51 protein-coding genes and 2 riboswitches (2 of these 53 running past the window's edge) are annotated in these 56714 nt (G+C 63.1%); of the genes, 31 read left to right on the top strand and 20 right to left on the bottom strand.

All coding sequences use genetic code 11. The features are described 5' to 3' along the window. Together mqnE and GE073_RS19475 are read right to left on the bottom strand one after the other, a co-directional pair. Nucleotides 1–408: the beginning of an aminofutalosine synthase MqnE gene (gene mqnE, locus GE073_RS19480; protein ID WP_028600527.1), read on the bottom strand. The gene continues 696 nt to the left of window position 1, outside the view; 408 of the gene's 1104 nt are visible here — the first part of the coding sequence; its start codon is at nt 406–408; the stop codon falls past the left edge of the window. Nucleotides 409–711: 303 nt separating this feature from the next. Further along, nucleotides 712–1590, bottom strand: a complete 879-nt coding sequence (locus GE073_RS19475; RefSeq protein WP_153784135.1) for an AraC family transcriptional regulator — start codon at nt 1588–1590, stop codon at nt 712–714. Nucleotides 1591–1723: 133 nt separating this feature from the next. Between GE073_RS19475 and GE073_RS19470 the strand changes: the two genes are divergently transcribed. Then, nucleotides 1724–2503 (top strand): phytanoyl-CoA dioxygenase family protein, encoded by a 780-nt coding sequence (locus tag GE073_RS19470; protein ID WP_153784134.1) that lies wholly within the window; start codon nt 1724–1726, stop codon nt 2501–2503. A 171-nt stretch (nt 2504–2674) separates the two neighbouring features. Then, on the top strand, nt 2675–3034 hold the full coding sequence (gene erpA / locus GE073_RS19465; protein WP_028600530.1) for an iron-sulfur cluster insertion protein ErpA: 360 nt from the start codon (nt 2675–2677) through the stop codon (nt 3032–3034). A gap of 143 nt (nt 3035–3177) precedes the next feature. Here erpA and GE073_RS19460 read toward each other — a convergent pair whose 3' ends face one another. The 4 genes from GE073_RS19460 to GE073_RS19445 form a co-directional block, all read right to left on the bottom strand. After that, nucleotides 3178–3495 carry a DMT family transporter gene (locus tag GE073_RS19460; protein ID WP_028600531.1) on the bottom strand — a complete coding sequence of 106 codons (318 nt, stop codon included), beginning with the start codon at nt 3493–3495 and terminating at the stop codon, nt 3178–3180. 56 nt (nt 3496–3551) lie between these two features. Then, complete coding sequence (locus GE073_RS19455) at nt 3552–3884, bottom strand: DMT family transporter (protein WP_028600532.1); 333 nt, start codon at nt 3882–3884, stop codon at nt 3552–3554. A 202-nt stretch (nt 3885–4086) separates the two neighbouring features. Next, nucleotides 4087–4665, bottom strand: a complete 579-nt coding sequence (locus GE073_RS19450; protein WP_153784133.1) for a TetR/AcrR family transcriptional regulator — start codon at nt 4663–4665, stop codon at nt 4087–4089. Nucleotides 4666–4847: 182 nt separating this feature from the next. Then, a complete protein-coding gene (locus tag GE073_RS19445) occupies nt 4848–5174 on the bottom strand; it encodes a hypothetical protein (protein ID WP_028600534.1) in 327 nt (108 codons plus the stop codon). Between the two features lie 238 nt (nt 5175–5412). Between GE073_RS19445 and GE073_RS19440 the strand changes: the two genes are divergently transcribed. The 4 genes from GE073_RS19440 to GE073_RS19425 all read left to right on the top strand — a co-directional run bounded on the left by GE073_RS19440 (nt 5413) and on the right by GE073_RS19425 (nt 10178). Continuing rightward, entirely contained in the window at nt 5413–6201 is a 789-nt protein-coding gene (locus GE073_RS19440; RefSeq protein ID WP_052333611.1) for a response regulator transcription factor, read from the top strand. A gap of 70 nt (nt 6202–6271) precedes the next feature. Beyond that, nucleotides 6272–7399 (top strand): sensor histidine kinase, encoded by a 1128-nt coding sequence (locus GE073_RS19435; RefSeq protein WP_194843410.1) that lies wholly within the window; start codon nt 6272–6274, stop codon nt 7397–7399. A 90-nt stretch (nt 7400–7489) separates the two neighbouring features. After that, nucleotides 7490–8266, top strand: a complete 777-nt coding sequence (locus GE073_RS19430) for an ABC transporter ATP-binding protein (protein WP_028600536.1) — start codon at nt 7490–7492, stop codon at nt 8264–8266. Next, nucleotides 8241–10178, top strand: coding sequence for an ABC transporter permease (locus tag GE073_RS19425; protein WP_153784131.1), 1938 nt, complete (start codon nt 8241–8243; stop codon nt 10176–10178). Before GE073_RS19430 ends, GE073_RS19425 begins: the two co-directional genes overlap by 26 nt. A gap of 137 nt (nt 10179–10315) precedes the next feature. Here GE073_RS19425 and GE073_RS19420 read toward each other — a convergent pair whose 3' ends face one another. After that, on the bottom strand, nt 10316–10828 hold the full coding sequence (locus GE073_RS19420; RefSeq protein ID WP_028600538.1) for a hypothetical protein: 513 nt from the start codon (nt 10826–10828) through the stop codon (nt 10316–10318). Between the two features lie 444 nt (nt 10829–11272). Between GE073_RS19420 and GE073_RS19415 the strand changes: the two genes are divergently transcribed. Together GE073_RS19415 and GE073_RS19410 are read left to right on the top strand one after the other, a co-directional pair. Next, nucleotides 11273–11923, top strand: coding sequence for a YheC/YheD family protein (locus GE073_RS19415; protein ID WP_028600539.1), 651 nt, complete (start codon nt 11273–11275; stop codon nt 11921–11923). Between the two features lie 231 nt (nt 11924–12154). After that, the gene (locus GE073_RS19410) at nt 12155–12298 is read left to right on the top strand and encodes a sporulation histidine kinase inhibitor Sda (protein WP_043111940.1); all 144 of its coding nucleotides are present in this window, start codon (nt 12155–12157) and stop codon (nt 12296–12298) included. 446 nt (nt 12299–12744) lie between these two features. On the opposite strand, the gene GE073_RS19405 is transcribed toward GE073_RS19410, so the two are convergent. After that, the gene (locus tag GE073_RS19405; protein ID WP_153784130.1) at nt 12745–13740 is read right to left on the bottom strand and encodes an NAD(P)/FAD-dependent oxidoreductase; all 996 of its coding nucleotides are present in this window, start codon (nt 13738–13740) and stop codon (nt 12745–12747) included. A gap of 203 nt (nt 13741–13943) precedes the next feature. Between GE073_RS19405 and GE073_RS19400 the strand changes: the two genes are divergently transcribed. The 6 genes from GE073_RS19400 to GE073_RS19375 all read left to right on the top strand — a co-directional run bounded on the left by GE073_RS19400 (nt 13944) and on the right by GE073_RS19375 (nt 20898). After that, nucleotides 13944–15137 carry an NAD(P)/FAD-dependent oxidoreductase gene (locus GE073_RS19400; RefSeq protein WP_028600541.1) on the top strand — a complete coding sequence of 398 codons (1194 nt, stop codon included), beginning with the start codon at nt 13944–13946 and terminating at the stop codon, nt 15135–15137. Further along, nucleotides 15137–15403, top strand: a complete 267-nt coding sequence (locus tag GE073_RS19395; protein ID WP_028600542.1) for a hypothetical protein — start codon at nt 15137–15139, stop codon at nt 15401–15403. The genes GE073_RS19400 and GE073_RS19395 overlap by 1 nt, the downstream gene beginning before the upstream one ends. Before the next feature lie 235 nt (nt 15404–15638). Then, on the top strand, nt 15639–17411 hold the full coding sequence (locus GE073_RS19390; RefSeq protein ID WP_153784129.1) for a cache domain-containing sensor histidine kinase: 1773 nt from the start codon (nt 15639–15641) through the stop codon (nt 17409–17411). Nucleotides 17412–17545: 134 nt separating this feature from the next. Beyond that, a complete protein-coding gene (locus tag GE073_RS19385; protein WP_052333613.1) occupies nt 17546–19000 on the top strand; it encodes an ABC transporter substrate-binding protein in 1455 nt (484 codons plus the stop codon). A 102-nt stretch (nt 19001–19102) separates the two neighbouring features. Next, entirely contained in the window at nt 19103–20026 is a 924-nt protein-coding gene (locus tag GE073_RS19380) for a carbohydrate ABC transporter permease (RefSeq protein ID WP_228551651.1), read from the top strand. Further along, nucleotides 20023–20898 carry a carbohydrate ABC transporter permease gene (locus GE073_RS19375; RefSeq protein WP_153784128.1) on the top strand — a complete coding sequence of 292 codons (876 nt, stop codon included), beginning with the start codon at nt 20023–20025 and terminating at the stop codon, nt 20896–20898. The genes GE073_RS19380 and GE073_RS19375 overlap by 4 nt, the downstream gene beginning before the upstream one ends. Nucleotides 20899–20972: 74 nt before the next feature. Here the strand turns inward: GE073_RS19375 and hemQ are convergent, their stop codons facing one another. After that, nucleotides 20973–21719 (bottom strand): hydrogen peroxide-dependent heme synthase, encoded by a 747-nt coding sequence (gene hemQ, locus GE073_RS19370; protein WP_028600547.1) that lies wholly within the window; start codon nt 21717–21719, stop codon nt 20973–20975. A 185-nt stretch (nt 21720–21904) separates the two neighbouring features. Between hemQ and GE073_RS19365 the strand changes: the two genes are divergently transcribed. The 7 genes from GE073_RS19365 (at nt 21905) to GE073_RS19335 (ending at nt 28919) form a co-directional block, all read left to right on the top strand. Continuing rightward, nucleotides 21905–22192 (top strand): YuiB family protein, encoded by a 288-nt coding sequence (locus tag GE073_RS19365; RefSeq protein WP_028600548.1) that lies wholly within the window; start codon nt 21905–21907, stop codon nt 22190–22192. Nucleotides 22193–22402: 210 nt separating this feature from the next. Then, nucleotides 22403–23914, top strand: coding sequence for a replication initiation and membrane attachment family protein (locus tag GE073_RS19360; RefSeq protein ID WP_101808039.1), 1512 nt, complete (start codon nt 22403–22405; stop codon nt 23912–23914). Nucleotides 23915–23950: 36 nt separating this feature from the next. Further along, nucleotides 23951–24922 carry a primosomal protein DnaI gene (dnaI, locus tag GE073_RS19355; protein ID WP_101808038.1) on the top strand — a complete coding sequence of 324 codons (972 nt, stop codon included), beginning with the start codon at nt 23951–23953 and terminating at the stop codon, nt 24920–24922. 894 nt (nt 24923–25816) lie between these two features. Further along, a complete protein-coding gene (locus tag GE073_RS19350) occupies nt 25817–26941 on the top strand; it encodes a sulfate ABC transporter substrate-binding protein (protein ID WP_153784127.1) in 1125 nt (374 codons plus the stop codon). Between the two features lie 49 nt (nt 26942–26990). Beyond that, nucleotides 26991–27824, top strand: coding sequence for a sulfate ABC transporter permease subunit CysT (cysT, locus tag GE073_RS19345; protein ID WP_153784126.1), 834 nt, complete (start codon nt 26991–26993; stop codon nt 27822–27824). A gap of 12 nt (nt 27825–27836) precedes the next feature. Next, entirely contained in the window at nt 27837–28727 is an 891-nt protein-coding gene (gene cysW, locus GE073_RS19340) for a sulfate ABC transporter permease subunit CysW (RefSeq protein WP_028599271.1), read from the top strand. Between the two features lie 3 nt (nt 28728–28730). After that, nucleotides 28731–28919, top strand: a complete 189-nt coding sequence (locus tag GE073_RS19335; protein ID WP_153784125.1) for a YezD family protein — start codon at nt 28731–28733, stop codon at nt 28917–28919. Between the two features lie 142 nt (nt 28920–29061). On the opposite strand, the gene GE073_RS19330 is transcribed toward GE073_RS19335, so the two are convergent. Beyond that, nucleotides 29062–29214, bottom strand: coding sequence for a YqzM family protein (locus GE073_RS19330; RefSeq protein ID WP_101808037.1), 153 nt, complete (start codon nt 29212–29214; stop codon nt 29062–29064). Between the two features lie 282 nt (nt 29215–29496). Between GE073_RS19330 and uvrC the strand changes: the two genes are divergently transcribed. Further along, on the top strand, nt 29497–31422 hold the full coding sequence (uvrC, locus tag GE073_RS19325; RefSeq protein WP_153784124.1) for an excinuclease ABC subunit UvrC: 1926 nt from the start codon (nt 29497–29499) through the stop codon (nt 31420–31422). A gap of 78 nt (nt 31423–31500) precedes the next feature. Here the strand turns inward: uvrC and GE073_RS19320 are convergent, their stop codons facing one another. Beyond that, nucleotides 31501–33120, bottom strand: coding sequence for a CPBP family intramembrane glutamic endopeptidase (locus tag GE073_RS19320; protein ID WP_153784123.1), 1620 nt, complete (start codon nt 33118–33120; stop codon nt 31501–31503). A gap of 247 nt (nt 33121–33367) precedes the next feature. Continuing rightward, nucleotides 33368–33552, top strand: a riboswitch (cyclic di-AMP (ydaO/yuaA leader). A gap of 70 nt (nt 33553–33622) precedes the next feature. On the opposite strand from GE073_RS19320, the gene GE073_RS19315 reads away from it, so the two are divergent. Together GE073_RS19315 and GE073_RS19310 are read left to right on the top strand one after the other, a co-directional pair. Then, a complete protein-coding gene (locus GE073_RS19315) occupies nt 33623–34975 on the top strand; it encodes a TrkH family potassium uptake protein (RefSeq protein WP_153784122.1) in 1353 nt (450 codons plus the stop codon). Nucleotides 34976–34996: 21 nt separating this feature from the next. Next, nucleotides 34997–35674 (top strand): potassium channel family protein, encoded by a 678-nt coding sequence (locus GE073_RS19310; RefSeq protein WP_028599267.1) that lies wholly within the window; start codon nt 34997–34999, stop codon nt 35672–35674. Nucleotides 35675–35710: 36 nt separating this feature from the next. Here the strand turns inward: GE073_RS19310 and GE073_RS19305 are convergent, their stop codons facing one another. Then, on the bottom strand, nt 35711–36643 hold the full coding sequence (locus tag GE073_RS19305) for a LysR family transcriptional regulator (RefSeq protein ID WP_028599266.1): 933 nt from the start codon (nt 36641–36643) through the stop codon (nt 35711–35713). Between the two features lie 246 nt (nt 36644–36889). Here GE073_RS19305 and GE073_RS19300 point away from each other — a divergent pair, with 246 nt between their 5' ends. Genes GE073_RS19300 through sdhB form a run of 3 tightly spaced genes read left to right on the top strand, consistent with a single transcriptional unit; the run spans nt 36890 to nt 40120 of the window. Further along, a complete protein-coding gene (locus GE073_RS19300) occupies nt 36890–37555 on the top strand; it encodes a succinate dehydrogenase cytochrome b558 subunit (protein WP_028599265.1) in 666 nt (221 codons plus the stop codon). A 27-nt stretch (nt 37556–37582) separates the two neighbouring features. Continuing rightward, nucleotides 37583–39331, top strand: a complete 1749-nt coding sequence (sdhA, locus tag GE073_RS19295) for a succinate dehydrogenase flavoprotein subunit (protein ID WP_153784121.1) — start codon at nt 37583–37585, stop codon at nt 39329–39331. 18 nt (nt 39332–39349) lie between these two features. After that, entirely contained in the window at nt 39350–40120 is a 771-nt protein-coding gene (gene sdhB, locus GE073_RS19290; protein ID WP_028599263.1) for a succinate dehydrogenase iron-sulfur subunit, read from the top strand. A 1417-nt stretch (nt 40121–41537) separates the two neighbouring features. Here sdhB and GE073_RS19285 read toward each other — a convergent pair. Then, nucleotides 41538–42470 carry a hypothetical protein gene (locus GE073_RS19285; protein ID WP_028599262.1) on the bottom strand — a complete coding sequence of 311 codons (933 nt, stop codon included), beginning with the start codon at nt 42468–42470 and terminating at the stop codon, nt 41538–41540. A gap of 173 nt (nt 42471–42643) precedes the next feature. Continuing rightward, on the bottom strand, nt 42644–42952 hold the full coding sequence (locus GE073_RS19280; protein ID WP_028599261.1) for a winged helix-turn-helix transcriptional regulator: 309 nt from the start codon (nt 42950–42952) through the stop codon (nt 42644–42646). Between the two features lie 162 nt (nt 42953–43114). Here GE073_RS19280 and GE073_RS19275 point away from each other — a divergent pair, with 162 nt between their 5' ends. Both GE073_RS19275 and GE073_RS19270 read left to right on the top strand, forming a co-directional pair. Beyond that, the gene (locus GE073_RS19275; protein WP_028599260.1) at nt 43115–43510 is read left to right on the top strand and encodes a DoxX family protein; all 396 of its coding nucleotides are present in this window, start codon (nt 43115–43117) and stop codon (nt 43508–43510) included. Between the two features lie 265 nt (nt 43511–43775). After that, nucleotides 43776–44597 (top strand): DUF695 domain-containing protein, encoded by an 822-nt coding sequence (locus GE073_RS19270; RefSeq protein ID WP_028599259.1) that lies wholly within the window; start codon nt 43776–43778, stop codon nt 44595–44597. Between the two features lie 9 nt (nt 44598–44606). Here GE073_RS19270 and GE073_RS19265 read toward each other — a convergent pair whose 3' ends face one another. The 3 genes from GE073_RS19265 to GE073_RS19255 all read right to left on the bottom strand — a co-directional run bounded on the left by GE073_RS19265 (nt 44607) and on the right by GE073_RS19255 (nt 47447). Then, a complete protein-coding gene (locus GE073_RS19265) occupies nt 44607–45533 on the bottom strand; it encodes an EamA family transporter (protein ID WP_228551649.1) in 927 nt (308 codons plus the stop codon). 190 nt (nt 45534–45723) lie between these two features. After that, a complete protein-coding gene (locus tag GE073_RS19260; protein WP_028599257.1) occupies nt 45724–46533 on the bottom strand; it encodes a histidinol-phosphatase in 810 nt (269 codons plus the stop codon). Nucleotides 46534–46544: 11 nt separating this feature from the next. Continuing rightward, nucleotides 46545–47447 carry a LysR family transcriptional regulator gene (locus tag GE073_RS19255; RefSeq protein ID WP_028599256.1) on the bottom strand — a complete coding sequence of 301 codons (903 nt, stop codon included), beginning with the start codon at nt 47445–47447 and terminating at the stop codon, nt 46545–46547. Between the two features lie 237 nt (nt 47448–47684). On the opposite strand from GE073_RS19255, the gene GE073_RS19250 reads away from it, so the two are divergent. Beyond that, nucleotides 47685–49007, top strand: a complete 1323-nt coding sequence (locus GE073_RS19250) for an MFS transporter (RefSeq protein WP_101808036.1) — start codon at nt 47685–47687, stop codon at nt 49005–49007. Between the two features lie 135 nt (nt 49008–49142). Here GE073_RS19250 and corA read toward each other — a convergent pair whose 3' ends face one another. The 3 genes from corA to uraA form a co-directional block, all read right to left on the bottom strand. Further along, a complete protein-coding gene (gene corA, locus GE073_RS19245; RefSeq protein ID WP_101808035.1) occupies nt 49143–50078 on the bottom strand; it encodes a magnesium/cobalt transporter CorA in 936 nt (311 codons plus the stop codon). Nucleotides 50079–50882: 804 nt separating this feature from the next. Continuing rightward, nucleotides 50883–54008: an S-layer homology domain-containing protein gene (locus tag GE073_RS19240; protein WP_101808034.1), complete on the bottom strand. Its 3126-nt coding sequence runs from the start codon at nt 54006–54008 to the stop codon at nt 50883–50885. A 311-nt stretch (nt 54009–54319) separates the two neighbouring features. Continuing rightward, the gene (gene uraA / locus GE073_RS19235) at nt 54320–55618 is read right to left on the bottom strand and encodes a uracil permease (RefSeq protein ID WP_101808033.1); all 1299 of its coding nucleotides are present in this window, start codon (nt 55616–55618) and stop codon (nt 54320–54322) included. 226 nt (nt 55619–55844) lie between these two features. Further along, a riboswitch (SAM riboswitch) is annotated at nt 55845–55954 on the top strand. Nucleotides 55955–56071: 117 nt separating this feature from the next. Here uraA and metA point away from each other — a divergent pair. After that, on the top strand, nt 56072–56714 hold the 5' portion of the coding sequence (gene metA, locus GE073_RS19230; protein WP_028599252.1) for a homoserine O-acetyltransferase MetA. It continues 275 nt past the right edge of the window; 643 of the gene's 918 nt are visible here — the first part of the coding sequence; its start codon is at nt 56072–56074; the stop codon falls past the right edge of the window.

Below are 56714 nucleotides of genomic sequence, written 5' to 3'. Positions count from 1 at the left end.
CTTGAGGGCGCTCAGCGAGTCGACGTAGTATTGGAAAGGCACATGCGGGTTATGGCCGCCGACGATATGGAACTCGCGCACCGTCGGGGTGATGTGCTTGTCGACGTAGTCGATCATCTCCTGCGGAGAGAGCGTATAGGCGCCCTCGTCGCCTTCGTCCTTGCGGAAGCTGCAGAACGCGCAGTGCGCTTCGCAGACATTGGTGAAGTAGAGCGTCATCGTATCGATGAAATAGACCTTGTTGCCGTTTTTGCGCAGGTTGGCTTCGTTGGCCATCTGGCCGATGCTCAGCAGGTCGTCGGACTTGTACAGGAACACGCCGTCCTCGAGGCTGAGCCGCTCTCCCGCGCTGACCTTCTCGCGGATGCCTTGCATGACGGAGGCTTCCGTCGGAGTGATGATGTTCATGGATATGGACCTCCTTGTCCGTGCATCCTGCCTGGCCATGCCTGGCGGGCAGAAGAATCGGGAATGGTCGGCAGGGCGGTTGCCTTTCGCGGCTGTCCTGCCTTGGAGAACTTTGTGAAAAAAGGAACTTTCCCGTGCGTCTACTGCAAACAAACCGTCTTCATTATAAACCTATGGTGGTGAAGCTTCAATATAAAAACGGCAAATGAAAAGGGAAGATGAAGGGGAAACGGATGGAAGGATGTCCGCGCTGAGAGGACGCGGCAGCGAAGCAAAGCAGCGAAGAGAGCCGGCTTGCAAGCCTCACTCCGCCGGCGCGGCGCCGCTTCGCTTGCGGAATTCGCCGGGCGGCATTCCTTTGGCGGCGCGGAACGTGCGGGTGAAATAATGGACCGAGGCGAAGCCGGTCCGCTCGGCGATCGCCTTGATCGGCAGCTCGTCGAGCGCCAGCAGCCGGGACGCCTCGCGGATGCGCTCTTGGCGGACATAGCCGGAGAAGCTTTCGTGGATGCCTCCGGAAAACAGGCGCGACAGCTGGCGCTCGGAAAGATGCAGCGCGGAGGCGACCTCGGAGAGCGAGAGCGGACGGGCAAGGTTGTCGCGGATGTACCGCTTCGCCCGGCGCAGCAGCCGGCTCGGCCTTGGAGAAGCGGGAGCGGTCCCGGCAGGCTCTGCGCCGAACAGCGTCCGCAACGAAGCCAGCAGGGCGAAGGCGGCGGCGGGGAGAGCGCCGTCAGGCAGCGGGAAGCGTCCGTCCTCGCGGGTCAGCAGCGATTCCCACAGCAGAGCCGACGGCGTGCCGGAGGCATCGATCCGAACCGGCTGCGCGGAGCGTTCCAGCTCCCGCCAAGCGGCGGCGGCCTGGGGCTCCGAGCCGGACTCGTCCAGCTCGAACGCGACGAAGACGATCGCAAGGCCGTCCTCGGTCGTGATCTGATGCTCGACGCCCGGACGGGAGAGGAAAAGGACGCCGCTTTGCAGCTCGTAGATCGCCTCGGCATCCCGGTACGTTCCGGTGCCCCTCAGCACATAACAGGCCTCGAAGAAGGAATGCTTGTGCGCCGGATTGCTCGGCAGCCGTCCGTCGGCCCCCCAATAGTGGATGAAAAACCGCTCGGCGCCCGTCTCCGCTGCGGAGATCCGGCTGTTCAGCCGCTCGGCGCTTTCCCGGAATCGGTACATCGATTTCCGCCTCCCTGGCTTCAAAGTGCAAAACGAAGGCTTCGGCTTCCAAAGACGCCGCCTCCTCCTTTGAGTACGATTATAAGCAAGAACGGCGCAAAATCAATCGGGTGTCCATCGAGGAGGAATCGTCATGATCAGCGAGCGCGAGGTCGATTTTTACAAAAAGAACGGGTATCTGCTCGTCAAGGGAGTGTTTTCGGACGAGGAGGTGGAGGAGATGAGAGGCGGCGTGGAGCGCATCATCCGCCGCGCCGCCGAAGCCAAGCGGGACGACAACGCCGCTTGGCAGGGCGAGTTCCTGCCGCCGGCAGAGCTGAAGAAGCTCGTGCTCAAAGGCTTCCACGACGTCCATTACCATGAAGCCTGCTTCATGCGGGCGGTCGTGCATCCGAACATGGCGGCGATCCTCTCGCGCCTGATCGGGCCGAACGTGCATCTGCACCATACGAAAATGCTCGTGAAGCCTCCCGAAAACGGAGCGGCGTTTCCGATGCACCAGGACTATCCGTACTTCCCCCATGCCCAGCATACGATGCTGGCGGCAAGCGTGCATCTGGACCGCGCAGACGAGCAGAACGGCTGCCTGAGGGTCGTTCCGGGCTCGCATGCGGAAGGCAGCCTGCCGCATGTCGGCTCGTACTATTTGAACCACAAGCAGTATCCGATCTCGGACGGCATTCCTTGTCCCGCGGATGCGGGCGACGTGCTGTTCTTCAACTACCTGACGATCCACGGCTCGGACGCCAACCGCAGCGAGCGCACGCGCCGCAACGTGCTGTTCCAGTACAAGGACCCGGCCGACGAGCCAACGGAGAACGTGCACATCGATTGGGGCGCGGGCCTGATGGTATGCGGCGGGAACCCTCGGTTCGACAAGGTGAAGCCGGAGTTCCGGGTGACGGGAGTCTAAGCTCGTTCGGTCGGAGCTAGGTTTGGCGGAAACTTGCATCCTTGACGAGAGCTGTGGAGGCTGGCGTTCGGAGCGCTGTGCGCTTCTCCCTTGAGCGTCCCGGGCAAGAGGAGTATACTTGGGAGACGAAGGGCAAGACTACGCAACGCTTCGAACAGGAGGATGATGAGGATGATCGAGATCAGCGAAACAGCCTCGGATAAAATAAAGGAAATGCTCGCGGCCGAGGAAGGGCAGGAGCTGTTCCTGCGCGTCGGCGTCAAGGAGGGCGGCTGCAGCGGCTTCTCCTACGGCATGGGCTTCGACGACGAGCAGAAGGAAGACGACCAGCAGCTCGACGTGAACGGCGTCAAGGTCGTCGTCGACAGCGACAGCGCCAAGTATTTGCGCGGCCTGGAGATCGACTGGAAGGAAGGCGCCATGGGCGGCGGCTTCACCATCCATAATCCAAATGCTACGGTCACCTGCGGCTGCGGCTCGAGCTTCCGCACGGCGAGCGACGCCGGCAAGCCGAAGCCGGACGAGTGCTGAGCGCATGACGATAGCAAGAGCCTGAGGGATCATTCCCTCAGGCTCTTTTTTTTGCAGGGCGCCTACATGCGGATGCAAAAAAAGCCTTCCTAGAATGGGCTATTTATCCTCATCGTATACGCCAAGTCCAGGCTCGTCAATGCTCAGCCGGAAACCGCCTTCAGCCCGGTCACGCCGACGATGATCAGCGCCAGGCTGAACAGCCGCAGCGGGCTGCGGGATTCGCCGAAAAACAGCATGTTGACGATAACGGCCAGCGACGTGCCGAGCCCTACCCATACCGTATAGGCGACGCTCAGCTGCAGATGCTGGAACGAGGCGTACAGCAAGGCGAACGAAGCGGCGAAGCCGCAAATGAACCAGAGCCCGTTTTGCAGCGTCTTGCGCTCGGTGAAGCGGTTCAGGCCGACGACGCCTGCCAGCTCGCAGAACGCCGCGGAAAATACGAATACCCAGCCCATGATGATCTCTCCTTGGATGAGAAAATTGGTGTCGATGTCCGCGCGCGGACTAATCGTCAGCGCGAAGAATCGTCTTTGCCGTCGGCAAGCTTGAGCAGGATGACTCCGCTCAGCAGCAGCGCCATGAAGCCGAGCTTAGCGAAGCTGAGCGAGCCGCCGAACAGCAGCAGGTCCATGAGCGCGGCTCCGGCGGTGCCGGCGGCGGCGAAGATGGCGTAGACGGTGCCGGTAGGCAGCAGCTCGCAGGCGCGGAACAGAAAATAAAAGTCGACGGCGATGACCGCGGCGACCAGAACGAAGTGGAGCGGCGCAGTCGCGGCATGAAAGCCGTATACCCATACCAGCTCCATGATGCAGGTGAGCGTGACGAACAGCCAGCCTTTGTTCATGCGGGGCTTGGCTTTGGTCATGACTTGAGAAGACATCTGGAAAAGCTCCTTTCAGGGATAGGAATGAGTTGAACTTAGTGTGGCCTCGATGGACAGGGTTACTCCGGTCCGCAATCGCTTCTGTACAAGGAAGCAAGCGGCAGGCAAGCACCGGCAATTATGAATGACTGTCAGTCATTTTGGGGTGAAAAGACCGCCGCGTTCAGGCGATCGGCTCCGATCCGAGCGCTGCGGCGAGGAATTGCTTCAGCTCCGCCTTGTGCCCGGCTACCGCGTCGGCCTCGGCGGACGCATAGAGGAAGTTCTGCTCGGCGGCCGTTTCGATCAGCCCGAGCACGAGGCGAGCCGAGAAGTCGGGGCGAGCGGTCGGACGAATTTCGCCGCGCTCGCGGAATTGCTCCAGACGCTCGCGGATCCAGCCGTAGATCGGATCGTAGATCGCTTCCCACTCGCGCACATGCTCGGTCTGGGTGATGCCGGAGTAGATCAGCGCCGTCAGATCGCGATGCGTCTCGGTCACCTCGAAGATCGCCTCGACCATGCTGCCCAGCTGGTCACGAGCCGAGCCGTCCGGGCGGATCTCCTGCAGCCGCTCCAGAATTCGCCCGACCATGATCTCGGCGATCGCGGGCATGAGCGCGAGCTTGGAAGGGAAATAGAGGTAGAACGTGCCCTGCGCGATGCCGGCCCGCTTGACGATATCGGAAATTTTGGCCTTCTCGATGCCGAGCTCCTGAAAGACGTCGAGCGCCGCCTCGATGATCCTCTCCCGCTTGTCCAAGCGATCCTCTCCTTCCGCGAATGAGATGAATGACTGTCAGTCACTATTAAAATTCATTGTAGCACGCGCGGCTCGATAAAGGCAACCCGGGCAGCGGCGCGAGCGACCGACAAAACGCCTCGGGCAAAGCTGCCCGAGGCGGGTAAGCCGGATTGGATCGGCGAAGCTTAAGCTTTGTATCCTTAGTACCGTGGAGGCGGACCGTAATGCTCGGGACGGCGAGGACCGCCTTGGAACGCCGACACGAGGAGCAGCAGCGCGGAGATGACGTGCAGGAAAAAGCCGAGGAACGGAATCCAGCCGAGCAGCGAGGCGGCGAGGCCGGCGGCGCTGCCGTACACGGGCTCGCGATGCGAGAGCGAGACGAACAGCACGATCAGATGGAAGACGAACATGAAGCCGAGGGCGGCATAGCCGCTGGAGATGACGAACAGGCCGCCGAGGATCGGGATGGCGAGCAGCCCCTCGCAGATGCCGCTGATGAGCCGCAGCGCTTTGGACAAAGACATGGACAAAACCTCCTGGTGGATGGACGTTGCCGGCAACCGTCCGTTTGAGCCAACATACGAAGCATCGGCAGCGAAGTTTCAGGGCTGAAGCTTTTTGCGAAAAAATCCGTGCTTCGGTCCAGCGTCTGCGGCCTGGCGGCCCCGTCCGGGGTCCAGTCGGGATCGGCCGGAGGGTGTGGTAAACTAAGGCGACAGATGGCGTCAAGCATCGGAAGGAATGGTCAAGGAGGAAGGCTCAATGTATCGCATCACGATCGTCGAGGACGACGACAAGATCGCCCGCCTGCTCGGAGAGGCGCTGGAGCGCTACGGCTTCCAGCCGCAGCGGGCGCAGCGGATGAAGGAGCTGACGCTCGACTTCGAGGAGCAGACGCCTCATCTCGTGCTGATGGACATCAATCTGCCGTACTTCGACGGCTTTTATTGGTGCAGGCAGTTCCGCCAGCGCTCCACGGCTCCGGTCATCTTCATCTCGGCCCGCTCGGGGGAAATGGATCAGGTGATGGCGATCGAGAACGGCGGGGACGACTTCGTCACGAAGCCGATCCATCTCGACCTGCTGATCGCCAAGATCAAAAGCGCGCTGCGGCGCAGCTACGGCGAGTATGCCGCCGCGCCGCTCGAGCCGGAGAGCGGCTCCGGCCTGACGGCGCCGGCCGGCGACGAGGCGGGCCGCGCTTCGTCCGCAGGCGGCTTCGAGCTGCGCTGCGGAGAGCTGCGGCTGGACGTAAGCCGGAGCCTGCTGCTCTGGCGCGAGCAGGCCGCGCAGCTGAGCCGCAACGAGCGGCTGCTCGCCGAGGCGCTGCTCGAGGCGGACGGCGCGATCGTCTCGCGCGACCGGCTGCTGGAAAGCCTGTGGGACGATACGTCATTCGTCGACGACAATACGCTGACCGTCAACGTGACCCGCCTGCGCCGCAAGCTGGAGGAGCTCGGGCTCGGCGGCGTGCTGGAGACGCATCGCGGGCAGGGCTATCGGCTGAACGACGCCGAGCTGGCCGCCGGACCGGATGGGGGCAGCCGATGATGCCGCTCGACATCGTCCTGCAAGCGGTCGGCAGCCCCGGTCGGCCGCTGCCCGCTGCAAGGAGGCTCCGATGAGCCGCAAAAATGGAGGCGCAAGCGCAGCCGGAAGCAGCTCCGACCGCCGCCTGCGGCGCACGCTGCTGGCGCTCGGCCTCTACGCGCGCGGGCAGCTCGCCGCAGCGGCCGTGCTGGCGCTTGCGCTCGGCGCCGGATCGGTCATCTGGTATCTGGAGCGTACCGGCATCGGCCAGAGGATGGACTGGAGCAATCTGCTCTATTTTTGGCTGCTGTCCGCCGCCGTCGGGGCGACGGCCTTCGGCATCGGCTTCCTCCGCCAGCGCAGCTATCTCGATGCCCTGCTGCGCCTGTCGGAAGCTCCCGGCTGGCGTCCGCTGCAAGGCGCGGCGACGGCGGAGCAGCGCCAGACGGCGCGCATGCTCGAAGGTCTGAGCCGCCTCGCGCAGGACCGGCTGCAGGCGCATGACCGCGAGCGGGAGCTGCATCGGCATTTTGTCTACCAGTGGGTGCATCATATGAAGACGCCGGTCTCGGTCATCGACCTGATCGCGCAGAGCCAGGCTGCCAAAGCAGGGCTCGGGCAGGACGAGCTGCGCGAGCTGACGGACAGCCTGCGCGAGGAGACGGACCGCCTGGCGCGCGGCCTGGAGCAGATGCTGCATACGGCGAGGCTGGAGGAATTCGCGCTTGATCTGCATCCCCGGCGCGTCGCGCTGCATGAGGCCGCCCGCGAGGCGGTCAACCAGCACAAGCGGCTGTTGATCGCGGCGGGCGTCTATCCGCGCATTGAGGGCGAGGCCTGGGCCGAGACCGACGGCAAGTGGGTGCTGTTCCTGCTCGTCCAGCTCGTCGGCAACGCGGTCAAGTATTCCAAGCCGAAGCCCGGCTCCAAGCGGCTTGACATCGCGATCGGCGCCGACGAGGACGGCGCCGCCTGGATCGAGGTGGCCGACGAGGGCATCGGCATTCCGGCGCAGGACGTGCCGCGGGTGTTCGATCCTTTTTTCACCGGGGAAAACGGCAGGCGGACCGAGGAGTCGACCGGCATGGGGCTCTATCTGTGCCGTCAGGTAGCGGCCAAGCTCGGCTTGACGCTCGAGCTGCGATCGGAGGAAGGGCGGGGCACGACGGTCCGCATCGGCTTCGAAGGCCGCGCCATCCACAACCTGACAAGATTGTAAGCTTCCGTGTAAGGTCGATCGATGGGTGGTCTTCCTTGGTCCGGGTATACTGGAGTCATTCGATAGACGAAACCGGGAGGACGACATCGCATGGACGTATTGGAAGTAAAAGCGTTAGGCAAAATCTACAGCACCAAAGGAGAGGTCAGCTACAAGGCGCTCGACGGCATCGACATGACCGTGCAGACGGGCGAGTTCGTCGGCGTCATGGGCCCGTCGGGCAGCGGCAAGACGACGCTGCTCAACCTGCTCGCGACAATCGACAAGCCGACCTCGGGCAGCATCTCGGTGCGCGGCATCGACCCGTCGGGGCTGAGCGACCGCAAGCTGGCGCTGTTCCGGCGCCGGGAGCTCGGCTTCGTGTTCCAGGACTTCAACCTGCTGGACACGCTCAGCCTCAAGGAGAACATCGCGCTGCCGCTCGTGCTCGAGGGCAAGTCGCCGGCGCAGATCGAGCGGGCGCTGCAGCCGGTGGCGTCGCTGCTCGGCATCGCCGCCATCCTCGAAAAGCGGCCGTACGAGGTGTCCGGCGGCCAGAAGCAGCGCGCCGCGATCGCGCGGGCGATCATTCACGAGCCGTCGCTGCTGCTCGCCGACGAGCTGACGGGCAACCTCGACTCCAAGGCGGCCAAGGACGTCATGGAGTCGCTCAAGGATCTCAACGAGCGGCTCGGCGCGACGGTGCTGATGGTGACGCATGATCCGTTCAGCGCGAGCTACTGCAAGCGGATCATGTTCATCAAGGACGGACGGTTCTTCTCGGAGATCCGCCGCGGAGACAATCGCCAGGCGTTTTTCCAGCAGATTCTGGATTCGCTGAGCGTGCTGGGAGGGAATTTCGATGACGTTCCGTTCGCTCGCGCTTAACAATATCCGCGGCAATTGGCGTTCGTACGCGGCCTTTTTCCTCAGCAGCGTCTTTTCCGTCCTCATCTTTTATCTGTACGCCTCGTTCGTGCTGCATCCCGATGTCGTGAACGGCAAGATCGAGCAGGCGCAAGGGGTGAAGAAAATGATGGAGGTCTGCATGTACCTTATCCTCATTTTCTCGTTCTTCTTCGTCCTCTACTCCAGCTCGGCGTTCGTCAAGACGCGCAAGAAGGAGTTCGGCCTGCTGACGCTGTTCGGCACGACGCGCGGCCAGCTGCGCAAGATGGTCGTGTACGAAAGCCTCGCCGTCGCCGCATTGTCGATCGCGGCAGGCCTCGGCCTCGGCATCCTGCTGAGCAAGCTGTTTATCCTGACGCTCGGCGTGCTGATCGGCACCGACGTGCCGATCCGCTTCCTCGTGCCGGGCCGGGCCGTGCTGCTGACGGCAGGCGGCTTCCTGCTGCTGTTCTTCGTCATCTCGCTGCTGAGCGCGCTGCGCGTCGGGCGGTCGGAGATCATCGACCTGCTGGGCGAGGGACGGCGCCCGAAGCGGCCGCCGGCCTTTTCGCCGGGACTGTCGGCGCTCGCCGCGCTCTCGCTCGGCGCCGGCTACGCCATGGCGGCGATGACGACGGTGCAGACGTTCATGATGCTGGCGCTGCCGATCATCGGATTCACGGTGCTCGGGACGTATTTCCTCTACACGCAGCTGAGCGTAGCCGTCATCCGCCTGCTGCAGCGGCGCAAAAGCTTCTACTATAAGGGCACCAATCTGCTGTCCATCTCGCAGCTGGCGTTCCGCATCAAGGACAATGCCCGCATCCTGTTCGTCGTGACGGTGCTGGGCGCGATCGTCATGAGCGCGGCCAGTACGGTGTATGTATTCCAAAAGCTGCAGCGCGACCAAATTCTCGAGCATACGCCGTATACGGTCGGATATGTGGAGCAGGGTCCGGGCCATTCGGTCATGGACCCGGATCAGGCGGCCGCGCTGCTGGAGCAGGACGGCGGCTCCGTAACCGAGCGCTCCGAGGTGAAGGGACTGCATGCGAGCGGTCTGGTCGGAGCCGTGTTCCGCGACGACCGTCCGGGCGACGCGATGGTCGTCGCGCTCAGCGACTACAATCGCGAGGCCGAGCGGGTCGGCTTGCCGAAGCGGAGCCTGGACGGCGACGCCGGCTTTCTCGTCGAGCCCTTCCGCAGCATGCAGGAGAAGGGCAAGCCCGAGGGCGAGCTGCTTGGACGGATCGGCGACGAGCCGCTGCGGCTGAAGCTGGACAAGTCCGCGTACGGCGCCGCGCTGAGCCCGATCGCCCAGGCGTCCTGGCTGCTCGTCGTGTCCGATCGGCAGCTGGAGCGGTGGACCGCCGCGGCTCCGGCCTCCGCCAAGCTGGCGTTCTACGGCTTCGAGCTGGCCGATTGGGAGCATCGCCTGGCCGATGTGAAGCGCTTCGACGAGGCGCTGACGCCGGCAGCCAAGGAGCAGGCGCAGACGTACCGCGTCTCCAGCTATATCGAGATGCGGCAGTCGATCGGCCTGACCGTATTCATCGGCCTGTTCATCAGCGTGCTGTTCTTCATCGCCTCGGGGAGCCTGCTGTACTTCAAGCTGTTCACCGAGCTGCAGGAGGACCGCAGCCAGTTCCGCGCCTTGAACCGGATCGGCCTGACGTCCGGCGAGCTGCGCCGCACGGTCGGCGTGCAGGTGGGGCTGCTCTACCTCGTGCCGTGCCTCGTCGGCATCGTGCACAGCCTGTTTGCGATGCAAGCGCTCGGCACGCTGATCGGGCGGCCGGTATGGATGTACGGCCTCGTCGTCATGGGCGTCTATATTTTGATGCAGGCGGCCTATTGCCTGATCTCCTGGACGACGTACACCCGCAGCATCGTACGGGATTCCCGGGTCTGACGGGCGACTTAAAAATCGGCGGAGCCCCTGCCCGCGGCGCGGGCGCGGCGGATGAATCTCCAGTCAAAAAAGCTCCTTTCGGAACCCGGTTCCGAAAGGAGCTTTGGTCGTGCCGGCTCGCTGGCGTCAAGCCTCGATCAGTCTTCGCGCCGCTTGCGAGAGAGCAGCAGGAACGAGCCGCCGAGGATGAGGACCAGCGCAGCATACGGATAATAGCTGTCCAGGCTGGCGGTCAGCGCGCTGATGGAAAAGACGGCGCCGAACAGCAGGCTCAGCACGATCAGGATGTTGATCGGAATGAGCAGCCACCGGTTGCGTCCGCCGAACCAGTAGAGCTCCCAGAGGCCGAGCGCGACGGCCAGGATGAAGCCGGGCCAGATCGAGCCCCAGTTGTCCAGCAGCATGGCGAACTGGCTGACAAGGCCGGCGCCGAGCAGGATCCCGCCGGGGACGAGCAGGCCGACCCCTCTGCGATTGAGCATGGAGAAGTACATCCAGTGGAAGAAGATGCCGAGCGGAATGACGAACAAGCTTGGCCAGAAGTGGCCGAAAATTTGCGCGGGCCCGATCCGGGCTCCCTGCTGGAGCATGAGATAGGCTCCGAGCAGGACGAGGACGGCGCCGAGCACGGCCTTGGCATGACGATTCATGGGAGATCCACCTTTCCTGATCCGATTCTTCGATGCCTCTACTTTATCAGCCCCTGCGGCATTTGTCCTCCATCCCGAGACGGAGCTCCTCCGGACGATAGGCCGAGACCGTTGAAGGACGATCGCCTGATCGCATTCGCAGGGAAACAGGGCGGTTCGGCCGCGGACAATCATCCAAGAGAACGGACGCCCGAAAGCATAGAATAGAGTAGAAGAAGAAAGGAGATCAAGAGGATGAACGAAGAGATTCGCTTGGAGGCGGCGCCTGCTCCCGAAGCCGCCGCCGCGCTCCCCGCTCCCGCCGAGCCGGTCCCTGCCGCCGCGGCCGAGCCGCTGCCGGCGCATGCCCCTGCCGAGGAAGGGGCGGCAGACGCCGAGGAAGAGCTCGCCTATGTGCAGAAGGTGCTGTCCAAGCCGTTTCCGAAAGGAGGCGCGAGCGGACGGATGCTGGCTAGCAAATGGGCGAAGACAGCCGCGCTGCTCGGCCATCCGTCGATCGCGCCGCATATTCCGCCGACCCGCCTCTATTCCGAAGCGGCGCTGAAAAGCATGCTCGACCAGCATGGGATGGTCGTCATCAAGCCGGTGCGCGGCACCGGAGGGCTCGGCGTCATCAAAATCAGCCGCGTGGACGGCGGCTACAGCTATTCGTCCGGCTCCAGCACGAAGCGGGCTTCGTCGATCGGCTCGCTGCATCTGGCGCTGAAGCCGCTGCAGAAGGGACGCTCCTACCTGATCCAGAAGGGCATCCATCTGGCGACGGTCGGCGGCCGTCCGATCGATTACCGCGTCAAGTACGTCAAGAACGGAGCCCGCTGGGAAATCCGCTCGATGGTCGGCCGCGTCGCCCGCTCGGGGCTGTTCGTCACGAATCTGTGCCGGGGCGGCAGTCAGCTGACGGCGTCGCAAGGCATCGGCCGCTCGCTGCCGGGAGCGAGCATCCGCGGCAAGAAGCAGGAAATGAGGAGGCTGACGCGGCTGTCGGCGGCGGTGCTGGAGTCCAAGTTCCCGGGCATCGGGCAGCTCGGCTTCGACTATGGCCTGGACCGGAGCGGCAAGATCTGGATTTTTGAAGTGAATACCCGTCCGAAGTAATCAAGGAAGAAATATCCATAAAACTTATTTATCGCTATTTCCGCGTATTCAGCTGTGTATAACTCTATCCACATCCTTCCCCTGATTTTTCCTCGGAATTCCCGTTCTACTCACATATTGTGCACATCTTGTCCACGAGAGACTGTGGATATTCGAACGCTTGTTCCTCGATTTCCGCTCATGCTAAGATTGGGAAGCACATCCAATCCGCAGCGGAAGGAGGCTGGTAAGATGGAGCTGTTGTCTGACGAATTGCTGATCGAAACCTACTTCAGCGCGGTTCAATTCAATCTGGACATGGAGTTCATCAAGCTGCTCGCAAGCGAGATCAAGCGCAGACAACTGAACCCGGAAATGATTCGACTAGGAGCCTGAAGCCCGAACGTGACGCCTGACAAAGAGGCCGCTACGGAGCAGCCGTAGGGCCAGCCGGAACCGCCCTACCCCAGCGTAAGCGGAACGCCGGCATCGCTGCTGTGCGAACAGACGGTACAATACAGCCTGTGCATGCAAACCGGTACCACCTGCCGCTCTTTTTCGGGAGCGAGCATCGACACGGCCGCGGCCGGCCCGTAAGGTGCGTACGGACCCGCCAGATCCTGTTCGGGGCCGCAGTCGAGCAGCGGCTCCAGGCAGCGAGGGCAGTCCGCCTCAAGCAGTCGAATGCCATTGCATACGGGACACATCATGAAAAGGGCATCCTCCCTCGGCATTGAAGTCGAGGTGTAGGATGCCCTTTGGCCGCTTCAGCTAGTCGAATCCGTCCGGCGGCGGCGCTCCGGAGCTCGGGGCTCCGGGCGAAAAAGCGGGGAAATCCGCGGCTACAGCTTGAGGTTGCTGCTGTGGCCGGGAGACAGCTTGGCGGTCGGATCGAGATACACCTTGGCGTTGTTGATCGCCGTCGGCGCCTCGCCGAAGCCGACGGCGATCAGCTTGAGCTTGCCGGGATAGGTCGTAATGTCTCCTGCGGCGAAGATGCCGGGGATCGACGTTTCCATGCGGGTGTCGACGACGATGCAGCCTCCTTCGATAGCGAGGCCCCACTCCGCGATCGGGCCGAGCGAGGAGACGAAGCCGAAGTTGACGATGACGTCGTCGACGTCCAGCGTCTGTTCCTCGCCGGTCTTGGCGTGGGCGAGCGTGACCTTCTCGACGTACACCTCGCCCTCCAGCCGCGCGATCTCCATCGGCACGAGCACCTCTACGCTCGACGCCCGCAGCTTCTCGACGCTATGCTCATGGGCCCGGAACTTGTCGCGGCGGTGGATGAGCGTCACGCTCTCCGCGATCGGCTCCAGCATGAGCGCCCAGTCGACGGCGGAATCTCCGCCGCCGCTGATGAGCACCTTGCGGCCCTTGAACTGCAGCAGGTCGGTGACGAAATAATGGAGGCCCCGGCTCTCGTATGCCGCCGCCTCCGGCAGCTCCAGCCGACGCGGCTCGAACGCGCCGACGCCCGCCGTAATGATGACCGCGCGGGCGAGATGCGCGCCCTTGTCGGTGCGGATCTCGAATTCCCGCTCGCCGTGCTTGATCAGAGCGGTCACCTTTTCCTCCAGGCAGATCTCCGGGTCGAAATGGTCCATCTGCCGCCGCAGCGAGTCGACGAGCTCCTGCGCCGTCACCTTGGGAAAGCCGGCGACGTCGTAGATGTACTTCTCGGGATAAAGGGCGGCGAGCTGTCCGCCGAGCTGCGGCATGCTCTCGATCAGCTTCACGGAAGCCTGCCTCATGCCGCCGTAAAAGGCGGCGAACATGCCTGCGGGTCCTCCGCCGATGATCGCGATGTCGACCGGCTCTACTTTCACGTCTGTCATTGCCTCGCACCTCCAGATCGTGTTCCTTTCCCTTCCATTATACGTCTCGAGAGCGCGCGTAGAAAGCGCGCCTTCCTTGCGGCCTTTGTACGTTCTTCTAATATTTTTCGTAGGAATTCACCTTGAAGTGGCTCTTGCGGATTTGTTATCATGGCTTGAGTATAAATAAAGGGATTAGAGATGGATGGGAAGGGACGCACCATATGAGCAATATACCAAAGATCGTCATCTTGGGAGCCGGCTATGGCGGCATTCTGACCGCCCTCAAGCTGCAGAAGCAGCTCAACTACAACGAAGCCGACGTCACCTTGGTGAACAAGCATGATTACCACTATATCACGACCCATTTGCATATGCCTGCCGCCGGCACGGACAATCCGGAGAATGCCCGCGTCAACATCTCCAAGCTGATCGACGAGTTCAAGATCGACTTCGTCAAGTCCACCGTCGTGCAGATCCGCACGCAGGACAAGAAGGTCATCCTCGAGGACGGCACGCTGTCCTACGACTATCTCGTCATCGGCCTCGGCGGCGAGCCGGAGACGTTCGGCATCCCGGGCTTGGCGGAGCATGCGATGAGCATCCGCAGCATCAACTCGGTGCGTCTGATCCGCGAGCATATTGAATATCAGTTCGCCCGCTACAAGCGCGAGCCTCATCGCACCGACTACCTGACGTTCGTCGTCGGCGGAGCGGGCTTCACCGGCATCGAGTTCGTCGGCGAGCTGGCTGACCGCATCCCGCAGCTGTGCCGCGCCTTCGACGTCGACCGCTCGCTCGTCAAGCTGTACAACATCGAGGCGGCGCCGAGCGCGCTGCCGGGCTTCGATCCGGAGCTCGTCCAGTACGGCATGGACGTGCTCACCAAGAAGGGCGTCATCTTCCGCATCGGCACCGCGATCAAGGAATGCTCGCCGGACGGCGTCATCGTCGGCGACGGCGAGGAGATCCGCTCCAAAACCGTCATCTGGACGGGCGGCATCCGCGGCAGCCGCCTCATCGAGGAGGCCGGCTTCGAGACGATGCGCGGACGCGTCAAGGTCGACGACTACCTGCGCGCGCCGAGCCACGAGAACATCTACATCATCGGCGACAACTCGCTGATGTTCAACGAAGAAGGGCGTCCGTACCCGCCGACCGCCCAGATCGCGATGCAGCAGGGCGTCACCTGCGCCCATAATCTCGTCGCGGCGATCCGCAGCCAGCCGCTCAAGACGTTCGCCTTCAGCAACAAGGGCACGGTCGCCTCGCTCGGCAAGGGCGAGGGCATCGGCGTCGCCTTCGGCAAGAAGTATCTGGGCCGCAAGGCCGCCTGGCTCAAGAAGATGATCGATCTGCGCTACCTGTTCATCATCGGCGGCATCCCGCTCGTGCTGCGCAAAGGGAAGTTCTTCTAATGCGGCACTGCAGCGTCCAGGTGCGCGGCCTGCTGACCCGCGAGGAGCTCGACCGCTACAACGCGCTGATGGAGGTCGGCTCCTACCTGGAGTCGCAGAGCCGCCACGATCTGGCGTATGCGATCCAGCAGGAGGTCGACCGGCTGATCGTGCCGGGCATCGAGCGGCTCAAGGAGAAGGGCCGCCAGCGCGACCGCGACACGGAGGCGTATCTGAGCGCCAAGCGCGAGGCGGCCGAGCCGGACGAGGAAGAAGACGAGGACTAGAACCAGTGCCGCCCCCAGGCGGGTGAAAAATGGAACGCAAAATGAAGGACGGCGAAGCTTTCGCCGTCCTTTTTGGGCATTTTTCCAAAGGAAAACCGGCGGCTGGCGCTCGGCGAAGCGGAATCGTAGAATCGGACCTCATCTTCGTAATATAACCCATAACGTTCCTGTTTTTATCCTTATATAATGGGCCAATAGCGCGGCTTTGACTACAACTGCTCTGGGGGCGGGCCCGATGATGCATCGTCTGTACAAGCTGAATCTGAAGCAGCAATTCGTCCTGTTTTTTGTTTTGTTGATCGTGCTGCCTATCCTGCTCGCCTACTGGCTGGTCTCCGTGAAGGTGACCTCGGTGACGGAGAAGCAAATGGGCGATACGCTGTTCCAGCTGGCGAAGACGAGCCATCTCACGCTGGACGAGGTGATCGCCTCGGTGGACGGCACCTCGGAGAAGCTGCTGATCTCGCCGGAAATCAGACGGCTGCTGGATGCGCCCGTCTACACGGATTACGACCGGCTCAAGGAATATTTGGCTTTGGATCAGCTGCTCATGAGCTATTCGTCGCCGAATGCGATCAATTATTCCGTCTGCATCCCCGATCTGGCGATGCGATATACGTTCGCGCCGACGTCGGACGTGAAGCCGAACGGAGTGTTCTTCTCCTGCGATACGCTGCCCGGCGGCTGGTTCCAGGATGCGGTGAACGGACGGGGCTCCGGCATCATTCGCATTCTGGTCAAGCCTGGCGACAACGCGAGCAGCGAGAAGACGGCCGCCTATGTGCGGGGCATGACGAGCGCTCACGACAAGGACCGGCCGGCAGCCGTGCTCGTCATCACGGGCTTGAACAGCCTGCTTCAAAAAAATATCCAGTCGCTGCGCATCCCGAGCGGCGGCCAGATCGTGCTCCTCGACAAGTCCAATACGATTTTGGCCGACAATGTCGAGAACCTCGCGGTCGGCGATGTCCTGTCCGTGCCGGCGTCGGTGAGCGGCGCCGAGCAGGGCGTCATTTTGGAGCGGAACGGGCGCGAATCCTGGATGTACGCCTTCCACAGCAGCGCGGACAGCAAGACGAAGCTGCTGTTCAAGATTCCGCGCCAATCGATCGTCGGCGAGCACGAAGGGATCCGGCAGCTGTTCAATACGCTGATGATCGCCTATTTCATCCTCCTGCTGCTCGCCAGCCTTTATTTCATCCGCCATATTTTAAGTCCTCTGACGCGGCTGACGCGGCTGACGCGGTCGTTCGAGCCAGGACGGACGCTCGGCAACGACATGCGGGTCGACCGCCATGACGAGATCGGGATGCTCCACCAGTCCTTTATCGAGATGACCAAAAGGCTCAACCAGACCGTTCACGACAAGTATGTCCTGGAGCTGAAGCATAAGGAATCGGAGCTTGCCTTATTGCATTCCCAAATCAATCCCCATCTGCTCTACAACACGCTGGAATCGATCCACTGGCGGATTCGGCTGGAGGGCGGCGAAGAATCGGCGGAGATGGTCCGCGATCTGTCGCTGCTCATGCGCATCGGTCTGAGCCGGGGGGAGAGCCTCATTACGGTCGAGGAGGAGCTCCGGCATGTCGAGGCGTACATCCGCCTGCAGCTGAAGCGGTATGAGTACGGGTTCGTCGTCCACTGGGACATCGAGGAGGAGACGAAGGCCGTTCGGATTCCGAAGGTCATCCTCCAGCCGCTGGTGGAGAACGCGATCCTTCACGGCATCCGCAAAATGGGCAGCGACGGCCGCCTGAGCATCTCGCTGCGCGTCCAAGGAGGCGACCTGCAGATCGCGATCGCCGACAACGGCTACCGCGCGGCCGACATCTCTAAGCTCCATGCGATTTTGGAAGGCAAGCTGCCCCAGCAAGGGTACGGCATCACGAACGTGCACCGTCGCATCCGGCTTCATTTCGGAGACGGCTATGGCCTCTCCTACAAGGAGATGGCCTCCGGCGGCACGCAGGCCGTCATGGTGATGCCGCTCCATCCGGCCGACTGAGCGCGGGTGCCCGCCTCGGGAGCGAAAAGCGTAATTTTACACCTCACGCCCGTTAGATCGCACCTCGAAGGGAAGGGCGGTCCTACCCTACAATAAAGGTGCAAGCAAATATAGGGAATGCGAGGGGTTAGACCATGAATAAAGGGAAAAGCAAGCGCGCGCTGGCGTACGGCGGCATGGCGATGTTCGTGCTCTTGGCCGGATGCGGCGGCAATGCGAACACCGAAAACACGAAAACGAATTCGAACGCGAGCGCAAACGCGCCGACGGAAAATGCGGCTGCGAACGTGCAGGAGGAAGCGCCGCCTGCCGAAAAGGTGAGCATCGTCGCCTACGCGTACCCGCCGGACAAAACCGCGGAAAACGCCGCGCTCGACGCCCGGATCAAACGGTTCACGGAGAAAAATCCGAATGTCTCCATCACGCCGAAATACTGGAAATACGAGAACTCGGAAATCGCGATCAAGATGGCGTCGAACAGCGCGCAGACCGAATTCACGACATGGGCGACGGAGGGCAAGCTGCTGACCGACAAGAAGTGGATCGCCGATCTGAGCGACTACATGGCGAGCTGGCCGTATGCGAAGGATTTGAACGCGTTCGCTACGAAGCCTTTCGTCATCGAGGGCAAGACATACGGCATTCCGATCGATGCCTACGGCATGACGATTACCGTCAACAAGAAAATCTTCGAAGACAAAGGCGTGCCGCTGCCGCCGATGGATTGGACGATGGAGGAATTCATCGAAGCGGCGAAATCCGTGAACGATCCGGCTAAAGGCATCGCGGGCTTCATCCCGATGGGCAAGGGCACGGAGGCCGGCTGGAACTGGACGAACTTCCTCTACACGGCAGGCGGCGACATCCAGACCGTGGCGGACGGCAAGGTGACGGCGGCGTTCAACAGCGAAGCCGGACTGAAAGCGCTTCAATTCTACAATGACCTGAAGGTCGCGGGCGTCATTCCGAAGCAGTGGGCGCTCGGCTACGGCGACGCGCTGGCGATGTTCAACCAAGGACGCGGCGCGATGGTCATGTGCGGCAGCGGCAACGCGCTGGACGGCGCGATCAACCAGGGCGGCATCAGCAAGGACGACGTCCTGATCTATCCGATTCCTTCCGTCTCCAAAGGCGGCAAGCATATCGGCGTGGCCGGCGGCAACTACAAGGTCATCAACGGCCTGGCCGACAAGGCGCAGCAGAAGGCCGCGTTCGACTTCGTCGTCGACGAGTACTTCACGCAAGAGTACCTGGACGCGATCGATCAGCAGATCGTCGACCAGAAATCCAAAAACCAAGTGTACGTTCCGCAGCTGATCAACTACTGGAACGACGACTCCGAATACGGCAAGAAGTATCAAGCGGTTCTGGATAAGCATGACAACGTCTATAAATATTCCCCTGAGCTGATCCAGCTGATGGAATCGAAGCCGGAAGCGACGTACGAGACGCAGGCCTACTATGCCGAGATGGCGAACGTCATCCAGAAAGTGCTGATCAGCAAAGGCGATCTGGATCTGCAGAAGCTGCTCGACGACGCGGCGGCCAAGGTGCAGAAGGAAAACTTCGATAAAGTCAAGGTTCAATAAGACCGGCAGGCAAGGGGGACCGAGCGGACAAAGTTCGGCGTCCCCCTTTTCGATTGCCCGCACGGGCGATTGCGGCGGAAAGGAAGGAGAAGGGATATGGCGATGCAAGTTCAACCGCAGGCGCCGGCGAAGGCGGATGCGCCCCTTGCCCATGCGAGCCTGGGCAGGCGAATGAAAAAATACGCGTGGGGAAGCTTGTTTCTGCTGCCGGCGGTACTGATTTTCTTGTTGTTCCTGTGGGTTCCGATCGCCAAAGGGATCGGGTACAGCTTCTATCAGGTCGATTTCGTCAATGGCAATACGTTTGTCGGATTGCAGAATTATCAAGAAGTGCTCGGAAATCCCGACTTTTATACGGCAATCAAAAACACGCTGTATTACATGGGGCTGGCGCTCGTCATCGGCTTCTGGGTGCCGATCGCGATGGCGATCGGGGTGTCGGAGCTGAAATGGTTCCGAGGTCCGGCGCGCATCATCGGCTATTTGCCGAGCATCATCCCGGCCATCGTGCTTTACGGCATGTGGCAATGGTTTTACGATCCGATCGGCCCGATCAACACATTCCTGAATTTCTTGGGCTTGCCGAGCTTTGACTTCTACAGCAAAGAACACGCCATGTTCTCGCTCGTCATCTTGGAAACCTGGCAAAATTTCGGGAGCGCGACATTGATCTATATCGCAGGGCTGTCCGCCATTCCGAAGGACATGTACGAGGCGGCCGAGCTGGACGGCGCCGGCGTATGGGGACGGATCCGGTACGTGACCTTGCCGGGCATCAAAAATCTCATCCTGCTGCTGCTCGTGCTGCAGCTGATCTCCACCTCGCAAGCGTTCCAATCCCAGCTGATCATGTTCGGCGGCGGCCCGGACAACGGCACGCTGACCTATCTGCTGCTGACGACGCGCGAAGCGTTCACGTACTTCAACTTCGGCAAGGCGAGCGCGATGGGCGTCTTGATGTTTGTGTTCCTCGTCGTCTTCTCGCTGCTTACGATCAAGCTCAGAAAAGGAGATGATGCCGCATGAAGGCCGAGCAGGAGCGGGCGATCATGTCCCGCTATGATTTTCGCAAGCCGGCCGTCCGGGTAATCTACGGCTTCGTCGTGCTGGCGATCGCGCTCATCTCGGTGTCGATGCTGTACCCGTTCGTCAATACCGTGCTCAACTCGCTCAAGTCGACGCAGGAGTTTTTCGAGTTTCCCGCGCCGTTTTTCCCGAGCGAGTGGCACTGGAGCAATTACAAGGAATCGTTCGGCTACCTGAACATCCCGATGCATTTCAAAAACACCTTGCTCATCTTCGTCGGCAACACCGTCTTCTCGCTGGTCGTCCTCGGCTTGGCCGCTTACGGCTTGTCGCATATGCAGGTGCCGTTCAAAAAAGCGGTGACGCTCTACTTCATGTGCACCCTGCTCATTCCGGCCGCGTCGTACTTGATCCCGAACTTCTTGAACCTGAAGGATCTGGACCTCTTGAACCGATACTGGGCGTTCTGGCTGCCGGCAGGCGCCAATGCCTTTTATCTCATGCTGCTCAAAAACTTCTTCGACGGCATCCACAAGGAAATGCTGGAGGCGGCCCGCATCGACGGCGCTTCCGAGCTGCGGAGCTTCGCGATGATCGCCGTTCCGCTGTCCATGCCGATCCTCATCACGATCACGATGCTCGGATTCTCCACGACCTGGAACGACTTCTACTGGTCCAGCCTCGTCATGCAGGAGGACATGCAGCCGCTCGCCGCGGCGATCTATACCAAAATCATTTATGCCGGCTCCACGATCAACTGGAACGTGCGGTTCGCAATTCTGTCGATGACGCTGCTGCCGCCGGCGGTCATCTTCCTGTTCTTCCAAAAGTATATCGTCGGCGGCTTGAGCGCCGGCGCCGTCAAAGGATGAAAAGCGGGCCTGGCCTCGCATAAAAAAGCCGCTTCCCAAGAGGGAGCGGCTTCATCTTTTGGCGGGCGCGGATCTTACACCTGGAGCAGCTTGACCAGCTTGTCCGCATCGAGCCGATTGCCGACGTAGAAGTCGCCGAAATCGCCGTAGCGGGCGCTCACTTCGTCGAAGCGCATCTCGTACACGAGCTTCTTGAACTGCAGCGCGTCCTCCGCGAACAGCGTCACGCCCCACTCCCAGTTGTCGAAGCCGACGGAGCCGCTGATGATCTGCTTGACCTTGCCGGCGTACTGACGGCCGATCATGCCGTGGCTGCGCATCATCGCGCGGCGCTCGTCCATGCTCAGCATGTACCAGTTGTCGCCGCCGTCGCGGCGCTTGTTCATCGGGTAGAAGCAGATGTGGCGGGCCTTCGGCAGCGTCGGCTTGAGGCGCGCGACGATGTCGGGATTGGACATCGGGTCCTCGCCCGGCTTGCTCATGTAGTTCGACAGCTCGACGATGCTGACGTACGAATACGCCGGCTTCGTGAACGCGGCGAGCGGGCTCTTGTTGAAGCTGGTCTCGAGCTCATTCAGCTCCTCGAGCGTCTCGCGCAGGTGCATGAGCACGAAGTCCGCCTTCTGGCCGACGATGGCGTAGAACGCCGTGCTGCCCTGGCGCTGCTCCTCCTGGGCGCTCCAATCGGCGAGCATCGACTGGATCGCGTCCAGCGCGGCGGCTCGCTCTCCTTCTCCGGCCTGCTTCCAGGCTTGCCAGTCGATCGTGCGGAAATCATGGAGGACGTACCAGCCCTCCAGCGTTTGTGCGGCATCACTCATCGTTGCATGGCTCCTTCCTTCATTAAAGGGAGCGGCGTACGCTCCCGAATTTCGCTCGTAGATCCATTCCCCATTGTAGCCGATCCACCCGTCTTCGTCGAGCCGGACGGCCTTTTGCAAATTGACTTGCCAGGGGGCTTGGCATAAACTGAAAAGGAACGCTAGCCGAAGGGATGATTGGCCGCATGCTTCAAATCGTGATTGCGATGGTGTTGTTTTTTGTCATGATGTTCGGGATCGGCTTCATTCTCAACATGCTGATGAAGACGACTTGGTTCCCCATCTATCTGTTCGTCATCGTGCTGGTGCCGCTTTACATATGGTCGACCTGGGATCACGCCGCTACCTTCAGCGCCAACCTGGCGGAGTTCACCTTCATCGACTGGCTGCCCGTCGTCGCGGCGCTTGTCGGCGCCTACGTGAGCGGCTACGCCATCCGCGCCCTGCGGATCGGCGGCTACAAGATGTTCTAGGGCGCAGGCCGGACAGGCGGCCCGCTTTTCCAGACGGTTCCACCGGAGCCGTGGGAGGAGCGGGCCGTCCTCTTTTTCGGCGACGCCTCCGGGAGACGCAAATGGCAAAAGGAGGCCGCCGCTTTCTCGTGGCGAATGCTGTCGGATGCGGCCGCTCTATGATAAACTGATAGGACGAAAAACGGATTTGAACGGAGGAGAGGCACGCCCATGCGCATCGGAAGCAAGCTGGCTTTTACCGAGCATCACCGGTTCTGCGTCTACCGGGGCTTCGCGCTGAGCCCGCTCGACCAGCGGATGCTCGCGCTCATCTATCAGCCGATGACCGGCGGAGCGGCCTCTTCTCTGTATCAGCTCCTGTACCATCAAGTGGACGAGGGCTACAGCGGCTACTCTCCGATGGACGCGCAGCGCAGGCTGTTCCTCGGGCTCGGGCTCGATCCGAGCGAATCGGGACGCCGCGAGCTCATGCGCTGCGCCTCCGTGCTGGAGGCGCTCGGCCTGCTGACGACCTGCCGGCTGTTCCTGCCGGGGCAGGAGGAGGTCGTCTACGAGTACGAGCTGCATGCGCCGCTGTCTCCGGCGGAGTTTTTCCGCAGCCAGCATCTCAGCATGCTGCTGCGCGACAAGGTCGGCAAGTACGGCGTCGTCGCGCTCCAGGAGACGCTGCTGCGGCGAGAGCCGGACGAGCTGGCGCAGCATGAGCTGCAGAGGGAGAATATCTCGATGCCGTTCTACGAGCTGTTCCGCCTGAGCGCCGCCGTGGACGCCGAGCTGGAGCAGGCGCTGGAGGAGTCCGCGCCTCTCCGGCAGCCGCCGGAGCCTGTCGCCCAGCCGGGAGCGGGCATCGAGTACGGCGACATTCTGTACCGCTTCCCCCGCGGCTCGCTCAACCGGCCGTTCGTGGAGCGGATGCGCGGGGACAAGGACGCGCTCGCCCAGCTCAACTACATCGCCTACAAATACGAGCTCGGTCCGGCGGATCTATGCCGCCTGCTCGACGAGGAGGACGCCTTCGACCGGCGCGGCGGCATCCAGACCGACGCGCTGCAGCTCAAGGCGGCCCAGCTGCATCGGCAGGACCGCAAGCGCGAGGAGGAGCGGCGCGCCGCCGGGTCGCGCCTGCAGGAGGAGGCCGACGCCGAGCTGCCGGAGCAGGGCGTGCAGGCCGAGCATTACTTGCCGGTGCCGTCCCAGCTGACGGGACGCTGCGACATCCAGCAATACAACATGCTCATGCGCAACGAGCCGCATACCCGCTTCCTGAAGCGTTTCTTCCCCGGAGCGGTGCCGGACTGGATCGAGCGGCAGTTCGAGCGCATCGACCTGCACTATCGGCTGCCGGCCCCGGTCATCAACGTGCTCGTGCATTATGTGTTCGGCATGAAGGGCTCGGCGCGGGTGACCAAGACGTTCATCGAGGCGGTCGCTTCGAACATGCTCGTGCAGCAGGTCGACGAGTTCGAAAAGGCGGTGCTGTACGTGCGCAGCCAGACCGAGCTCGAGCGCAGCAAGGAGGCGGCCGAAGCCTCAGGCGCGGCCAAGCCGGCAGGACGCGCCGCCGCCGGAGCGAGAAGCGCGGGCGGGTATCGGCGCGGAGCCGGCCAGCCGCGCAAGCCGGTGCTGCCGGTCGTCGGCGACGATGCCGCGCCGGAGCCGGAGATCAGCGATGAGGAGCTGGAGGAGATGCGCAAGCTCGCGCGCAAGCTCGACGGGCGCTAGCGCAACGAGCCGATCCGAACGAAGGAGGTGGAAGCAATGGAATCGCTGCGCGATCTGCTGAAGAGCATGCCCGGCGGCAGCAAGCTGCGCGCCCGCGCGCAGGAGCAGCTGGACGAGCTGATGCGCGAGCCTAAGGTGCGGAGGCTGATGGAGCAGCATCCGGAGCTGGACGAGGACGTGCTGCGGCGCAACTCCAATCTGGTGTACCAATACGTGCGCGAGCATCGGAGCTGCGAGAGCTGCCCGGGACTCGATCGCTGTCCGAACGATTTCCAGGGCCACTACACGCTGCTGTCAACCGAGACGGTCGCGGACGAGCTGCGGCTGATCGACCGCAAGACGGCCTGCCGCAAGTTCATCGCGCGCCGCAACGAGGAGCAGATCCGCTCCCGCATCCGCAGCTTCTACGTCAGCGAGCGCACGCTGGAGAGCGCCTACTCGGCGGACGAGATTCTGATGAAGGACCGCGCCCGCTCGACGGCGGTCATGAAGGTGCTGGAGTACATCCGCCGGACCAAGGAGCAGGGCCTGCAGCCCGAAGGGCTGTACCTGACCGGCTCGTTCGGCACGGGCAAGACGTTCCTGATGAGCTATCTGCTCAGCGAGCTCGCCAAGAACGGCTGCTCCGGCGTCATCGTCTACATGCCGGACTTCGTCGAGGATCTCAAGGCGATGTTCGGCGAGCCGGGCAAGCTCAAGGAGACGATCGACCTGATGAAGGAAGCCGACATCCTCGTCTTCGACGACATCGGCGCCGAGAATCTGAGTCCGTGGGTGCGCGACCATGTGATGGGCTCGATCCTCAACTATCGGATGGAGCGCAAGCCGACCTTTTATACGTCCAATCATGCGCTGGACGACCTGGAGCAGCATTTCAGCTTCACGAGCAAGGACGGCGAGGAGTATCACAAGGGTCGGCGCCTGATGGACCGGATCCGTCCCTTCGTCGAGGTCGTGCATGTCAAAGGCACGAACAAGCGCGGCCGCAAGGACAGCGCCGAGGAATAGAAGACAAGCCGCTTTTTTCGATCCGCTTGCCGGACGGAAAGAGCGGCTTTTTTTGATCCTCCGTAAAGATGCCCGCGGGCTGCCGCGCTTCGTCGCGCCTAGAGCAGCTTGAGGATGGCGATTCCGTCGTCTCCGAGTCGTCGGAGCTGTGCGGAAAAACCGCGCAACTCGGGTCGAACGGGTGCCGGACGGGGGAGTTGCGCGGAAAAACCGAGTAATTCGGCTCGAATGGGTGCCGGACGGGGGAGTTGCGCGGAAAAACCGAGTAATTCGGCTCGAATGGGTGCCGGACGGGGGGAGTTACGCGGAAAAACCGAGTAATTCGGGGCGAACGGGTCTCGGACGGGGGGAACTGTCAGCCGTGCCATTGGATTGCGGATGGCCGAGCGAAGCGGCAGAGCGAACCAAACCGGAAAGCGAAGCGGACGGGGGCTTGTGGAGAAGCGGCAGCGTTTCCCTTGGAGGCCGGATTCCTTCCTTTTTGAAAAATTGAATCAAAGGAATCTGGGCTCCAGGGAGATCGGAACGAGTCCCCGCTCCGCGAAGCGGGTGCCGGTTTCAAATGCTGCTCCGCGAAGCGGGCGCTCTCGATGTCAGTCCCCGCTCCGCGAAGCGGGTGCCGATTTCATATACGCTCCGCGAAAGCGGGCGCTGTTTCCGATGCCCGCTCCCCGAAGCGAGAGCCGGGCCCTCGTTTCAATTTCCCGCCGCGTTATCCCTTATAAGCCCTCCTTATGCGTTGCATAAATCCGGTTGAAAAATCCGTTGACACGGATAGGAATAGGCTGGTATGATTCGTTTCATAAACCAACTAAACAACTGGGAATTGACGGCTTGTTACCGGACCACCGGCATGAGCGCGGATCGACCAAAAAACCAAGGGGTGTGTCCATCATGTCAAAAAGAAACTCGCTCTCCAAATGGCCTGTCCTGCTCCTCACGGCTTCGCTCGCTCTCGGTCTGACCGCATGCGGGTCCGGCAACAACGCTGCAAATTCGGCGGGAAGCGGCGGTGCCGCGAACGCGCCGGCTGAAAATACGGCTGCGAATGCCGGCGCGACGGAAGCGCCGACGCCGAAGGAGCCGGTCGAGCTGCTGAACGTCTCCTACGATCCGACGCGGGAGCTGTATGTGTCCTTCAACGCGGCGTTCGCGAAGTACTGGAAAGACAAAACCGGCCAGGAAGTAACCGTGAAGCAGTCGCACGGCGGTTCCGGCAAGCAGTCGCTGTCGGTCATCGGCGGCCTCAAGGCCGACGTCGTGACGCTGGCGCTCGGCTATGACATCGACGCCATCGCCGAGAAAGGCCTGCTGAACAAGGACTGGAAGGGCAAGTTCGAGGACAACAGCGCGCCGTACACGTCGACGATCGTCTTCCTCGTCCGCAAGGGCAATCCGAAAGGAATCAAGGACTGGAGCGATCTCGTGAAGGACGGCGTTCAGGTCATCACGCCGAACCCGAAAACGTCCGGCGGCGCCCGCTGGAACTACCTGGCGGCATGGGGCTACGCGCAAAAGCAGGACGACGGCGACGAGGCCAAGACGAAGGAATTCATCAAGAAGCTGTTCCAGAACGTGCCGGTGCTCGATTCCGGAGCCCGCGGCTCGACGACGACGTTCACCGAGCGCGGCATCGGCGATGTGCTGCTCGCATGGGAGAACGAGGCGTTCCTGTCCCAAAAGGAGCTCGGCGACAAGTTCGAGATCGTCTATCCTTCGCTCAGCATCCTGGCGGAGCCTCCGGTCGCGGTCGTCGACAAGGTCGTCGACAGCAAGGGCACGCGCGAGGTGGCGGAAGAGTACCTGAAGTATCTCTACACCGACGAAGGCCAGAAGATCGCCGCCGACAACTTCTACCGTCCGATCAACCCGGATATCGCCGCCCAGTACAAGGACACGTTCAAAGACCTCGAGCTGCTGCAGATCGACAAGGACTTCGGCGGCTGGGCGGAAGCGCAGAAGAAGCACTTTGCCGACGGCGGCACGTTCGACGAGATCTACACGCCGGGCTCCAAGTAAGCTGAGCGGACCGACCGCGCTATCCTACCGTTACAGGAGCTGACTTCACATGAAAGGTTCCCGGTCTCGCAGCGTGCTGCCGGGCTTCGGCCTTACGATGGGCATCACGGTGCTGTATCTCGGCATCATCGTCCTCATCCCGCTGGGCTGCATCTTCCTCAAGACGTCCGATTTGAGCTGGGGCGAGTTCTGGTCGACCGTGACCGCCCCGCGGGTGATGGCTTCCTACCGGATCAGCCTGCTCACCTCGCTTGCCGCCGCTCTCGTCAACCTGCTGTTCGGGCTGATCGTCGCCTGGGTGCTCGTGCGCTACCGGTTTCCGGGCCGCAGGCTGCTCGACAGCCTCGTCGACCTGCCGTTCGCGCTGCCGACGGCGGTCGCGGGCGTCGCGCTCACGGCGATCTACGCCCCGAACGGCTGGATCGGCCAGTGGCTCGAGCCGCTCGGCCTGAAGGTCGCCTTCACGCCGCTCGGCATTACGATCGCCCTCATCTTCATCGGCCTGCCGTTCATCGTGCGGACCGTGCAGCCCGTGCTTGAGGATCTCGACAAGGAAATCGAGGAGGCGGCGGTCATGCTCGGTGCAGGACGCTGGCGCACGGTGCTGCGCGTCGTGCTGCCGGAGCTGACGCCGGCGCTGCTGACCGGCTTCGCCCTCGCCTTCGCCCGCGGCATCGGCGAGTACGGCTCGGTCGTCTTCATCTCCGGCAACATGCCGATGAAGACCGAGATCGCGCCGCTGCTCATCATGACCAAGCTGGAGTCGTTCGAGCTCGAGCAGGCGACGGCGATCGCGGTCGTGCTGCTCGTGATGTCCTTCGCCATGCTGCTCTTCATCAACTACATCCAGTGGCGCGCCAGCCGGCGCGCTCTGGCGGAATAGGAGGGATCGCCCATGGCAGGCGGAATCGCCACCTCCCGCTCCGTCCGCAAGCCGGCTCCGGCCGACATCGGCCGTCCGACTTCGGAGCCGGCCGCCGTCCGCTGGCTGCTGATCGGCATCGCCGTGCTGTTCCTGACGCTGATCGTGCTGCTGCCGCTCATCACCGTGTTCGTCGAAGGGCTCAAGCGCGGCTGGGAAGTCTATCTGAGCGCGCTCATCGACCCCGACGCCGTGTCGGCGCTCAAGCTGACGCTGCTCGTCGCGGCGATCGCGGTGCCGCTCAACACAGTGTTCGGCATCGCGGCCTCCTGGCTCATCGCCAAGTTCAGCTTCCGCGGCAAGAGCCTGCTGCTCAGCCTCATCGATCTGCCGTTCTCCGTGTCGCCGGTCATCGCCGGCTTCATGTTCCTGCTGCTGTTCGGCGCCCAGGGCTACCTGGGGCCGTGGCTGGACGAACGCGGCCTGCAGGTCGTGTTCGCTCCGCCGGGCATCGTGCTGGCGACGATGTTCGTCACGTTCCCGTTCGTCGCCAGAGAGCTGATCCCGCTCATGCAGGCTCAGGGCATCCAGGAGGAGGAGGCGGCGGCCACGCTCGGCGCCAAGGGCTTCCGCATCTTCTGGAGCGTCACTTTGCCGAATATCAAATGGGGCCTGCTGTACGGCCTCGTGCTCTGCAACGCCCGCGCGATGGGCGAGTTCGGAGCCGTCTCGGTCGTCTCCGGCCATATCCGGGGCGAGACGAACACGCTGCCTCTGCATGTCGAGATTTTATACAATGAGTACCAGTTTTCCGCATCGTTCGCGGCGGCGTCGCTGCTCATGCTGCTCGCGCTGCTGACGCTCGGGGCGAAAAGCCTGGTCGAATGGAAGACCGCTCAGCGGAATCAAGATCTGGAGGGATGAATCATGGCGAAGCCGGTGGAATTGGATGAAGCGTGGCTCGACCGCATCGCGGATCAGGTCAACGGTCTGGAATACGGCTCGGTGCTCATCACCGTGCATGACGGGCGGATCGTGCAGATCGACCGGACAGAGCGCAAGCGGTTCGAAGCTGCGGCGGCTCGGCAGCAAGGAACGGCCGCAGCGCAAGGATGATGCCGACGACAGCGTCGACGCGCAAAAACAAAAAGGACGAGAGCGGATTTCCGCCTCGTCTTTTTTGCCTTTGCGGCCCCTAAAAAATGAATGCCCTCCTGGCCGAGGGCCGGAGGGTGGAGTTGGATGGGGTAGCGGAACGTTAATCGATGATGTATTTGACAATCACCATGATGATATAGGCGACGGTCATAAAGCCGATCATGCCGCCGAATCCGAACACGAGATCCTTCAGGTCGTCTCGCGGTTCCTCGTTCACATGCTCGCGCGGGTCTCTGACGTTGACGTTCTCCATAGTGCGTCCTCCTCGCTTCAATATCGCTGTCCTGCCGCCGGCGCGGCGGAGTCCATGGCCGGGGGCCAGCACCTCACGTGACAACTTCTCCTAGTAGTATACCCAGACTCCGGAACTTATGTAAAGGCGAATTTTGCCTGTCCGGCTCGGATGGAAGCGATTGCCGCCGAGCGGCCGCCAGCCCTTGCGGACAGGCGGGGACTGACTCGCCGAAGCCCCCTGTGCTACAATAGAAGGTACGGCAATCCAGCGGATGCGCCGCGAAAAGGAGGCCTCTGGACGATGGACCACATCAAGGGCAAGCTCGCCCTGCTGCCCGATCAGCCGGGCTGCTATCTGATGAAGAACGGGGAAGGCACCATCATCTACGTCGGCAAGGCGAAGGTGCTGAGGAACCGGGTGCGCTCGTATTTCAACGGCACCCACAACGGCAAGACGCAGCGTCTCGTCTCGGAGATCCGGGACTTCGAATATATCGTGACGGCAAGCAACATGGAAGCGCTCATCCTCGAGTGCAACCTCATCAAGCAGTACCACCCGCGCTACAACGTCCTGCTCAAGGACGACAAGACGTTCCCGTACATCAAGATCACGAGCGAGAAGCATCCGAAGCTCGAGGTGACGCGGCGGATCGTCAAGGACAAGGGGAAATATTTCGGCCCCTATCCGAACGCCTATGCGGCGCAGCAGACGAAAAAGCTGCTCGACCGGCTGTATCCGCTGCGCAAGTGCAACACCTTGCCGGACAAGGTGTGCCTCTACTATCATCTCGGACAATGCATCGCTCCATGCGAGTACGACATCGAGCCGGGCACGTACGAGGCGATGGTGCAGGAGATCGCGCGCTTCCTGAACGGCGGCCAGGACGAGGTCAAGGCGGAGCTGCAGCGCAAGATGGCGGCCGCGGCGGAGGCGATGGAGTTCGAGCGGGCCAAGGAATACCGCGACCAGATCCAGGCGATCGACGCCGTCATGGAGAAGCAGAAGATCACGCTGTCCGACGCGCTCGACCGCGACGTGTTCGGCTATGCGACCGACAAGGGCTGGATGTGCGTGCAGATCCTCTACATGCGCGGCGGCAAGCTGATCGAGCGGCGCACGACGTCGTTCCCGTATTACGGCGAGGCGTATGACGACTTCATGACGTTCGTGACCCAATATTACAGCGACAACCCGGCGTTGCCCAAAGAAATCCTGCTGCCGCTGCCAGGCGCCTCCGCGGCCGTCAAGGAAGGCGAGGCGGACGCCGGGGAAAGTCTCGCTGCGTCCGCTTCTGCCCCGGACTCGGCGGCAGAAGCGGACGGCCTCGCGGAGCCGGAGCCGGAATCCGACGGCGCGGACCCGGCCCCGGGCTCGGCCGCCGACGAGGTGAGGGCCTCGCTCCAGAGCTGGCTCAAGGTGAAGGTGCATTTGCCGCAGCGCGGCCGCAAGCGCGAGGTCGTAGCGATGGCCGAGGGCAACGCCAAGGTGACGCTCGACGAGAAGTTCAAGCTGATCGAGCGCGACGAGGAGCGCAGCGTCAAGGCTCAGGCGGGCCTCGCGGCCTATTTGGGAATGACCGACATCCGCCGCATCGAGGCGTTCGACAACTCCAACATCCAGGGCACGAACCCGGTATCCGCGATGGTCGTGTTCACCGACGGCAAGCCGGACAAGAAGGAGTATCGCAAATACAAGGTGCGCACGGTGCAAGGGCCGGACGACTACGAGACGATGCGCGAGGTCATCCGCAGGCGCTACGAGCGGGTGCTCAAGGAAGGGCTGCCGCTGCCGGATCTGATCGTCGTCGACGGCGGGCGGGGCCAGATTAGCGCGGCCAACGACATCCTCGAGAACGAACTCGGGCTGCAGGTGCCGGTATGCGGTCTCGTCAAAGACGCCAAGCACAAGACGGCGCAGCTCATGGTCGGCGACCCGCCCGAGCCGGTGACGCTGCCGCGCGACAGCCAGGAGTTCTACCTGCTGCAGCGCATCCAGGACGAGGTGCACCGGTTCGCGATCTCGTTCCACCGCGAGCAGCGCGGCAAGTCGATGACCGAGTCGCGCCTCGACTCGATTTCCGGCATCGGGGAGAAGCGGCGCAAGCAGCTGCTGCGGCATTTCGGCTCGCTCAAGAAGATCCGCGAGGCGAAGGCCGAGGACTTCCGTCCGCTCGGCATCGGCGACAAGCTCGCGGAGCGCATCGTCGAGGCGCTGCGCGAGGAGTAGCGGTGAGGGCGGCCGGCCAGCAAAAAAAGACGAAGCGGACTTCCTCCCGCTTCGTCTTTTTCGTCTGCGCCGGCCGCGTCAGGCCGGCGGCGGATAGGCGGCCGCGCGCCTTTGCAGGCCGTACCGCCGCATCAGCCACGCGACGGCGATCGGCGCGACGATGTAGATGACGCCGGCGGCCGTCTCGGCCGTCCGGCCGGTCATGAACAGGGACATCGACATGAGCACGCTGTTCATGACCGCATGGGTGAAGACGGCGGTGAAAAAGCCGAATTTCAGGAACAGGTACGAGAACAGCAGGCCGAGGATCGTCAGCTCGATGAGCCTCGTCGTCGACGGATAGATCGGGTAGGTGACATGGCCGAGCGCCCAGATCACCGTCGGGATGAGCGAGGCGAGGAACGGATTTTTGATCCATTTCATCAGCAGGCCGATGCCGAACAGCCGGTACACCGCCTCCTCCTGGATGGCGGCGCACCAAGCGAGCAGCGGCATGAGCCAGAGCGCCGCCATGTTGTACGGCGACTGGGTCACGTCCGTCGTCGCCCAGGCGCCCGTGGCGGCCGAGAGGCCGCCGAGGATGAGCGTCTGCAGGCCGAGCAGCAGGAAGGCGAGCGCGTAGGAGAGCTTCATCGCGCTCCACGCCTCGGCTCCGAAGCCGGGCTCCGAGCCGGCGGTCCAGAGCGGCCGGCCCTGGGCTCTCCACAGCCCGTCTCCGGCGACGAGCGAGAAGTACGCTCCGACCGCCATGACGAAGGTGAGCGCCGTCATGAAGACGAGCTGGGCCATCGCCGCGAGCTCCGCGTTGACCTCGCCCCCGTAGATCGCCCGCAAGCCGTCCAGCAGATTGAAGTTGTTGACCGTGTAGAAGGCGAGGAAGATCAGCGCCAGCGCCCAGCCCCGGCGGAACGACGTGAAGCGCCTCATGACGATGGCGTAGACGATGGCCAGCAGCGTCATGATACCGGACGGCAGCAGATTGCCGAGCAGCGACAATTGCTCGCCGAGCCGGTCCTGCTCCATCGTATAGGCGGCGTAGGAGGCAGGGACCTCGTAGACGGGCTGAAAGCGGGTCAGCCTGTTCTCCCCCTCCAAGCGCTCGCCGGCGGCGAGGACGATCAGGCTCGCTTCGCCGACGGTGATCGCCGCCTCGTAGCGGACGGAGCCCTCTTTGGCCGGGCCCGAGCGGCGCAGCTGGCCGAGTCCGAGCTCGTCGGCCTGCCGCTGGACCGTCCGGTCCAGCGCCTCGCCCTCCAGCGCGGAGCTTCCTCCGTCGCCTCCGGTCGGACCGAGCACCTGCTTCCAGCCGACGAGCTTGCCGCTCGTCATGCCGATCTCGACGAGCAGCCGCCGGCCGTCGTCGAAGTTCTGCGTCACCTGCCAGACATCGACGGGCACCTTGAGTCCGGCGCTGCTGTCCAGCGTCTTGCCCAGCTTCTCCTTCGCCACATAGCCCGCCATCAGCCTGTCGGCCTGATGGACCGCGTGGGCGTTCTGGGGAAGCGCGCGCAGCTGCTTCTGGGCAAAGTCGGCCGCAGCCGCCATCGCCTGCCCGCGGCTGACCGGGTGGACCGGCTCGCTCTCCGCGCCGACTCCGGCTGCCGAGGGGATGACCTGCAGCAGCAGGAATAAAGCGGCTCCGATTGCGCCATACCAAACGTATCTTCGAAAAGCCTGGTCAAGATGGGATGAATTCATCGAAGTCCTCCTTGCTGATGGCGCTGCCTGGTTGGATCCATGGATTAACCTTACCACAGCGGCTTTCCTTTTATCCATGCCGCCCGGCCGCACGGACGAGCCAGCGGGCAAAAGAGCGAGCGCGGAGGGGCTAGCATCCTCCGCAATGTCCGCCAGCCTCGAAAAACGAAGCAAATCGGCCGCCAACGCCTGCGGACGCATTTGGTAACCTGTCCTTTATCCTATATAATCAAATCCGATCCTATAGAACTTTAAACTGCCGAATTCCGGACGACAAGCGCCGGGAACGGGGGAACCAGCGCGGACGGCGGCTCGTGGAGCCGGACAGCCGATCCGCAGGGGTGAATTCCGCTCGGAACTTTTCCGGGGGGATAGGGCGGCCGTCACGCCCGAATCCGTCAGCTAACCTCGGAGGCTTCCATGACAGGACTCACACAGGCGCTGGGCACCGGGTGTTTCCGGTGCCTATTTGTCGTGTGCAAAAAAAGGAGAATGGCCGCCTATGACCGCTTGGAGGCTGCAGCTGAGGCAGCTGCTCATCCCTTCCCCGCCGAGGATCCTGATCGCCGGCTTCGCTTTCATCATCGCGCTCGGCTCGCTGCTGCTCATGCAGCCGTTCGCGACCGCGGACGGCTTGGGGACGCGCTGGATCGACGCGCTGTTCACGGCGACATCCGCCACTTGCGTCACGGGCCTCGTCGTCGTCGACACCGGAACGCATTATTCGCTGGCGGGCCAGCTCATCATCCTGGTGATGATCCAGATCGGCGGCCTCGGCTTCATGACGATGGCGACGCTGTTCGCGCTCGTGCTGCGCAAGCGCATCTCGCTCAAGGAGCGGCTGCTGCTGCAGGAGGCGATGAACCAAGGCTCGATGGAGGGCATCGTACGGCTGATCCGCCGCGTCCTTTTGTACTCGCTCGTCATCGAGGGCTGCGGCGCGCTGCTGTATGCGCTGCGCTTCCTGTCCGACATGCCGCCCGGGCAGGCCGTCTATTACGGCATCTTCCATGCGGTGTCCATGTTCAACAACGCCGGCTTCGACATCATGGGCAACTACAGCAGCATGACCGCCTATGTCGCGGATCCGCTCGTCAATCTCGTCACCGTCTCGCTCGTCATCCTCGGCGGCCTCGGCTTCATCGTCCTGTCCGATCTGGTCGACTTCCGCAGGCATCGGCGGCTGACGCTGCACTCCAAGGTCGTGCTGCTGACAAGCGGCGGCCTGGTGGCGCTCGGGACGGCCGTCATCTTCCTGTTCGAATACGGGAATGCCGGCACGATGGGACCGCTCGACCTCGGCGGCAAGCTGCTCGCGTCGCTGTTCCAGTCGGTCGCGACGCGAACCGCCGGACCGAACTCGGTGGACATCGGAGCTCTGACCCAGGCGAGCCTGTTCTTCATGATCCTTCTCATGTTCATCGGAGCGTCGCCCGGCTCGACCGGCGGCGGCATCAAGACGACGACGTTCATGACGCTCGCGGCGGCGATGTGGGCGATGCTCCGGGGCAAGGAGGACATCGTGCTGTTCCGCTACCGGCTCGCCAAGGAGCGCATCCTCAAGGCGCTGACGATCACGATGCTGTCGATCGCCATCGTGCTCGCCTCGACGATGGTGCTTTGCACGCTCGAGGACCGCGACTTCCTGCGCATCCTGTTCGAGACGGTGTCGGCGTTCGGCACGGTCGGGCTGAGCACCGGCATTACGCCGGGGCTGCAGGATGTCAGCAAGCTCGTGATCAGCTTCGTCATGTTCGCCGGCAGGCTCGGCCCGCTGACGATGGCGTACGCTCTCCGGCCCAAGGCCAGCAAGGAATATTACAAGCATCCGGAAGGCAAGATCATCATCGGATAGGAAAGGAAAGAAAGAGAGACAATGGGTAAGGGAGCCAAAGGAAGTCAATTCTGCGTCATCGGACTGGGCCGTTTCGGATCCAGCCTCGGCAAGGAGCTCGTGCAGCTCGGACATGAGGTGCTCGGCATCGACCGCAGCGAGGAGCTCGTCGACGATCTGAGCGGCACGCTCACGCATACCGCCTGCGCGGACTCGACGGACGAGGAGGCGCTGCGCGCGCTCGGCATCCGCAATTTCGACTGCTGCATCGTCGCCATCGGCGGGGATATCCAGGCCAGCATCATGACGGCGATCCTCGTCAAGGACGCCGGGGTCAAAAAGGTCGTCGTCAAGGCGGTCAGCGAGCTGCACGGGCGCGTGCTCGAGAAGCTCGGCGCCGATCGGGTCATCTATCCCGAGCGCGACATGGGCATCCGCGTCGCCCATCAGCTCGTCTCGCCGAACCTGCTCGACTACATCGAGCTGAGCTCCGATTACTCCGTGGCGGAGCTGTCCGTGCCGCGCTGCTTGGCGGGCAAGACGCTCGCCGACATCGATCCGCGCAAGCGGTTCGGCTGCAGCATCGTAGCCGTCAACAAGCCGCAAGGCATCATCATCGCGCCCAAGGCCGAGCAGGTGCTGGCCGAGCGCGACGTCATGGTCGTCATCGGCACGAACGAGGGGATCGAGGACTTCGAGAACATGGTCAGCGAGCGCTGAGGGCATCCGGCTGCGACGGACCGAGCCGGCAACCGGCTACGGCTGGCCCGGCAGGCCGCTGCGGGCGCTCAGCGGCAAGCCCGAACGCGCCGCGTAGCCGGCCGCCGCTTCCGCGATCCATTGGCGGACGACAGGCTCGAGCAGCGACGGATCGCCGTGGATGAGCGAGGTCGTGCGCCGAGTCTTTTTCAGCTCCGGCAGCGGCACGAGCATGAGGTCGTTGTCCTCCGCCATCTGCGGCCGGATGTACGATCGCGGCAGCAGCGTAGCCGCTCCGCATGTATGCAGCAGGCGCAGGATCGCCTCGAAGGAGTCGATCTCCATGCGCACGTCGGGATGCAGGCGGAACTTGTCGAACAGCTCGTCGGTAAGCGTGCGGAACCAGGTTCCCTTGGAGAACAGGATCATCGGCAGCCCGTTCAGGTCGCCGATCGCGAGCTTGTCGGACAGCATGCGCCCGCGCGGCAGCACGAGCTCGAGATGGTCGTCGAACAGCTTCACGCAGTGCAGCTGCGGATCGTCGATGACGGATGCCACAAGGCCGAGCTCGATTTTCCGGTCCCGGACGAGCGAGACGATCTCGTGGGTTTTGCCGGTCACGGCCTTGATGTCGATCTCGGGATGGCTGGCGGTCAGCGCCTGGATGAGGTCGGGCAGCGTCGTCTGCAGCGTCGTCAGGCTGGCGCCGATCGTCAGCGTGAAGCGGTGGGTCTGCTTGAACTCGGCCAGCGTGAGCAGATACTGCCGATGCATCTGGCGCAGCTGCACGGCGTAGTCGTACGTCAGCTCGCCGATGCGCGTCAGCTCCAGGCGGCGTCCGACGCGGCGGAAGAGCGGCGCTCCGAGCTCCTCCTCGAGCTTGGCGATCTTGCGCGAGAGGGCGGGCTGCGACAGGTTGAGCAGCGCCGACGCCTTGTTCATGCTCGACTGCTCGACGATGACGGCGAACAGCTGAAGATCTTCCTGCATCGCATTCCATCCTTTCGGCGATCCGACTTGCTTATGCTCCTATGTTATAACATTGTATAAAAAATAAACAATATCTTTATAAGCGAAAAAAGGGTACGATGGGATCTGTGGCTAATCTGTGTCCGTCCTGAAGTCGGATGCTGTCGTGAATTGTTGACGCTCCCAAGAACGGGCTGTAAAATGGATAAGGTTTGTCCCTGACGATGATTACGCATTCAAACGGCTGGAAAGGAGAACGCATTATTTATGAAAGGAAATTCCTATTTGGCGCGCAAGCTCCACTCGCTGCTCGGGGTCGTTCCGCTTGCCCTGTTCCTCGTGAATCACGCCATCACCAACTACTCGGCGTTCGAGGGAGGCCCGGAAGGGTTCAACGAAAGCGTCGAGATGCTCAACGGCTTGCCGCTGATCTTCTTCCTGGAGATTTTCGGCATCTTCCTGCCGCTGATCTTCCACGGGGTATACGGCCTTTACGTCGCCTACCAGTCGAACTGGAACAACTCCCGCTTCCAATACGGACGCAACTGGGCGTTCACGCTTCAGCGCCTGTCGGGCGTCATTACGTTCATCTTCATCGTATGGCATGTCTATCAGACCCGCTACCAGGTGCTGATCGGCGAGCTGACGCATGAACAGCTCGGCCATCAGATGCATGAGATCTTCACGAATCCGGTCAGCGTCGTCCTGTACACGATCGGCGTCCTGGCCGCCGTCTTCCACTTCGCCAACGGCATGTGGTCCTTCCTCGTGAGCTGGGGCATCACCGTCGGCCCGCGCGCGCAGCGCATCTCCTCCTACATCTGGATGGGCGTCTTCGTCATCGTGTCGGCTCTGTTCCTGCTCTCGATCGCGGCCTTCCGCAGCGACGAGTTCGCGGAGACGGCAGCGGCCGTACGGACCTGGATCGGATAACACGATAGAGAAGGAGGACCCACTCACATGGCTAAAAACAACATCATCGTCGTCGGCGGCGGACTGGCCGGGCTTATGGCCACGATCAAGGCGGCCGAAGCCGGCGTCCACGTCAACCTGTTCTCCCTGGTGCCCGTAAAACGCTCGCACTCCGTGTGCGCGCAAGGCGGCATCAACGGAGCCGTCAATACGAAGGGCGAAGGCGACTCTCCTTGGGAGCACTTCGACGATACGGTCTACGGCGGCGACTTCCTCGCCAACCAGCCTCCGGTCAAGGCGATGTGCGAGGCCGCTCCCGGCATCATCCACCTGATGGACCGCATGGGCGTCATGTTCAGCCGCACGCCGGAGGGCCTGCTCGACTTCCGCCGCTTCGGCGGCACGCAATACCACCGCACGGCGTTCGCGGGCGCGACGACCGGCCAGCAGCTGCTGTACGCGCTGGACGAGCAGGTTCGCCGCTGGGAGGCCGCCGGCCTCGTCAGCAAGCATGAGCATTTCGAGTTCATGGGCGCGGTGCTCGACGACGACGGCGTCTGCCGCGGCATCACCGGCCAGGACCTGCGCACGATGGAGGTCGTCTCCTTCCGCGCGGACGCGGTCATCCTGGCGACGGGCGGCCCCGGCATCATTTTCGGCAAGACGACCAACTCGGTCATCAATACGGGCACCGCGGCGAGCGCCGTGTACCAGCAGGGCGTCAGCTACGCCAACGGCGAGATGATCCAGATCCACCCGACGGCCATCCCGGGCGACGACAAGAACCGCCTCATGTCCGAGTCGGCGCGCGGCGAGGGCGGACGCATCTGGACGTACAAGGACGGCAAGCCGTGGTACTTCCTCGAAGAAAAGTATCCGGCCTACGGCAACCTCGTGCCGCGCGACATCGCCACCCGCGAGATCTTCTCCGTCTGCGTGGACGAGAAGCTCGGCATCAACGGCGAGAACATGGTCTACCTCGACCTGTCGCACAAGGATCCCAAGGAGCTTGACGTCAAGCTCGGCGGCATCATCGAGATCTACGAGAAGTTCGTCGGCGACGATCCGCGCAAGCTGCCGATGAAGATCTTCCCGGCTGTCCACTACTCGATGGGCGGACTGTGGGTCGACTACAACCAGATGACCAACATCCCGGGCCTGTTCGCTTGCGGCGAATGCGACTACCAGTACCACGGAGCCAACCGTCTCGGCGCGAACTCGCTGCTGTCGGCCATCTTCGGCGGCATGGTGACGGGACCGAAGGCAGTCGAATACATCAAGGGGCTCAAGAAGTCCGCCGAGGACGCTCCGTCCTCCATCTTCGACCGCGAGGTCAAGCTGCGCACGGACAACTACGAGTCGATCCTGAAGCTCGGCGGCACGGAGAACGCCTACGTGCTCGGCAAGGAGCTCGGCGAGTGGATGACGAACAACATGACCGTCGTCCGCTACAACGACCGCCTCGTGCAGACGATCGACAAGATCAAGGAGCTCAAGCAGCGCTATTCCAACATCAACATCAACGATACCGCGCGCTGGAACAACGCCGGCGTCGCCTACACGCGCCAGCTGTGGAACATGCTGGAGCTGGCCGAGGCGATGACCAAGGGCGCCCTGCTGCGCGACGAGAGCCGCGGCGCGCACTACAAGCCGGAGTTCCCGGAGCGCAACGACGAGCAGTTCCTCAAGACGACGATCGCCAAGTGGACGACGGAAGGTCCGGAGATCTCGTACGAGGATGTCGACACCTCGCTCATCAAGCCGCGCAAGCGCGACTACTCGAGCAACAAGTCCTAACGAGGAGGGAGAACGACCATGGCAACCGAAACCCCGGTCAAGGCGGGCAAGACGGTCAAATTCATCATCACCCGCCAAGACTCGCCGGAAGCGGCTCCTTATACCGAGGAGTTCGAGCTTCCGTACCGTCCCAACATGAACGTCATCAGCGCGCTGATGGAGATCCAGCGCAACCCGGTCAAGACCGATGGCGCCAAGACGACTCCGGTCGTCTGGGAGTCCAACTGTCTCGAGGAAGTTTGCGGCGCCTGCTCGATGGTCATCAACGGCAAGCCGCGCCAGGCGTGCAGCGCGCTCGTCGACAAGCTGGAGCAGCCGGTGCGCGTCGCTCCGATGAGCACGTTTCCGGTCGTGCGCGACCTCGTCATCAACCGCGAGCGCATGTTCAACGCGCTCAAGCGCGTCAAGGCCTGGATTCCGATCGACGGCACGTACGACCTCGGTCCCGGACCGCGCATGGCCGAGACGAAGCGCCAATGGGCCTATGAGCTGTCCAAGTGCATGACCTGCGGCGTCTGCCTCGAAGCCTGCCCGAACGTCAACGACCGTTCGAGCTTCATCGGCCCGGCGGCGATCTCTCAGGTACGCCTGTTCAACGCCCATCCGACGGGCGAGATGAACAAGGCCGAGCGCCTGGAGACGCTGATGGAAGACGGCGGCATCGAGGGCTGCGGCAACTCGCAGAACTGCGTCCGCTCCTGCCCGAAGGGCATCCCGCTCACGACGTCGATCGCCGCGATCAACCGCGACACGACGGCGCAGCTGTTCAAGAACTGGCTGAGTTTCTAGGCTCGGCAATAGGAAAGCCTTCCGGACTGCTCTTTGCGAGCGGTTCGGGAGGCTTTTTTGGCTTGGAAAGGGGACTTCAGGGGACAGGAAGTCGGCTGCGCGATCCGGGCTACTCCGGTGGACAAGAAGCCCGCTGCGCGAGCCGAGCCTTTCTCGGCAGGCAGCCGGCAGCATACTAGGGACAAGAAGCCCGCTGCGCGATCCGAGCCACTCCGGTGGACAAGAAGCCCGCTGCGCGAGCCGAGCCTTTCTCGGCAGGCAGCCGGCAGCATACTAGGGACAAGAAGCCCGCTGCGCGATCCGAGCCACTCCGGTGGACAAGAAGCCCGCTGCGCGAGCCGAGCCTTTCTCCGACTCCACTGGAAGCCGGATGCCCTGATTTTTTGACCTCCTATTCGGAGGCCATCCGTCTTCCAAGAGGACCGCTGCCGCTTCTCCGAAAGGCATCGTCTCGCTCCGCTTGCCTTGTCCCTGTCTTCTCTGCTCCCCCTTTTTATTTGGGGGAGGGGGCGTCTCCCGCTTACCTGGGAGACGGCAGCGCTTCTCAGCGGCCAGCACGAATCGGCCGCCGCAGATCAGCCAGCAAGCCGCATGCGGCTTGCTGGCCCGCCCCTCGAATAGGGCGTGTAAACCAAACCGCTGGCGCGAACCAAGGCGCTTGCGCCCCTCATCGAGTCAGCACGCCAACCATCCTTTCGGAGTTGCGCGGGAAAACCGAGTAACTCGGGCATTGGGAGGTCAAACGGTCGGAGATGCGCGGAAAAACCGAGTAACTCGGGCGAGTGAAGGGGCAAACGGTGGGAGATGCGCGGAAAAACCGAGTAACTCGGGCATTGTGAGGCCAAACGGTCGGAGTTGCGCGGAAAAACCGAGTAACTCGGGCGAGTGGAGGACCAAACGGTCGGAGATGCGCGGAAAAACCGAGTAACTCGGGCAAGTGGAGCCGAACCGGGCGGAGTTGCGAGGTCAAATCAAGTAACTCCGGTAGGCAGGCGTGGCGGTTGGAGCCTGAAAGAAGGACTGGCGAGCCGCTGTAAGCCGAATTATTCGGGTTGGAGCCTGAAAGACGGGTTGGTCAGCCGCTGTAACCCGAATTATTCGGGTTGCAGCTTGAAATAGGGGCTGCCGAGCCGCTGTAAGCCGATTTATTCGGGTTGGAGCCTGAAAGACGAGCCTGCGAGCAGCTATAACCCGATTTTCCCAGGGGTTCAGCCCGTTATAGAGGCTTTAGAGCGTTGCGGAGAATGCGCGATCGCCGAAATCCTCGAGGGCATGGAGATCGGAGCGACTCTCTGCGAAGCGGACGTGGCTCGTGGAGAAGCGGCAACGGTTCCAGCACCGCTGTCCGCTTCCGGGCGAAAAAAAACGGCCTATAGGCCGTCTTTTCAAAGGATCGTCTGTCCGCTCGCCATCAAGATCAAGGAGCTGCTGTATCCGTCGCTGCGGCTTGGATCAGCTGCAAGGAGTTGTCGAGCTTTTGCGTGTCGGCGCGGATGGTGGCGATGAACGTGTTGCCGGCAAGGCCCATGCTTTTGATCAGCGGGCTGTCGGAGACGTCGACCCCGAACCATTGCTCCGTCGACGGATCGTCCGTCGTCACGGTGCGCACGGCGCGGCTGTCGTCTGCATCGAGGCCGAGCTTGGCGGCGTGAGGGGCGAGATCGACCAGGGCGCCGTCTCGCGCCAGCTTCTCGAAGTTCAGCTTGTCCAAAATATAGACGTCGTCCTTGTTCGAGATGAGGTCGATGAGGCTTTTTTGGACCATGGCCATATCCTGACTCGACTGCGGCTCTTCCGGGACGAAGGTCAGATGCACGATCGCCCGCTTCCAATCGGGGAACCGCTTCACGATCTGCTCCTCGGCCGTCTTCAGGTCGACGCCGCCGCCGATCGGGCTGCTGCCGTCCGCGCCGATGAACTGGCCGAAAAACGAGACGGCGATCGCGGCCGGAGGCAGCTTGGCCAGCTCGGCCTCCTCGCGCTTCTTGTCCTGATAGGCGTTGATGCCGTAGACGACGGCGGCGATGAGCACGATCGCTCCGAGCAGATGGAATTTATAATAGCTGAAGAAATGGTCGATCTTCTGCATCGCGGGAGCCATGCCTTTATATTTGCCGTAGGCCTGCTCGTTGTACGCTTCGGTCGATTCCGCGCGATCCCGCTCCTGGATGGTCCGGTAGGCGGCGTTGATCCGCTCCAGCTCGACCTGGCCCTCCTGCAGCTGCGCTCCCGACCTGCTGCTGCGCGCGCGGCGGAGCAGCAGGTCGTACCGCTTCTCCACGTCTTCCTTCGCGGCGCCTGGCTCCAGCCCGAGCTCCGCATACGCCTGCTTGATCTTTTCGTTGTCCATGCCTCACCCTCACTGTCCGCTTGTAGATATCCTCTTTAGTATATCGCCCGCGAAGAAGCGTTTCCACTATCGATGCGGAAGCTCGGCCGTCAAGAGCGGTCCTAATCCCGGCCGCGCGCTCATATGCTGCTAACGGAACGAAAAAAAGCCGCCTGCAGGCGGCGCGGCGGCGATTAGAGCCAATCTTCTCCCCAGTCCTGAATGGACTCGATGACCGGCTTCAGATGCCGTCCCTTTTCGGTCAGCTCATATTCAATGCGAACCGGCATCTCCGGATACACGTTGCGGGTAACGATCTGGCTCGTCTCGAGCTCCTTCATCCGGTCGGTCAGCATCTTGTCGCTCATCTCCGGAATCTGCTCCTTGATTTCCTTGAACCGCTTCGGTCCTCCAAGCAGCACGCGGATGATCAGGCCCGTCCATTTCTTGCCGAGCAGCTCGATCGCCGCCTCATACTTGGGACACATCGTGGAGTAGTCCATTCGCATCACTCCTTCTGTTGCCGCTATTGTATCACATTGACTAAGGAAATGTAAGTGACTGCGGTCCACTAAATAAAGAAAATATATTTACTTGACTTTAGTTAGTTATGGGGATAAGATAAGTCCATCGCAAGACCAGAACCGATAAAGGAGAGGGTTGGAATGTTGGATACGGGGTTGCTCATCTTGAGGATTGTCGTCGGCTTGCTGTTCATCGGCCACGGCGCGCAGAAGCTGTTCGGCTGGTTCGGAGGCTATGGCATCAAAGGCACGGCCGGCTGGCTGGAGTCGCTCGGAGCCAAGCCGGGAGCGCTGATGGCCGTGCTGGCCGGAGGAGCGGAGCTGCTGGGCGGCCTGCTGCTCGCGCTCGGCCTGTGGGTATGGGTGGCGGCCGCGCTCATCGTCTTGACGATGCTCGTAGCGATCGTGAAAGTGCACGGAGCGAACGGCATCTGGTCGACAGCGAACGGCTACGAGTACAATCTCGTGCTGATCGCGGCCGCGCTCGCGATCGGCTTCACCGGAGCCGGCGCTTATTCCATCGACGCGCTTCTATAATAGCCGGATCATACGCACAGAACGTCCCTTCGTCAGGATGCCGACGAGGGGATGTTTTTTTTCGTTGATGCCGTCAGGAGGGGCGGCCGGACGGCAGGCGATGCGGCGCATTCGGGCTCGTCCCGGGGATGGAAATGAGAGGAGCTGCGCAACTTTTGCGGCCAAGATTCGTCTTTTGAGTAAGATGCTCGGCAAAAAGAGATGAGATGGCGGCAAGCATTCGTTATAATGAGTGGAACGGATCCACCAGAGAGGAGGAGACTCCATGCCGGATGATTGGGGATTTTTCGAACGCTTGACGGAGTCCAAGGAGCAGATGAGGATCCTCGTCAATTGCGCCTGGAAAAAAGAGACGCCTCCCTCCGGTCTGAACCGGCTGCTCTCCATCACGATCAACCTGTACTCGGTGCGCAGCCGCCAAAAGAAGAAGGCGGCCATGATCGCCGAGCTGGAGAAGCTGGAGCAGCGCCTGGAAGAGGCCGTTCTGGCGGGCGGGGAAGCTTTTTATGCCGGACGGATCAATACGCCGAAGAGGCTGGAATATTACTACTACATCGCGGAGGACGCCGGGCTGGAGCCGCTGGAGAACATGATCCGCGGGCATCAGGACTACCGGCTGCAATATTATGCGAAGCCGGATCCGCAGTGGGAATTTTACCGCTTCATGCTGCCGGATGCGCTGGAGGAGCTGTTCATCCATAACGCGCAGATGGTGTATGCGCTGCTGAACCGCGGGGACGACATCCGCCAGCCGCGCAACGTCTATCACTGGCTGCTGTTTCGGGATTCGGACGACCGCAAGCTGATGCGCATGAAGCTCGAAGGGATGGGCTATCGCATCGAGGAGGGGAAAAGCGGGGAGCCGGAGCCCGATTATCCGTATCCGCTCGTCATCAGCCGATTCGAGGACGTCCGTCTGGAGACGGTGAACGGCCGCGTCGACGAGCTGTACCGCGTCCTCGGCGGAGGCGGCGGCAAGTACGACGGCTGGGGCTCGGTGATGAAGCAGCCGGCTCTGTACCGGCTGCGCCAATGGGCCAAGAAGCGGCTCGGCATCCAGCGGCTGTCGGGCCGGACCAAGGGCTGAGCCGGACGGCTACAGCCGGATGACGATCAGCCCTGCCATGAGGCAGGCGAAGGCGAGCCATTGCAGCCTTGTCAGCCGTTCCCGGTACAGCAGGATGGAGCCGGCGGCGACGACAAGGCTGTTTGTCGCGAAGATCGGTGCGGCAAGATTGGCGGGGCCAGTCTCGAGCGCCCAAGCGTACAGCTGCAGCCCGCCATAGGAGAACAGTCCGGCGAGCAGGCCGAAGCGCAGGCCGATGCCGAACGGCGATGCGGCCGCGGACGGCTTCTTTGGAGCGGACAAGGGAGAGGCGCCGACCGTTTCCGCGGCCGGCCGGCGGGGCCGCTCCCGCCAAGCGGCGGCGGCGAACCAGGCCAGCGACAGCAGATAGCCGCTGAACAAGACGGCCGAGGAGGGCAGGCCGGCTTCGCCGGTCACCTTGAGGCCCCCGTTGCGGAACGTGAACAGCAGCACGGCGGCGCCGGTGTAGATGTACCAGAGGCGGCTGGAGAGGCGGAGCTTCTCCGCAGGACGGATGGCGATCAGCACGGCGGACGCCAGCAGTAGCGCGATGCCGGCCGCTTCGGCCAGGCCGAGCGTCTCGCCGTACAGCCCGACCGACAGCGCCACGACGAGGACGATGTTGAGGTTCGTGAGCGGAGAGGTGATGCTCGCCGGACCGTGCTCCAGCGCCTTCATGAACACCGCGTTGCCCCACGCCGAACCGGCGCCGACGATGCCGCCGGCGAGCCACAGCCGCCCGTCGCCGAGCGCGCTCCAGCCGCCGTCCATCAGGCACTGCGCGGCAAAGCCGGCCGTGCCCGTCGCGTACAGCCCGAGCAGCAGCGCCGTCCGTCCGCCTTCCTTCATTTGGGACACCTTCATCCACCAGCCGGCGAGGCCGAAGACGAGCGCGCTGCCGATCGCGGTCAGCAGCCAAGGCATGTCAGCGGGCATGAGGCGGCGTCTCCTTCCCGCGGCTCGTCCGGCGGACGGGGTAGTCATGCATTTTGTTACACAAATGAAATATTCCTGTCACCGTTTTATTACAAGGAGCGGTTATGATAGTTGCATGACCCCCTTTTAATAAATATTTCTTGGGACCTTCCTTCGGGAAGGTCCACTTTTTTTTGTCCGGCCGCCGGCCTCAGAGAGGCACGCGCACCTGCTGCTTTTGCCGATAGAAGACCCACTCCCGGTAACCGATCTCCTTGAGCTTGGCCCGCACTTCCTCTATCTCGTCGCCGACGCGCGACGGCACATGGGAATCGGAGCCGAAGCTGACCTGCACGCCGTAGAACAGCGCGCGCTCGAGGATCGCATCGGACGGATACCAGCCGCCGACCGTCTTGGTCTTGCCGGAGGTGTTGATCTCGATGGCGGCGCCGCTGCCGGAGATGGCCTGCAGCGCCAGGTCGATGCTCTCGGAGGCCGGGATGTCGGAGAAGGCCGGGTAATAGCCCTTCATCGCGTCGATGTGGCCGAGCACCTGGAACATGCCGCTGACGGCCGACTGGCGGATGAGCTCGTAGTATTCCCGTTTTTGCTCGATCTGCACGAGGTCGGACAGCCCTTTCCAGCGGGTGCGGTTGAAGATGCTCTTGCCCCCCGACAGATGCACGGACCCGATCAGGTAGTCGAACGGATACGGCTCGTAGGCGCGGCGGTACGTCTCGGCATGCTCGGGGAAAAAGTCTGATTCCATGCCGAGCAGCACCTCGATGCGTCCCTCGTACTTGGCCTTGAGCGCCAGCACCTCCTCGACATAGCCCGGCAGCGAGCTGCGGGCCATCGCGATGCCCGGCTGAGGATGATCCTCCTCGCTGCCGAAATACGGCGAGTGGTCCGAGATGCCGATGACGGACAGTCCGGCGTCGATGGCGGCGCGGATATAGTCCTCGATGCAGCCCTCGGCGTGTCCGCATCGCGCATGGTGGGTATGCAGGTCGAATTTCATGGGAACTCCTCCTATTCGCTGCTGATGAACTGCGCCTCGGGCATGCCCTTGAGGTCGCTCAGGAACTGCTGCATCGCCGAATTCAAATAGCGGCCCGACTTGTAGACGACGCCGACCGGATGGCTCACCTCAAGCTCGCTCACCTTGATCATGCGCAGCGTGCCGAGCCGCAGCTCGCTTGCGATCGACTGCTTGGAGACGACGGCGGCGCCGAGGTTGATCTCCGCCATCCGCTTGACCTCCTCGCTGCTCGACAGCTCCATGACGATGTTGGGCACGATGCCGTGCTCGGCGAAGACGCGGTCGACGAAGCGGCGGCCGAGCGTATCCGGCGAGAGCATGATGAGTGGCACGTCCCGCAGCTTGTCGAGCGAGGCATGCTTGAGCGAGGCGAGCGGATGGCTCGGAGAGACGACGAGCTCGAACGTGTCGTAGTACAGCGTCGCCGTCCGCACATGGGGATGATGCTCCATCAGATAGGTCAGGCCGAGATCGACGCTGCCGTTCTCGACGCTCGAGAGCACCTGCGCCGAGGGCATCGTATGGATCGTCGTCTTGATGAGCGGGAACTGGTTCTGAAAATAGGAGAGCACGCGCGGCAGGATCTGGATGGCGATCGAGCTTGTCGTGCCCAGCACGATATGGCCCTGAGGCGTATGGTTCAGGTCGGAAAGCTTCTGCTTGAGCTCCTCGACGATGTCGAGGATGCGCGTCGCGTGGTCAAGGAACACTTGGCCGCGATCGGTAAGCGTGACCGGCTGATTGCGGTCGACGAGCACCGTCTTGAACTCCTCCTCCAGGCTCTTGATCTGGGCGGAGACGGCGGGCTGGGTCAGGTTGAGCAGCTCGCCGGCCTTGCGGAAGCTCATCGTTTTGGAAATGGTAAGAAGCGTTTCCAGCTGGCTGATATTCAGGGGCAGGCTCCTCTCTCGCCTCCGGCAGGGATAGGATTCGATCATCCCCGGTCGATAAGACTTTTTTATCACTCTGCTATTTAGTATAGCCAAGCCGAGGGCGGGTAGTAAAGCGAGCGGGCCTTTACGCAAAAGCAACGAGGAAGCGGCCGTCAAGGGGGCAGGAATCGGCCGGAGGGCGGCGAAGCTCTAAACCGATGGACGGCGAGCCGTCCGGAGGAAACGGGGGAGTTAGGGATGGATCGAAAAGCGATCCGAGGCTGGATCTGGTACGACTGGGCGAATTCAGCCTTTGCGACGACGATGCTGGCTGCCGTCATGCCGGTCTACTACGAGGGAGTGGCCGCGAAAGGCTTGGCGGAGGGCGCCGCTCAGTCGTACTGGGCGAATACGCAGAGCATCGCGATGCTGCTCGTCGCCGTGCTGGCGCCGCTCGCCGGCGCGGCGGCCGACCTGTCGCGCTCCAAGCTGCGGTTCCTCATCGCCTTCACGGTGCTGGGCGCCGCATCCAGCTCGCTGATGGCGCTGGCCGGGGAGGGCGACTGGCTGCTCGCCTCGTGCCTGCTCGTGCTCGGCATCGTCGGCTTCTCCACCGGCAATACGTTCTACGACGCGCTGCTGCGCGACGGCGTGCCGGAGGAGCAGCGCCATGCGGTGAGCGCCAAGGGCTACGCATACGGGTATGCCGGAGGCGGCGCGCTGCTGGCGATCAACCTCGTCATGATCCTGCAGTGGGAGGCGCTCGGCTTCCCGAGCAAGACGGCCGCGACGCAAGTCGTCTTCGCGACGGTCGGCCTCTGGTGGCTGCTGTTCTCGCTGCCGCTGTTCACCCGCTGGAAGGAGCGGCCGGCGGCCGCGGCGAAAGCGGGCGGGCCGACCGTGCTGCAGGCGGCGGGAGCCTCGTTCGGCCGCATCGCCCAGTCGCTGCGCAGCCTGCGGCGCTATCCCGAGCTGCTCAAGTACATGGCGGCGTTCTGGCTGTTCAACGACGGCATCAGCACGGTCATCGTCATGGCGACGATCTACGGCGCGGGCATCGGCATCGACTCCGACGACCTCATCCTCGCGCTGCTCGTGACGCAGTTCGTCGGCCTGCCCGCGACGCTCGCGTTCGGACGGCTCGTCGGCCGCTTCGGCGCCAAGCGCATGCTGAGCGCGTCGCTGCTCATCTATCTCGGCATCGTCATCCTCGGCTACTTCATGACGACGTCGCTTCATTTCTTCGTGCTCGCGACGCTTGTCGGACTCGTCCAAGGCGGCAGCCAGGCGGCCGCACGCTCGCTGTACGCGCGGCTCGTCCCGGCGGACCGCTCCGGCGAATGGTTCGGCTTCCTGGCGCTCAGCAGCAAGTTCACGTCGGTGCTCGGGCCGCTCGTATTCTCGCTCAGCGCGACGCTGACCGGCTCGAGCCGAGCCGCGATCCTGTCGGTCGCCGCCTTCTTCGTATTCGGCTGGCTGCTGCTCCAGCGCGTCGACTTCCGGCGCGGCGCGGAGCAGGCCGCTGTCGGCAGCGGCGACGGCCCGGGGAGCGGATTGCCGCCGGCGGGCCTGTCCTCCTGACGTCAGGAGCGAGCCTTGGCTGCGCAGCTGCTGCATGGACGCAGCAAACCCCCTTGTCGGTTCGGCCACGGGCCGGCAGGCAAGGGGGTTTTTCGGGTTCGGGCTCGGGCTCGGGCCGATCCGGCGCGGCGGGGGTCACAGCCAATCCTTTTTGCGGAAAAGGAACAGCATGCCGCCGCCGAGCATCAGCATGAAGCCGAGCAGGAGGTAGAAGCCGTAGTAGAAGTTCTGGCCGGGCAGATGGACGAAGTTCATCCCGTAGATGCCGGTGATGAACGTCAGCGGCATGAAGATCGTCGTCAGCGCGGTGAACACGCGCATGATCTCGTTCGCCCGGTTGGACAGGCTCGACTGGTACGCCTCGCGCAAGTTGGCCATGAGGTCGCGGTACGTGTCGAACGTCTCGGTGATCTTGACGGCGTTCTCGTAGATGTCGCTGAAGTACTTCTGCAGCTGGTCGTCAATCAGGCGCAGATCCTTCTTGTTGAGCGTGGCGATGACGTCGCGCTGCGGCCCGAGCACCTTCTTGAGCCACAGGATCTCGCTGCGCAGGCCGATGATCTCGTTCAGATGGGACTTCTTGGTATGCATCAGGATGTCTTCCTCGAGCCGCTCGATGCGCACCTCGATCCGATCGCCGACGAGGAAATAATTGTCGACGACGATGTCGACGAGATGGTACAGGAAGCGGTCGGGCCGGCTGACCTCCTGCTCCCACAGGATCGGCTTGAGCGAGCGCAGCTCGTTGATCTTCTGCTTGGTGACGGTGATGATGAAGTGCCGCCCGAGGAAGATGTTCAGCGCGCGGAGGAAGATCTCCTCGTCGTCGAAGCGGATGCTGTTGATGACGATGAAATAATGCCCTTCGTGCAGCTCGATCTTAGGGCGCTGCTCCTCCTCGCTGAGGCAGTCCTCCACCGCCAGGTCATGCAGGCCGAACAGCGGCTGCAGATAGGCGAGATCCTCGACGTCGGCGTCGATCCAGTAAAAGCCCTCCAGCGGAGGGGCGAGCGTCGTTTCCAGCTCGTCTACAGGCGTGAATACGCCGTTGTTGACCATTCGAATCTTCATGGCCGTTCAATCTCCTCTCGTGCGCGAAGACGGACGAGAGCCGGCCGGGCATCCGGGCCGCGGCGCGCCGAAGCGGCCGTGCATCCGCGCGAGCGGTGGACGGCACGGCGGCAACGGGCGGCGGCGAAGGGAGGTCATCCGCCATGCGAGGCGGGGTCCGGCTGGTCGTCTTCGCGATGCTTGCTTGCGGGTGCTGCTGTCGGGACGGGCTTCGGCCTATCGCCTTCCATGGCGTTTCACTCCTTTGCTACCGGTTGAAAGTCTTGTCTAGTATACTCTTCCGGCCGACCACACTCAAGAAGGAAAAACAGGCTGCGCGGCGGGTGCGGCCGGGGCCGGCTGGCGGCGCTCGCAGAGCCGGCTGCGGGGCGCAGACGCGCCGGCGGGGAGCGCGCCGAGGGCAGCGAGCGCGCAGGTCGGCGAGCGCGCCGAGGGCGCGGGTCGCGCCATGTCCACTCGGGCGGACATGGCGGCCTTTCAGCGGCGCCATTCGGGCCATGGCCCATCTTATTCGACTGCCGGGAAAAGGTGCGGCCAGGCCGAGCAGGGCCTGGATGCATCGCTCGGCGCCATGAAAGGTCATCTCATCGGTTTAGCGCAGGACGAGCCGTCAGCTTTCCGGACCACGCCTCCGAGGCTGGCTTTGCCCGCACGCCGCCGGCTGAAAATGGCAGCAGAGCGCAAAGACCCTCGATACGCAGAATCGGCTCTGCCATCGAGGGTCTTTGCGCGCTTAGGAGCGGCCTTTCTCATCTATTCCTTCCTGGATGCGGCGCTCCGCGATCCAGGCCGGGCTGCGCTGCCTTATCGGCTCTGCGGCACCAGCTGCAGCAACCGCCACAGCGCGACCGCAGCCTCGGCGCGGGTCGCGGGCTTGGCCGGCAGCAGCCTGCCCTCGGCGTCTCCGCCGAGAATGCCGGCAGCAGCCAGCGCCTGGACCGAGCTGCGCGCATACGCCGCGATAGCCTCCCGATCCCGGAACTCGGCCGCAGCGGCTGTCGGCGACGCGGAGCTCCCTGCCGCGTCGAGCCGCTGCCGCGCGCGTTCGAGCAGGACGGCCATGTCCTGCCGCCGGATCGGAGCGGCCGGATCGAAGCGGCCGTCGCCGGTTCCGGCCGCGAGGCCCGCGCTGGCCGCGGCGCTCACCTCGGCGGCGTACCAGGCTCCGGCCGGAACGTCGGCGAACGTCGAGGCGCCCGGCTCCGCCGCCGGCAGCCGCAGCGCGCGGACGAGCAGCGCTGCGAATTCGGCTCTCGTCATCGGCCGCTGCGGCTCGAAGCGGCCGCCCGGCACTCCTTGCACGAGACCGAGGCGGGCCAGCCCGCTCGCGGCCGCTGCGGCCCAATGCGTTTCCTTCAAGTCGATGAAGGAAGGCGAAGGCGAGGCGCTCGGAGCTGCCGAGGCGGTCGGAGCCGCGCTGGCCGACGGGGCCGGCGTCGGGGCTGGCGTCGGCTGCGGAGCCGAGGTTGGCGACGGAACGCCGCCCGTTCCCGGAGATGCCGTTGGTCCCGCGCTCGGCTGCGGATCCGGGCTCACGCTCGGGCTCGGCTCCGCGCTCGGCTGCGGGTCCGGGCTCGTGCCCGGCAGCGGCTCGATCTCGCCGGACGGCTCGCCGACGACGATGCCGAGGCCGTTCGTCGCCATGTAGACGCGGCCGTACACGCGCGGATCGCCGGTGATCGCCCGGTTGGCGGCGCCGAACTGATGGGCGTCGTCGTTGATGCGGATCCAGCTCGCGCCGCCGTCGTCGGAGCGGTAGACGCCCCATTGGCCGCCCTGCTTGGCGTAGCTGTACAGAGCCGGCTCGTCCTGTCCCGGAGCGGCTTTGCCGAAGCCGATCGTGACCGCTTCCTCGATGCCGTCCAGACGCTCGAACGTCGCGCCGGCATCGGTCGAGCGGTACAGCCCGAACGCGTCGTCCGGATTTTTGTTGTCCCGGCCGCCGGCGATCCACACCTCGCCCGCCCGGCCGGGCACGGCCTTGAGCTTGCTCGTGATCTTGCGCGGCAGCCCTTCCGCGCCGGTCGCGGCGAACGTCGCTCCGCCGTCCTCGCTCGCATACAGCACGCCGTCCGCGAAGCCGTAGAAGCGGTCGGGATCGACGCGGTCGGAGGCGACGATCGCGCCTGCCGGGATGCCGGCCGCTGCGGTCCACGTCGCGCCGTCGTCCGTCGAACGATAGACGGCTTGTCCTTCCGCTCCCCAGACGATCGAGCCGCCGTCGGCCGCCATCGCGACGAAGCCGCCGTTCACGGACGCGCCGCTGCCCCATGGATTGGCGCCGGGCTGCCAGGTGACGCCGTTGTCATGCGAGACGCCGATGCCGACATCGCTGCCGGAGACGTTGCCGACGCGCACGACATCGTTCGGATCCAGCTCGGCATAGTCGATGTCGGTGCTCGAGCCGATGTACGGATTCGTGATCATCTCCGGCGCACGGCCCAGATCGGCATGGCGGAAGCCTCCGATGTCGCCCATCGCGCTCAGCAGCGGCGCGCCTGACGGCGGGCTGACGAGGCCGAGCACGGCCGTCTCCTCGATGCCTTCGGCCTTGACGGAGATGCGCACCTTCTCGTACACGTCGCCGCCGACCGTGACCGGACGGTCCATCGCGGTCGCGTTGTCCGAGCCGTACATCGTCGCTCCGGTTCCGTAGAGGAAGGAGTCGGAGTCGAACGGATCGATCTTGAGATCGCCGATCATCCAGCCGAGCTTCGGCGACGTCTCCGGCAGCGGATCGGTCTTGCGGCCCCAGTCGAGCCATGGCGACAGCGAGTAGTCCAGCTCGTACTTGTTGACGCGCTCGGGATAGCTGCCGAACGTCCAGAACGGCGTCCAGCTGCGGCCGCCGTCGAGGCTGCGGTAGATCTGCTCGTCCGGCCACCACTTGTTCAGCGTAGCGGCCATCACGATGTCGGGGTTCTGCGCGTCGACCGCGAGCCCGCCGTACGGGCTGGAGGTGGAGCCGGGCCCTTCCGGACTGATGTCGGTCCAGTCGCCGCTCTTCGTATCGAGCGCCCAAAGCGAGCCTTCGCCGCCGTTGTAGGGGCCGATGTCCTTGGCATAGCTGACGTAGAGGCGGCCGTCGCGCGAAAGCACCCCGCGGTTCGGCAGGAAGCCCTGCTCCGGCTGGCCCGGAACCGGCTGCCACGTCTCGCCGGCATCCGTCGAGCGGTAGATCGGGCTTGTCCGCTCGGCCGTTCCGGCGTAGAGCGTCGGCGTCGGGCTGCCCGGCTGCCCGGAGGACTTGTCGAAGACGACCCAGGCGATGCCGAGCGGATCCTTCATGTAGTCGTCGGCGACTTGGCCGACCGCGGTGAACGACGCGACGCGCGCCCAGGTCGCGCCGGCGTCGGAGCTTTTCCAGAGGCCGTTGCCGCTGCGCGCGCCGAAAAACAGCACCCGACCGTCGTTCGGATCGACGGAGAGCCGCTCGCCCATGTTCCGGCCCGGCATGTTGCCGCCGAGCTTGAACGGAAGCTCTGTCCGCTGCCACGTCTCGCCGCGGTCGCTCGAGCGGTACATGAAGCCGTTCATGTCCGTCCAGTCGTTCGTATACGTGCCGAGAGCGGCGTAGACGCGGTCGGCATCGGACGGATCGGCCGCGATGCTCTCGACGCCGAGCAGGTTCCATTCCTCCATGCCGACGCCTTCGAGCAGCTGCTTCCACTTGCCCCCGGTCGAGGCGTCGCGGCGGTAGGCGCCGCCCATGTCGGTGCGCGCATACGCGAGCCCCGCCTCCGCCTCGCTGTAGACGATGCCGGGGATGTATCCTCCTCCGACGACCGCGGCGCGGCTCCACGCGTACGGCTGCTGACGCACGGCAGGCTCCGCGCCTTCCGCCGAGGCTGCCGCCGCGGACGCAGGCGGGACGGCCAGCGGCGCGAGCAGGCAGGCGGCCAGAGCGGCAACGCTCCATTTCTTGAACATCCGATCAGCTCCTTCTTCTCGTCGGCTTCAGCAAGCGGGACTAGGAGAGGAACGAGTCCAAGCCCGCTTTCTGAAAGCGATTTCATCAATCCCTCCTAGTATAAGCGGGAGGTTCGGGACAACCTACCGGCTGAATTGGAGAAATTATCCGTTCACGATCGGACATTTGCGCGGCGGAGAAGGAAAAGACAAACAGGACGAAGCGGAGTCCGTCTCCGTTTCGTCCTGTCTGGATGGGATGAGCATGAGGGGCGATGCGCGCTCGGCGCGATGCGCCTGGCGCGGCGCAAGCGGCCTGCAGCCGCTCGCGGTCAGTGAGCCGACTCCTCCCTGTCGTTGGACAGGCGGGTCACCTCGAACAGCTTGAACAGCAGGCTGAACACGATGGCGGCGACCGTGGCGAGGCCCATGCCCGACAGCGTGAAGTCGCCGATGACGATCTTCGCGCCGCTCAGGCCGGCGACGAGCACGATCGTCGTCAGGTAAAGGTTGGTCGGGCGGCTGTAGTCGATCTTGGACTCGACGAGCATGCGCAGTCCCGAGGCGGCGATGACGCCGAACAGCAGCAGCGATACGCCGCCCATGACCGGCTCCGGAATGTAGGCGATGAGCGCCGAGAACTTGCCGAGGAAGCTGAGCAGGATCGCGAAGACGGCGGCCCCGCCGATGACGTACGTCGAGTAGACGCGGGTAATCGCCAGCACGCCGATGTTCTCGCCGTACGTCGTGTTCGGCGTCGCGCCGACGAAGCCGGACAGGATCGTGCTGATGCCGTTGCCGAGCATCGAGCGGTGCAGGCCGGGATCCTTGGACAGATCCTTGCCGACGATGTTGCCGGTGACGACCAGATGGCCGACATGCTCGGCGATGACGACGAATGCCGCCGGCACGATGACGATCATCGCGCTCAGGTGGAACTCCGGCGTCGTGAACACCGGCAGCTTCAGCCAAGCCGCGTCTACGACGGCCTCGCCTGCCGGTCCCGTCATTCCCATCGCCCAGGCGAGCATGTAGCCGCCGACGATGCCGACCAGGATCGGGATGATTTTCAGGAATCCGCGGAACAGCACCGAGCCGAGCACGGTCAGCAGCAGCGTGGCGATCGACAGCAGGATGGCATCGGTATTCGGCGTCCATTCGCTGCCTGGCTCCCGATTGATCCAGCCGGCCATGCCGGCGGCGACCGGAATCAGCTCGAGGCCGATGACGGCGATGATCGCGCCCATCGCGGCGGGCGGGAAGATGACGTGGATCCAGCCGGTGCCGGCGAGCTGCACGATGATCGCGACAATCGTGAAGACGACGCCGGCGGCGATGAAGCCGCCGAGCGCGGCCGCGTAGCCGCCCCCCGATGCCTGGGTGCCGATGACGGTCAGAGCCGGCACGATGAACGCGAAGCTCGAGCCGAGATACGCGGGAATCTTGCCTTTGGTGATGAAGATGTACAGCAGCGTGCCGATGCCGTTCATGAGCAGGCAGATGGCCGGATCGACGCCGAGGATGTTCGGCACGAGCACGGTCGAGCCGAACATCGCGAACAGATGCTGCAGGCTCAGCAGCAGGCCGAGCCCGGTTGCCGGCCGCTCCAGCACCCCGATTTCTTTTTTCATTTGACTAAGACGCCCCTTCGACTAGCGGATGGTCGGAACGATGCGGATCGGCTAGGCTTGCCTCCGGCCGCATGCACAAACGGTTTCATTCTACAGGGATCGACGCGGTTTGACAATGATTATTCCCTGCTCGCTCTTGTTTCCTGCAAACGATTCTTGACGGAGGACGGCGCAACCCTTATTGTAGAGGGGAGCAGCAACCTGACCACGAACTGAATACGTAACTTTCTTATCAAGAGTAGGCGGAGGGACCAGCCCGATGAAGCCCGGCAACCGGCGTTGACACGCACGGTGCTAATTCTTGCGGACATGAAGCGCATGTCTGAGAGATGAGAGAGGTGCATGTGTTTCCATACACGACCCCTCTCTGTCAGGATAGGGGTCTTTTTTTGCGCCCTTATCCGTGACGGTATTCGGTACGGCCGATTCGCTAGCCGAGAAGGAGTGACCATCATGCCAATCAAAGTGCCCGATTTTCTGCCGGCCAAGGAAGTGCTGGCGGAGGAAAATATTTTCGTCATGGACGAGAGCATCGCCTACCAGCAGGACATCCGCCCGCTGCGGATCGCGATCCTGAACCTGATGCCGACCAAGGAGACGACCGAGACGCAGCTGCTGCGCCTGATCGGCAACACGCCGCTGCAGGTGGAGGTCGTGCTGCTGCATCCGCAGTCCCACACGTCCAAAAATACGAGCTCCCAGCATCTGCAGTCGTTCTACAAGACGTTCTCCGAGGTGGCCCATCTGTACTTCGACGGGCTCATCATCACCGGCGCCCCGGTCGAGCATCTGCCGTTCGAGCAGGTCACCTACTGGGAGGAGCTCAAGGACATCATGGACTGGAGCCGCAGCCACGTCACCTCGACGTTCCATATCTGCTGGGCGGCGCAGGCGGGACTGTACCACCACTACGGAGTGGAAAAATACGACCTCGACCAGAAGATCTTCGGCGTCTACCCGCACACGATCAGCAAGCGCAACGTCAGCCTGCTGCGCGGCTTCGACGAGCTGTTCTTCGTGCCGCAGTCGCGGCATACGGACGTGCGCCGCGAGGACATCGAGCGCATCGGCGATCTCGAGATCCTGTCCGAGTCGC

Origin of the sequence: Paenibacillus sp. B01 (assembly GCF_009649995.1) — a bacterium.
Lineage (GTDB): Bacteria > Bacillota > Bacilli > Paenibacillales > Paenibacillaceae > Paenibacillus_O > Paenibacillus_O pasadenensis.
This window is presented reverse-complemented; position numbering and strand designations above follow the sequence as displayed.

Bases quoted from the DNA above. Each gene is read 5' to 3' on its own strand.
- GE073_RS19280 (WP_028599261.1), bottom strand. From the start codon at position 42,952: ATGGACTACTCCACGATGTGTCCCAAGTATGAGGCGGCGATCGAGCTG.
- GE073_RS19445 (WP_028600534.1), bottom strand. From the start codon at position 5,174: ATGTCTTTGTCCAAAGCGCTGCGGCTCATCAGCGGCATCTGCGAGGGG.
- hemQ (WP_028600547.1), bottom strand. From the start codon at position 21,719: ATGAGTGATGCCGCACAAACGCTGGAGGGCTGGTACGTCCTCCATGAT.
- GE073_RS19380 (WP_228551651.1), top strand. From the start codon at position 19,103: ATGCAAGTTCAACCGCAGGCGCCGGCGAAGGCGGATGCGCCCCTTGCC.
- GE073_RS19250 (WP_101808036.1), top strand. From the start codon at position 47,685: ATGGATCGAAAAGCGATCCGAGGCTGGATCTGGTACGACTGGGCGAAT.
- GE073_RS19315 (WP_153784122.1), top strand. From the start codon at position 33,623: ATGACCGCTTGGAGGCTGCAGCTGAGGCAGCTGCTCATCCCTTCCCCG.
- GE073_RS19385 (WP_052333613.1), top strand. From the start codon at position 17,546: ATGAATAAAGGGAAAAGCAAGCGCGCGCTGGCGTACGGCGGCATGGCG.
- GE073_RS19425 (WP_153784131.1), top strand. From the start codon at position 8,241: ATGACGTTCCGTTCGCTCGCGCTTAACAATATCCGCGGCAATTGGCGT.
- uraA (WP_101808033.1), bottom strand. From the start codon at position 55,618: ATGAAAAAAGAAATCGGGGTGCTGGAGCGGCCGGCAACCGGGCTCGGC.
- GE073_RS19300 (WP_028599265.1), top strand. From the start codon at position 36,890: ATGAAAGGAAATTCCTATTTGGCGCGCAAGCTCCACTCGCTGCTCGGG.
- GE073_RS19375 (WP_153784128.1), top strand. From the start codon at position 20,023: ATGAAGGCCGAGCAGGAGCGGGCGATCATGTCCCGCTATGATTTTCGC.
- GE073_RS19350 (WP_153784127.1), top strand. From the start codon at position 25,817: ATGTCAAAAAGAAACTCGCTCTCCAAATGGCCTGTCCTGCTCCTCACG.
- GE073_RS19395 (WP_028600542.1), top strand. From the start codon at position 15,137: ATGCGGCACTGCAGCGTCCAGGTGCGCGGCCTGCTGACCCGCGAGGAG.
- GE073_RS19460 (WP_028600531.1), bottom strand. From the start codon at position 3,495: ATGGGCTGGGTATTCGTATTTTCCGCGGCGTTCTGCGAGCTGGCAGGC.
- GE073_RS19400 (WP_028600541.1), top strand. From the start codon at position 13,944: ATGAGCAATATACCAAAGATCGTCATCTTGGGAGCCGGCTATGGCGGC.
- GE073_RS19260 (WP_028599257.1), bottom strand. From the start codon at position 46,533: ATGAAATTCGACCTGCATACCCACCATGCGCGATGCGGACACGCCGAG.
- GE073_RS19305 (WP_028599266.1), bottom strand. From the start codon at position 36,643: ATGCAGGAAGATCTTCAGCTGTTCGCCGTCATCGTCGAGCAGTCGAGC.
- GE073_RS19360 (WP_101808039.1), top strand. From the start codon at position 22,403: ATGCGCATCGGAAGCAAGCTGGCTTTTACCGAGCATCACCGGTTCTGC.
- uvrC (WP_153784124.1), top strand. From the start codon at position 29,497: ATGGACCACATCAAGGGCAAGCTCGCCCTGCTGCCCGATCAGCCGGGC.
- erpA (WP_028600530.1), top strand. From the start codon at position 2,675: ATGATCGAGATCAGCGAAACAGCCTCGGATAAAATAAAGGAAATGCTC.
- cysT (WP_153784126.1), top strand. From the start codon at position 26,991: ATGAAAGGTTCCCGGTCTCGCAGCGTGCTGCCGGGCTTCGGCCTTACG.
- dnaI (WP_101808038.1), top strand. From the start codon at position 23,951: ATGGAATCGCTGCGCGATCTGCTGAAGAGCATGCCCGGCGGCAGCAAG.
- cysW (WP_028599271.1), top strand. From the start codon at position 27,837: ATGGCAGGCGGAATCGCCACCTCCCGCTCCGTCCGCAAGCCGGCTCCG.
- GE073_RS19440 (WP_052333611.1), top strand. From the start codon at position 5,413: ATGTATCGCATCACGATCGTCGAGGACGACGACAAGATCGCCCGCCTG.
- GE073_RS19240 (WP_101808034.1), bottom strand. From the start codon at position 54,008: ATGTTCAAGAAATGGAGCGTTGCCGCTCTGGCCGCCTGCCTGCTCGCG.
- GE073_RS19335 (WP_153784125.1), top strand. From the start codon at position 28,731: ATGGCGAAGCCGGTGGAATTGGATGAAGCGTGGCTCGACCGCATCGCG.
- GE073_RS19390 (WP_153784129.1), top strand. From the start codon at position 15,639: ATGATGCATCGTCTGTACAAGCTGAATCTGAAGCAGCAATTCGTCCTG.
- GE073_RS19430 (WP_028600536.1), top strand. From the start codon at position 7,490: ATGGACGTATTGGAAGTAAAAGCGTTAGGCAAAATCTACAGCACCAAA.
- GE073_RS19415 (WP_028600539.1), top strand. From the start codon at position 11,273: ATGCTGGCTAGCAAATGGGCGAAGACAGCCGCGCTGCTCGGCCATCCG.
- GE073_RS19470 (WP_153784134.1), top strand. From the start codon at position 1,724: ATGATCAGCGAGCGCGAGGTCGATTTTTACAAAAAGAACGGGTATCTG.
- GE073_RS19320 (WP_153784123.1), bottom strand. From the start codon at position 33,120: ATGAATTCATCCCATCTTGACCAGGCTTTTCGAAGATACGTTTGGTAT.
- GE073_RS19420 (WP_028600538.1), bottom strand. From the start codon at position 10,828: ATGAATCGTCATGCCAAGGCCGTGCTCGGCGCCGTCCTCGTCCTGCTC.
- GE073_RS19365 (WP_028600548.1), top strand. From the start codon at position 21,905: ATGCTTCAAATCGTGATTGCGATGGTGTTGTTTTTTGTCATGATGTTC.
- GE073_RS19410 (WP_043111940.1), top strand. From the start codon at position 12,155: ATGGAGCTGTTGTCTGACGAATTGCTGATCGAAACCTACTTCAGCGCG.
- sdhB (WP_028599263.1), top strand. From the start codon at position 39,350: ATGGCAACCGAAACCCCGGTCAAGGCGGGCAAGACGGTCAAATTCATC.
- GE073_RS19330 (WP_101808037.1), bottom strand. From the start codon at position 29,214: ATGGAGAACGTCAACGTCAGAGACCCGCGCGAGCATGTGAACGAGGAA.
- GE073_RS19405 (WP_153784130.1), bottom strand. From the start codon at position 13,740: ATGACAGACGTGAAAGTAGAGCCGGTCGACATCGCGATCATCGGCGGA.
- GE073_RS19265 (WP_228551649.1), bottom strand. From the start codon at position 45,533: ATGCCCGCTGACATGCCTTGGCTGCTGACCGCGATCGGCAGCGCGCTC.
- GE073_RS19435 (WP_194843410.1), top strand. From the start codon at position 6,272: ATGAGCCGCAAAAATGGAGGCGCAAGCGCAGCCGGAAGCAGCTCCGAC.
- GE073_RS19285 (WP_028599262.1), bottom strand. From the start codon at position 42,470: ATGGACAACGAAAAGATCAAGCAGGCGTATGCGGAGCTCGGGCTGGAG.
- sdhA (WP_153784121.1), top strand. From the start codon at position 37,583: ATGGCTAAAAACAACATCATCGTCGTCGGCGGCGGACTGGCCGGGCTT.
- GE073_RS19310 (WP_028599267.1), top strand. From the start codon at position 34,997: ATGGGTAAGGGAGCCAAAGGAAGTCAATTCTGCGTCATCGGACTGGGC.
- GE073_RS19455 (WP_028600532.1), bottom strand. From the start codon at position 3,884: ATGAACAAAGGCTGGCTGTTCGTCACGCTCACCTGCATCATGGAGCTG.
- corA (WP_101808035.1), bottom strand. From the start codon at position 50,078: ATGAAGATTCGAATGGTCAACAACGGCGTATTCACGCCTGTAGACGAG.
- GE073_RS19275 (WP_028599260.1), top strand. From the start codon at position 43,115: ATGTTGGATACGGGGTTGCTCATCTTGAGGATTGTCGTCGGCTTGCTG.
- GE073_RS19270 (WP_028599259.1), top strand. From the start codon at position 43,776: ATGCCGGATGATTGGGGATTTTTCGAACGCTTGACGGAGTCCAAGGAG.
- GE073_RS19475 (WP_153784135.1), bottom strand. From the start codon at position 1,590: ATGTACCGATTCCGGGAAAGCGCCGAGCGGCTGAACAGCCGGATCTCC.